Below are 56,754 nucleotides of genomic sequence, written 5' to 3' on the forward strand. Positions count from 1 at the left end.
ACTGCCAGCACCGATGGCAAGTACCATCAAGTTAGGATCCACATCGGTGGATAACACTAAAGGGGCAACTATTCCCGCAGCGGTTAAACCAGCGACGGTGGCCGAGCCCAGGCAAATACGGATAATAGTCGCGATTAACCAGCCCAGTAGTAGAGGGTTTAGATCAATACTTTGCAGCGCATCACCAATGTCATTACTGACACCGCTGGTGACAAACACCTGTTTTAACGCGCCCGCCCCGGCAATAATCAATAAAATGACTGCAATGTCTTTAATCGCATCGGAGTAACTATCCATAATGTGGCTGATTTTCATGCCTTGTGATGTACCCAAAGTGTAAGTGGCAATACCCAATGCCAAAATCATTACTACCATCGGATTGCCAATAAAACTGACTAGAGCCGATGAATTTTTATCATCGCCTGCTAAATAAGGAAGTGCCGTGGTAGCGGCAATTAACACGACAGGTAACAAGCTAGTAGCAAAGCTATTGAATGCGCTGGGTAACTGTTCGTCAGCGATCGCTTTGGGCTTAAAAGTAGCCAAAGGTTGGCTATCAATATTCTTTAGGGTTTTAGCGAAAATGGGACCCGCTAACGCCATGGTCGGGATAGCGACAATTAAACCGTAAATCAGGGTCAGGCCCAGATTGGCACCAAATTGCGGCACTAACGCAGTGGGCGATGGATGAGGAGGTAAAAAACCATGGGTGACAGACAGCGCTGCCAACAGCGGAATACCTAAATAAACCGCAGGTAATTTGGTTTGATAAACCACCGAGAAAACTAACGGAATCAGCAGCACAAAGCCCACATTGTAGAACAGTGGAATACCGACAATAAAGCCAGTCAACATTAATGCCCAGGTAATGTATTTATCACCGCAGAGTTTCATTAAGCTGCTACTGATTTGCTGGGCGGCACCGCTTTCGGACACCAGTTTGCCAAACATCGCCCCTAAGCAAATAATCACGGCAAGTGATCCAAGTAATCCACCGATACCTTTTTCCAGCGTAGCAGGAATAGACTGTAACGGGATACCTAATAAGATGGCGGCGACAATTGAGGTAATTAAAAAAGCTAAAAAGGGATGTAATTTAGCCCAGGTGATTAGTAATACCAGTAATAAGATTGCCACTGAAACAGAAATAATGGCCATATAAATCAAAACCTTGTGCAAGCAATAAATGACTGTAAACGATTACATTTATCCCTTGCGTCTGTCAATAACATTTTGTTAACAAGTTGTGCGGTTGGATATTAGTGTGATGAAGAAGGTGGATTGGGTAATGAATCAAGGGCGGGGTAGGTCAGAATAAAACGTGCGCCACCCAACGGTGAGGTTTCTACGGTACAGGTGCCACCGTGCCATTGCTGTATGCGGCGCACTATCGCAAGACCTAGACCTGCTCCCCCTCTAAGTCGATCACGGCTACTGTCGGGTCGAAAAAAGGGGTCAAAAATACGCTCACTCATTTGCTCATCAATCCCCGGTCCATCGTCATCGACATGAACAATGATGGTATTGTGCTGGCGTAATATGCGAATAACGATTTCTTGGTGGGCATAACGTAATGCGTTTTGCAGCAAGTTTTGTAATGAGCGCTGCACAAAATGAGCATCAGCCAACACAATATGATCATGCCCTTCAACATGCAGATGAATACTATGCTGGTAAGCCATTTTATTGACAATATCTTCGCTGATTTGCTTTAACGGAATTTCCGACATATCCATTTCCGGAGCGCTAGTTTCCATACTGGAATAATCGAGCATTTCTTGCACCAGTGATTCTAGTTCGTCAACGTCTTCACGCATGGCTTTCCAGGGTGAGGCACCGACTTGAGGTTTGAGTGCCAAGGCGAATTTCAGACGCGCTAATGGAGTACGGAATTCATGGGCAACCGCGCCGGTTAGTTCACGTTTGTTCAATAGTAACTGCTTTATTTTTAAACTTAATTGATTGAATGCGTCAGCGATGGGCTTTAGCGGTGAATGAGCGGACAATTCTACTTTACTCAGCGAGCCATCACCGTGCAGGGTCTGAGTGGCTGCTTTAAGCGCATTAAGGTCCCGCCATAATGGCCATACCCATAGTGCTAAAGGAATGCTTAGCAGAATAAAAAACAAACTGCTGTACAATAAATATGATGTTTGCGGCGGAGATTGTTGTTTAAAGGTTAACTCCAGCAATCGCCCATCCCGCATTTGCACGTAGAGTTGTTGGCGAGCAATATTGTCGTGCAGCAATACTGGCTTGCCATTGTTCAAGCGTTTGGCAATCGCATCCGGCCAGGCCATACTTTTGGGGTTTTTCCAACTCATTTGGATGTCAGCATTGGTGGCCAGTTTGCTAATATCGTGTTTGGGATAGAGCTCACGAAATACAATACCGATAGATTCTGCCGGAGGCGAAACCTGAGGGCTATCAGTATAAAACAGGTTGTCCATCGCCGCTGCGAGCAAAATCAGCGACAGGGCAATGACAATATATAAACTAAAAAATAATCTGGCCATAGGATGATTGCTCCAATGTCTCTGATCGATTAATCCCACGCATCAGGTACAAAAAAGAACCCCTTCCCCCATATAGTTTTAATTCGGTAGGGATTTTGCTGATTATCCGATAACTTCTTACGCAAGCGGGAAATGCGCACATCAGCAGAACGATCCAGCCCATCATAAGGACGTCCAATTAATTCATCATATATTTTATTACGATCCACTACCTGTGAGGCATTGTCTGCCAACATCCATAATAAATCGAACTCATGGCTGGTGAGCTGAATTAATTCATTGGCTAGGGTTACTTGTCGAGAAGCACTGTTGATCGATAATTTGCCGAACTGCATTTGTCGATGAGATTTCTCTGACATGGTGGCTTTGACTCGTCTAAGTAGCGCTTGGATCCTAGCCAGTAACACGCGAGGTTCTACGGGTTTGATAACATAATCATCAGCGCCTAATTCCAAACCCAGAACCTGATCAAAATTATCATCGCGGGCGGTCATAAACAAAAGTGGGCCGCTATAATTGGGCCGAATGTTGCGGCACAGTGAGAATCCATCCTGACCGGGCAACATCACATCAAGGATAATGATATCGGGAGGATTGTTTTTGATTGCTTGTTGCAAGCCGTTGCCGTCATAAAGGCAATTGACCTTGAAACCTTGCTCGGTTAAAAAGTCAGCCACCAGACTGCTAAGTCTTTTATCATCTTCGACTAGTAATATATTGGTCATCAAAAAATACTCCACGGACTGCGGATCCGTCGACGTCCCTGAGCAGATTGCAGTGTTTTAATTTTAAGAACGGTCGTGAATACAATATTGTTGTTACTATCCAGCAAGGCGAGCTGAGCTGTTTGACGAAAGTGAACTGTGGGATGCCATAACGGATTGATTGAATCCACACAATCGAGTTGTTTACCTGAAAGAGTCAAACAATACACACCTGCTGGCAAATGTTGCGTGACGATGGTTAACGACATATCACACAAATCCCCCGCATTTTCTACCACGCAGGTATCAGGCAATACTTGCCAATTGGGTTCTATTGCTTGGCTTTTTACACTTATTAGTAGTAAAAACAACCAGCCGAGTCCTTTCAACATGATCCCCTGTCAGAATTGATAGGCAGCTCCAATAAAGCCGCTAACCACGTTATTTCTTGCCACCAGTGGACTATCGGACATCGCGGATGGCAGATGTTGATAGCGTCCGCGAATAAGCCATGACCAGCGTTCTGAGATCGGTTTTCGTGCCAATAGTGTAATTGCAGGAAACCAGCCGCTACCAGCTTGATAAAGCTGTTCATCACTAACATTATCTTGTTGACTCAAGCCATAATAATAATTGAGTAGTTGATGGCTTTTCCAGGTTAACTGGGGTGATACTGATAGGGTCCATTGGTTAATTTGCCACGCATGTCGATAGCTGAGGTCGAGTTGCTGGCCATTATAAGTATTTGTGCCGTCAGTTAACACTGCTATCCGCCATTCCCCTGAAGGGGTAAACCAATGTGCTCGTACACCTAGATCTACAGCCCAGTCACGTTCACTTACCTGATTAACAGAAATGCGATTTTGAGGTTGTTGCGATGGCGAAAAAATGGCACTCAACTGGTTATTATTGAACAGTAGTAGGTTATTGGGATGCCAGAAACTGAAATAGGCTTTTTCGGTATTTATGGCAAGAAAAGTTTCAAAAGCATAGTGATTGCTTTGCACCCATTGATAGCCCAGTTCGCCATTATCGAAATAGGCTGATTCTCCATACCAGGCAATATCGGGTAATATCACCAGAGGAATATTATCGCCGTCATGCAGGGGATTAATGGTGACTCCTGCACCCAGAGCGACGCCTAATCGCCAGCTGTTTTGCTCAATACAATGCTGCTGCGATACCTCGCAGGCTGGAATGCTGATACTCGATAACAATAATCCGCTGCCTAAAATAGCAGCTACCCACTTGATTAAACGCAAAGCCAACTCCTAACAGTAATCCGGCGCAGCATAACAGAGGCTTGAGTGTGGCTCACTAGGCGATTACAAATATTCACAAATCGATGCATTGTGATGCGCTATTGGTTAGGGTCTGAAGTTGGCTGCTTTTGCCAGTAAATAATGCAGATAATCACCAATAAAAGGAGCGGAAGATTCAGCAATAATAAGGTATTCCACCCCGCAATCTGTATTACCCAACCTGCGGATAAAGACACTAGGGCCTGAACCGAAAAAATAGCAAAGTCGTTAATACCTTGGACTTTGAATTTTTCATTCTCTTGGTAACTCTTTGGTAATAGGCTGGTGGCGGCAACAAACATAAAATTCCAGCCAATCCCTAAAATCACCAGGCTAAACCAAAAGTGGCTATAGGATTGATTAATAAAGCCAATCACAATACATGAGGTTAACGCCAATAAACCTATTTGCAATAAGCGTATCGCTCCGAGTTTTTTGACTAAAATACCGGTGATTAATGAGGGTAAATACATAGCGACAATATGACTCTGAATCACCCATTTAGTTTGTTCCATACTAAAATGATGGTGAACATGCATGCTGATCGGCGTAGCGGTCATGATAAAACTCATCACGGCAAAACCCACAGTGGCACTACATAACGCCAATATGAAAACCGGTTGGCGCATAATCTGACGTAAAGCCCTGGGCTGTCCGGTTAGGTTTATTTGGGCAGATTCGGTCGGGGTGATAAACAGTAATATAATTAACGCTATGATTAAGTTGCCTACCAGTAACACAAAAGATCCGACAAACTCAGTAGCAAATAGATCTTTACCCGCTAATCCTAGTTCCGGGCCAATAAAAGCCGCCGCCAATCCTGCCAGTAATAGTATTGATACTGCCTGTCCCGCTTTGTCTGGAGCGACTGATTCCATGGCCGCAAAGCGAAATTGTTGTACTGCTGCCAGCGGAATACCGAACAGTAGAATACTGAAACAGAATAGCCAAAAATGTTGGACTGAAACCGCATAAGCGCAAAAAAGCGTGTTGATAACCCCGATACTGATGGTTAACAGAAAGCCTTTTTTACGGCCCGTTAAACTGAATAACCTGACAATGGGTAAGGTACATGTAGCAATGCCAATTACCATAAAGGCAACAGGCATTGTTGCCAATGTGGCTGACGGTGCCAGTTGCATGCCAATAAAACCACCCACAAACACCACCAATGGCCCAATCGAACCGATAAAAGCTTGTGCCAGCATCAGTAACCATACATTTGAGTGGAGTTTCATTGGTTTTTTTGGCTCTTGAACAATCGACTATGGCATTAGTAATAATGTCGCGGTGCCTAAAAATGCGAATATGCCGACCACGTCAGTGATCGTGGTTAAAATGACACTGCCCGCCAAGGCCGGATCGATATTCATCCGCTGCATGATCACTGGTAATGTCGCGCCCGCTAAACCTGCGGCTATCATATTGACCAACATGGCAAACGCAATAATGGCACCTAGCATCACGTCTTGTTTCCATAATGCCACCACGGAGGCAATTAAAACCGCCCAAATCAAACCATTTAACGCACCAATCGCAAGTTCTTTATAAATTAACGAGCGTGAGTTACCGGGACTGACGTGACCTAACGCCATACCACGAATAACTAGCGTAAGGGTCTGATTACCAGCCACCCCTCCCATGCTGGGAACAATGGTATTTAAAATGGCGAGAACAGCTAACTGGCTTAGGGTTGCTTCAAATAAATCACTGACCGCTGCGGCCATTAAGGCAGTAAATAAATTGACACCCAACCAGATAGAGCGGCGGCGGGTACTTTTCATGATGGGCGCATAAGTATCGGCCTCATCATCCAAACCTGCCATACTCATCATTGAGTGTTCTGCTTCTTCGCGGATAATATCAACAACGTCATCGATGGTAATCCGGCCAAGGAGATGATTTTCAGCGTCTACTACCGGTGCAGATAACCAGTTGTAACGTTCAAACAGTTTAGCCACTTCCCGCTCGGGCATATCGACCGGAATGCCTTCTGAATTTTTGGTCATCAATTCTTTGACCGTCATATCGGTACGAGCGGTTAGCAACTTGGTAACCGGGACATAACCCGTTAATTTGTCATGCCGATTAACCACGAAAAATGTATCGGTATCTTCTGGCACATCACCTTTAAGACGCAAATAACGCAATATCACGTCGATAGTGACATCGGGACGCAGAGTGATGGTATCGGTATTCATTACAAAACCGGCGGTTTCTTCACCGTAGGCCAAGGCTTTTTCAGCCCTTAGCCTGTCCTGATGATCCATTGAATTAAGTACTTCCTGGACCGTTTCATCAGGTAAACTGCGTAACAATTCCACCAGATTATCGGTGTCCATGTCCTCGACCGCGTCGGCGACTTTTTCTGGCACCATGCTGCGCACAATACCATTACGGACATCTTCAGATAGTTCTTCGAGTACATCCCCATGAAATTCTGCGTCGAGTAATTGCCATAGCTCGGTTCGAATTCTGGAGGTGGTAGATTCCAGCAATAATGCGACATCACAGGCAGGCATGTTATGCAGCATCTTCCGAACTTGCACATACATACCATTATTCAGAGCATCGCTGATGATCTGAAGCTGGCTGTTACTGTATTGCTGTTCGGTATTGTCAGGCATAAAGCTAATGGCTCACTGCAACTTATTGATTTTATTTTGCTAGTTTAGAGGAAGCCGCATCAGAGATCAGCAGAATTTTTAGTCGATTTAAGCTTTACCGGGATTTTTATGCCGGGTAAGAAAGGGAGTCGTGGTTAATTGTCAATGGCCAGCCAAAAACCGACAACTATCATTAAACTGCCGGCAATACGATGTAACCATTTAATATTATCTCCCCGAGAAAGGAATAATCGTAAGCTTTTACCTCCAGTGGCGTAAATCGTCATGCAGATCAGTTCACTGAGCATGATAATACTCACCAGCACCATCAGTTGTGGTGCCACTTCACGTTCAATATCGATAAACGGGGGCAGTAATGACAGCATAAATGCCCAGCCTTTAGGATTGGCAATAGCAGTGACCAAGCCTTGTGAAAACAACGCATGGCGGCTTACGTCATAATCGGTTGGCTGGTTAAGTGATATGCTGGTGTTGGCGCGCCACATCTTTATACCGATATAACCCAAATAAGCGCCGCCCAGCCATTTTAATCCTGTGAAAAGTTCGGGGGAGTTAAGCATAATGCTGGCCACACCGAGTACCGCGGCAATCGCGACGATCGCAACGCCAATCACTTCTCCTATCATCATCCACAATGTACGACGGACGCCAATACTCATGCCCAGCGTCATGGCTAATGTCATACACATGCCGGGAGTAATGGAAACAAAAAAGAAGGTCGGAATGAACGCGGCGAGTAGGGTTAAATCTGGCATTAAAAGTACATCAGAAGAAAAATGAGGAGCACGTAAGCAGTTTATTCTGCTTCGTTAAATTTTTTGGCAATGAGTTCTTCCACAGCATCCATTGCCGCCGCTGCATCGACCCCTTCACTGATTACGGTGATTTCTTTGCCTTGATGGCTTTCCAGCATCATCAACCCTAATACACTATTGGCTGACGCACTTTTATCTTGTTGCTGGATGGTCACTTGCGCATCAAATTGATTGGCAAGTTTAGCTAATTGAGTGGCCGCGCGGGCATGTAATCCTAATTTATTCTGGATCACCAGAGATTTTTCAATTCGGTTCATTTACAGCATTACCTAATCAAGGAGTGCGATTGAGTTCACGATGACGGATTTGTACATCTGGGTGAGTATTACGGATGTTATTACACAAAGCTTCTGCCACATACACTGAACGGTGTTGGCCACCGGTACAACCAATTGCAATTGTTACGTAACTGCGGTTGTTCCGCTCTAAGTGGGGAAGCCAGGTGGTAATCAAATTTTGTATTTGCCAGATGAATTTAGTCACAATAGGTTGTGCACCAAGAAAATTCTGTACGGCGCTGTCTAATCCGGTCAGGTGTTTCAAATCCGGTTCCCAGTGAGGATTGGGCAAAAAACGTGAGTCGAATACATAATCAGCGTCTTTGGAAATGCCATGTTTAAATCCGAATGACTCAAATACAATGACTAAACGAGAGCTTTTTTTACCCAATATCCTTTCACGGACCAATTCAGCTAGCTGATGCACGGACAGTTCGCCGGTATCCAGATACAAATCAGCACGTTCAATGATGGGAGCCAACAGTTTAGTTTCTGCCATGATGGCTTCACTAAGGGATTTATTATGTCGGGATAAGGGATGTAAACGACGAGTTTCGCTAAAGCGTTTAATTAATACATCGTCACTGGCATCCAGATAGACAATATTCATATCCCAGCTATCGGGCAGATAATTGAGAATTTCGACTAATTCATCGGGATCTTTGGGTAGGTTACGCACATCAATACTGACTGCGACCTGATCATATTCATCCACCACGGTGTGAGTCAGGGTGGGGAGTAAGTTAACCGGCAGATTATCAACACAGTAATAGCCGAGATCTTCCAATACCCTTAACGCAATAGATTTTCCCGAGCCTGAACGTCCGCTGATAATCATCAGCTTCATATTATCGCCTCATAAAGTTCATGATTGCTTTCGGCCTGACGTATTTGTTTGAGAATATCTTTATCGCTTAATTTACCGGCGATGGTAGCCAACGTTTGTAAATGTCCTTGAGCTTGATCCGCGGGTACCAGTAGAGCAAAGAATATATCCACCGGTTTGTTATCAATTGCATCAAAGCTAATTGGTGTTTGGCAAGTAACTAAAATTCCCAGTACTTTATCCAGTTCAGCCAGTCGCCCATGGGGCAGGGCAATGCCATTACCAATACCGGTACTGCCCATTTTCTCTCGGGATAACAGACTTTCGAGTATTTGATCCGAACTCAATTGCGGCAATGCTTGGTGAGCAATATTGCTGATGGTTTCCAAAATACGTTTTTTACTGGAATCTTCGGCTGCACAAACTGTGCAGCCGGGAGTGAGTATATTTTTAATTTCCATTAATTATTACTGCTTTTACTGAGTCATTTAATATGGATTAATGCCGACTGACTTTTTCCTTATGCTTAATCACCTGTCGATCAAGCTTGTCAATTAAATTGTCTATTGCTGCATACATATCATTACGCTCTGAGGTAGCAAAGACTTCAGCACCATGTAGATGTAACGTCGCTTCGGCTTTTTGATTGAGCTTTTCGACGTTAAGTATTACATGGACGTTATTGATATGATCGAAATGTCTTTCCAGTTTGGTAAATTTATTATCTACGTAATCACGTAGTGAGTCTGTAATTTCGACATGGTGGCCAGTCAGGTTGATTTGCATATCGCGACTTCCTTAAATTTGACGTTCAAGCTGCTCCGTTAAAGCAGACTTTTACGTTGGTTAGACGGTGGAATCATTAATGATTCGCGGTATTTTGCAATGGTTCGCCGAGCAACCATAATACCTTGATCGGCCAACAATTGCGCAATCTTACTATCACTCAGAGGTTTACTTTGTGTTTCTGCCGCAACCAGCTTTTTAATTAATGCCCGTATTGCAGTGGACGAACACTCACCGCCATTTTCAGTGGCGACATGGCTGGAGAAGAAATACTTCAGTTCATAAATCCCTCTGGGGGTATGCATATATTTCTGTGTGGTGACACGGGAAATGGTTGATTCATGCATATCCACCATTTCTGCGACATCATTTAACACCATTGGTTTCATCGCTTCAGGACCATATTCAAAAAATCCCTGTTGCTGCTGCACAATACAGTTGGACACTTTGAGCAGAGTTTCGTTGCGACTTTGCAGACTTTTAATAAACCACTTGGCTTCTTGCATGTGTGAGCGAATAAACTGACTGTCGCTGGTATTTTTGACACTGCGACTCATGGCCGCATATTGCTGATTGATATTGAGTTTGGGAAGACTATCGGGATTCAGTTCGACAACCCAGCGGCCATTCTTTTTCATCACCGATACGTCCGGTATCACATATTCTGGCTCAGTGGTAATTAAGGCATTGCCGGGACGTGGATTAAGGGTCTGAATTAATCGTATGGTTTCCCGCAGTTGTTCTTCATTTAGGCGCGCCTTGCGCATCAGAGTGCGATAATCCTTACTGGCCAGTAAATCCATGTATTGGGTAATTAGCAGTTTGGCTTCTTCTAGCCAGGGGGTGTCAGCGGCAAACTGGTTAAGCTGTACCATCAAACATTCGGCCGGTGTTCGTGATCCAACACCAACAGGATCGAACATTTGCACCCGTTTTAATACGCAATTCACTTCGTCAATGTCGACTTCTTCATTATCGAGACTATTCAGAATATCTTCAGTAGACACGGTGAGATAACCGGATTCATCAATAGAATCAATAATGGCAGTGGCAATCGCGATATCTGTTTCACTGAAGTGGGTCAGGCGCATTTGCCATAATAAATGTTCTTGAATGTTGTCGGTGGTTTCACCCTGATAAATTTGTTCATCATCACCACCGCTAATGGGAGCGGCTGGCGCCGAGGATGCACTGTAATATTCATCCCAGGTTGAATCGATAGGTAATTCGTCGGGTAATTCATTTTTCTCTAGAGCATCACCAGACTCAATACTGTCACTGGCTTCATAGTCATTATCTGAATCTTTGTTTTCGTTTTCGGGGAAGTCCTGATTATCTTCTGCTTCCAATAGTGGATTGGCATCCAAGGCTTCCTGAATTTCCTGCTGAAGATCGATGGTCGACAATTGCAACAGCCGGATGGCTTGCTGCAACTGCGGTGTCATGGTCAGTTGTTGGCTAAATTTTAATTGTAATGAGGGCTTCATTTACGTCTTGTCGTGTCCCGTTAATTCAAAAACCAGCTAAGGCTGTTACATTGCTAATGGTTGATGTTTTGTTTGCTAACTATAGCTTGAATTGCTCGCCCAGGTATACATCCCTTACTTGTTGATTACTTAGCACCTGTTCGGCATTGCCTTGGGCAATTAATTCTCCATGACTAACGATATAGGCGGTTTCGCACACATCAAGGGTCTCACGAACATTGTGATCGGTGATTAACACGCCAATCCCCCGGTCTTTGAGGTGATTGATAATTTTCTTTATATCGGTCACAGAAATAGGATCGACGCCCGCAAAGGGTTCGTCAAGCAAAATAAATTCCGGATCGGCAGATAATGCGCGGGCAATTTCTACCCGTCGCCGTTCGCCACCCGACAAACTCATACCAAGACTATTACGAATATGATTAATGTTGAACTCATCCAACAGGGCGTCTGCATGCTCTTCGCGCTCAGCCTTACTCAGATCTTTACGAGTTTCTAGAATCGCCATCAAGTTCTGCCATACCGTCAATTTACGAAAAATCGATGACTCTTGCGGTAAATATCCAATACCTTTGCGGGCACGAACATGCATAGGTTGCAAAGTCAGCTCCTGATCATCAATAAAAATTTGACCTTTATCGATAGGAACCAAGCCGACAATCATATAGAAGGTGGTCGTTTTACCTGCCCCATTTGGCCCTAATAATCCAACAATTTGGCCAGTAGAGACTTGTAAACTCACATCGGTTACCACCTGACGGGATTTGTAGGATTTGGCTAAATGGGTGGCTTTAAGGGTTGCCATCTTATTTTTCCTGTGTGCCGGGTTGATAGATAGTGATCGTGCGTCCATCGTCATCGTTACTGCCGTTGGCACTAAATTGTTCATTTTCCATATCGAACTCAATAAATTCGGCCTTAACCATACTGTTTTGTAAGTGCAGTTCGGCATTGGTGGTAAGCGTTAATACCCGTTCGCCCAGGGTATATTTGATTTCGTTGGCTAAGGCTTTAATCATACTGCCATCATCAGACTTTTGCTGATAGCTGGCGGGATTGCCACGAGCAATAAAAATTTCACTGCCAGGACCATCTTTGGCTATCACATCCACCTCATCGGCATCAATCACCAAACTGCCTTGGGTAATATGTACATTACCACGGTAGAATCCGGATTTTTCGATGCCGTCTGCTTTGTTATTTTCAGATAATATTTCCAGTGGCTGCTTGAAATCAGCCTTATCAGCAAAAGCATGTAGGGGAACCAGCAGTAATGCCAGATAACCCGCTTTAATGGCTAAGGTTGGGTGAAAAAGTCGATTTAGCATGATTAAGTAGCTCAAAAGTTCGTTTATTTAAATTAGCGGTAAAACCAGTGCCTTGAACGACAAAGTTCTTGCCACTAATGGTTACCAACTGATCGGAAGAGAGGGTGTTGTTATTCAGGTCAATTTCAATGAAATCGGTTTTCATGGTTTGAATAAACCCTTCTTTATCGGTGCTTTGTAATACCACATTATCTTCTAAATGCAGTCGATTATCATCGTATAATGTACCTTCCACCGCGCTGACGTGCCAAGGACGCTCCTGTGCCGTGGTAAATATGGTGTATTGAGGTTGCTCAAATAAAGTAAAGCCAAGTAACTGGTAATGTTCCATATGCTCTGCATAAACCTGATGGTGAATTTCACCTTGTTTATCATACAACGTACTTTGCATTTTATTGGCTTGGTAATTGGGGCGCCAGGCTTCTTCGGTTTTATCTGTTGTTTGGGTAGGTGAATCGGTTAGCCAGTCTTCAAAATTAAGCACTAATACCAGTAAAAACAGTAAACATATACTGATCGACACTTTGCTCATGTGCTGCTTCCATGAATGTGATTTAGTTTTTTGTGTGCATGTAAAATTAAATCACAGACTTCGCGTACTGCGCCAAATCCACCGCGCAAGCTGGTAATATAGTCAGCTTGTTGACGAACGTATGGGTGACCATCCGCTACTGAAATGCGTATCCCTGCTTCATCAAACATGCCTAAATCTGGCATATCATCACCCATTGCTGCAATATGGTTGCTGTCCAATTTAAGCTTGTTTGCCAATGTTTGTAACGCGGGGCCTTTGTTTTCTTCACCCTGAATGATGTGCGTCACACCTAAACTGGTCATGCGTTGGGTAACAATATTGGATGAACGTCCAGTAATGACCGCAACTTGAATACCTAATTTTTGAATCGCTTTAACGCCATAGCCATCACGGGTATGAAAGGCTTTTAGTTCTTCACCATCATTACCTAAATAAATGCGCCCATCAGAAAATATGCCATCGACATCGCAAGCCAATAGTTTGATGCGGGCTAATTTAGTGATAAGTCGTGAGTCTATTTCACCGTAAAGCGTTGTGATTAGGGACATAGGTTAGTTACCATCCGATCAGTATTATCTGATAAAGCACAAACAATGCCAGTAACATGCCGCCCTGCCAACGATTAATTCGACGTTGTCCGCGAAAATTAAAGCTGAACAGGACGAGCAATAAAGTCAGTCCCAGCATGGCGTAGCTATCACGCCCCGCCGCGTTAGCATCAATAATTCCCGGCGCAATTAAGCCCGGCATGGCCAATACAGCAAGAATATTAAATATATTTGATCCGATAATATTGCCCAGTGCCATGTCATCTTCGCCTTTACGCATGCTTGCAACACTGGCGGCTAATTCCGGTAGGCTGGTGCCGATGGCGATAATAGTTAGGCCGATAACCAAATCACTCATCCCAAAAAATTTGGCAATATTGACTGCTGAACCGACCATGTATTGAGCGCTAAGAGGCAGCAGAATCATTCCGACAACCAACCAGAAAAGTGCTTTTGGGGTGTCAACATTCAAATCTAATTCTTGGCTGATTTCTTGTTCTAGTTTGTCTTTTTTATCGGCATGCATGGATAGCCAACAAACGGCAAAAATAGCGGCGAAGAAACCAACTAGTAAAATTATCCCTTCCGTGCGAGTCAGTTTTTGATCCGCCAGAAAATAGATGCCAAGCAACGTTGCTGCAACGAGCATCGGCATCTCTCTTTTTAAGGTACTGGAGGCGACTAGCATGGGTTTAAATAATGCGGTCACGCCTAACACCAGTGCGATATTAGTAATATTGGATCCGATAGCATTACCTACCGCCGTATCCGGGTTACCACTGAATGATGCGGTAAACGAGACCATAATTTCAGGCGCCGAAGATCCCATCGCAACAATTGTGAGACCAATAATCATCGGCGAAATACCCAAATTACCGGCTAAAGCTGATGCACCATAGACAAAACGATCAGCACTCCAGCTCAATACTGTCAGCCCAATCATAAAAATCACAACATCAACAATCATCTATTTACTTCTACAGGTTAATTTGCCGCGAATTGTCGCAAAAACACAGCGCTTTGCCTATGGGCAATCTGAGCTTTATTGCTTTTTTACGGGAGCAAGAGATATTCTGGTGTCGTTCGGTTTATCTGTAAAAAGTACGATAGTACTAAGTGTAATTTAAATTACATCTTGTAACTTTTTAATATTTCTAATTAGGATTGAAATTAAATAAACTGTCACCACTTAGTAATTTCGCTAATAATGATTGTCATATCTGTCTCCATCACAAAAATCGGGATCGCCTAATATCAATGGACTATCTGGTAGAAATTAACAATCTGACTTTTAAGCGCGGCCAGCGTGTTATCTATCAGGATATCTCTATGAAGATTCCCCGTGGAAAAACCACCGCAATTATGGGCCCCAGTGGTATAGGTAAAACCACTATGTTGAGGTTGATAGGAGGGCAGCTAAAGCCTGATCAGGGCGATATTCTGTTTAATGGTGACTCTATTCCGAGCATGAATCGTCGTCAACTTTATCAGGCCCGTCGCCATATGAGCATGCTGTTCCAAAGTGGGGCGCTGTTCACTGAAATGTCAGTGTTTGACAACATTGCCTATCCATTGCGCGAACACACCGAATTATCTGAATCATTAATACGCCTCGTGGTTTTGTTGAAATTGCAGACTGTGGGATTGCGTGGAGCTGCTGATTTAATGCCGAATGAGTTATCTGGCGGCATGGCTCGCAGAGCGGCATTAGCAAGAGCGATTGCCCTTGATCCCCAACTGATTATGTATGATGAACCTTTTGCTGGACAGGATCCTATTTCCATGGGGGTGTTGGTCAAGCTTATTAAGGCACTTAATGATGCGTTGAATCTGACCAGTCTGGTGGTAACCCATGATGTGGATGAGGTCATGAGTATCGCCGATTATATTTATATCATTGCCGATCAAAAAATCATTGGTGAGGGGAGTCCGGAACAAATAAGAAATAGTGACTCATTGTTAGTGCAACAGTTTTTGCAAGGCCAGGCCGATGGTCCCGTTCCTTTTCATTATCCGGCGCAGGATTTAAGGCAAGAATTAATCAATGGTGGTAAATCTTAATGTGGCTGGTTAGCTTAGGTGCTTCGGTACTGAATAAAATAGCAGCGATCGGGCGAGCTGCACAAATACTCGGTGGAGCCATTATAGCTTGGCCCAAACCGCATAAAAACGTTCCCTTAGTGATTAAACAAATTTATGTGGTGGGTGTGCAGTCGTTGCTGATTATTGTCGTATCAGGTTTGTTTATTGGCATGGTAATGGCGTTACAGGGCTACACTATTTTGGTCGGCTATGGAGCCGAAGATAGTTTGGGGCCGATGGTAGCGTTATCTTTACTGCGTGAGCTAGGGCCTGTTGTGACCGCGTTATTGTTTGCCGGGCGAGCCGGCTCCGCATTAACGGCTGAAATTGGTTTAATGAAAGCCACTGAGCAACTGAGTAGTTTAGAGATGATGGCTATTGATCCATTACGCAGGGTGATTGCACCACGTTTTTGGGCGGGAATAATTTCGATGCCGATGTTAGCGATTATTTTTAGCACGGTGGGTATTTTAGGTGGTCACTTGGTTGGTGTTGACTGGTTAGGTGTTGATAGCGGCAGCTATTGGTCGATTATGCAATCAACCGTTGAATTTAATGGTGATGTTTTGAATGGGGTTATCAAGAGCTTGGTATTTGCTGTAGTGGTGACCTGGATTGCGGTATTTAAAGGCTATGATTGTCTACCAACGTCCGAAGGAATTAGTAAGGCGACGACTGAAACAGTTGTGCATGCTTCGTTAACGGTTTTAGGGCTGGATTTTATTCTGACAGCCCTGATGTTTGGGATTGAATAAATGAATTCGCGTAAGATTGAATTAATGGTAGGTATTTTTGTCGCATTAGCTATAGCTGCAGCTTTGATGTTGGCACTAAATGTGGCTAATCGTGGTATTACGGGTAGTGGAGATACGTATCAATTATTTGCCAAATTTGACAATATAGGTGGCTTAAAAGTCCGTTCCGCTGTCAAGGTTGGTGGTGTGACGGTGGGTCGAGTGACCTCGATCAAATTGGACGATAAAGATTTTACCCCAGTGGTAACGATGACTATTGCCCGTGAGTATGCTCACTTTCCTGAAACGAGCTCGGTAGCAATTTTGACATCAGGTCTGTTGGGCGAACAATATATTGGTTTACAGCCTGGATTTTCCTTTGATGGTATAGGCACATTGAAAGAAGGTGATTACATTGAAGATACCAAGTCTGCTTTAGTCTTGGAAGATTTGATTGGTCAGTTCCTGTTTAGCAAATCTAAAGACTAGGGGAATCAACATGTTGAGAAAATTAGTCGGCACTGTACTGTTAGTTATCGGTCTATCAGTATCTACTGCAGCGATGGCTCAGGATGAAAGTAATCCTTATTTGATGGTAAAAAATGCCGCGACTAAAACCTTTGATCGAATCAAGCGGGAGCGGGTTGCGATTGAGAAAAATCCAGATTTGTTGCGGGCCATTATGGAACAAGAATTATTACCGCACGTGGATTATAAGTTCTCGGCGTTAAAGGTGCTGGGTAAGCATTTCAAATCGGTTCCTCATGATAAAATTCCCGAATTTATTCAAGTTTTCAGAGATTATTTGGTAACCACTTACGCGATTGCAATGTCTCAGTATGATGATCAGGTTGTTGAGTTTGAACCAGCCCAAGATGTTGAAGATGATCGAATGGTTACGGTACGCGCCTTGGTCAAAGAACCCGGTCGACCTGATATAAAAATCGCTTTTAAAGTGCGTAAAAGTAGCCGTACTGATGAATGGAAAGCCTTTGATATGGTGGCAGAAGGCATTAGTTTATTGTCCAGCAAGCAAAGTGAGCTGGAAGGGATAATCCGTCAAGATGGTATTGATGCAGTGATTAAAATGCTGAAAGAAAAAAATAGCCAATCCATCGTGTTGCCAAACAAAAAAGAGGACAACTGATTGGACGCACTTAACGTTGAGCTTAAGGAGCAAAACCAGTTTCATTTTATCGGAGCGTTAAATAGCAAGACGTTGGTCAAGCCGTGGCAAGATCGTCAAGCGCAGTGGCAAAAAATCAATAGCGAAATTATTTTTGATTTACAAGGCGTAACGTTGATTGATACGGCCGGTTTAGCCTGGTTATTGCAGCTGATTGATGAGTGTCAACGAGCCAACAAAAACTTAAAATTAGTCAATGTCCCGACGTCATTACTGAAGTTGGCAAAAATGAGCGACGTTGAGGGCTTTTTACCGTTACAATAGCGGCAATTTATTCAAATCATAGATTGGTCATGCAAATATCTGAAATAGAATCCATTTTAAAACAATCCCTGACATTATCTGAGCTGGTAGTTACCGGTGAAGGTTCCCATTTCCAAGTGATCGCAGTGAGTGACAGCTTTGAAGGCTTGAGTCGAGTCAAAAAGCAGCAAGTTGTTTATGCCCCACTGAAAGCGCATATTGCCGATGGCAGCTTACATGCGCTAACGATTAAAGCGTTTACCCCAGAACAATGGGAAAAGGAGCGTAAGTTTCTTATGCCAGGTGCACTGTAATGGAAAAACTGTGCATTCAGGGCGGAACGGTTTTGCAAGGCGAAGTGGTTATTTCGGGCGCAAAAAATGCCGCGTTACCACTGTTAATGGCCAGTTTGTTAACCAAACAGTCATGCCGATTCAGCAATGTACCCGAATTACGGGATATCAATACTACCTTATTACTACTTGCACAGATGGGCGCTAGCACGGAGCGTGTCGATTCACAGACCGTGACTATTGATACAGGTAAATTAAATAGCTGTGTTGCGCCGTATGATCTGGTCAAAACTATGCGAGCTTCTATCTTAGTGTTAGGCCCATTATTGGCGCACTATGGTAAAGCAGAAGTGTCGTTACCTGGTGGTTGTGCGATTGGCGCACGGCCAGTCAATTTGCACTTGAATGGCTTGCGTCAAATGGGCGCTAATATTGTGGTTGAAGAAGGTTATGTTAAAGCCTCCATCAATGGTCGCTTGCAAGGTGCACGCATCTTCATGGATATGGTCAGTGTTGGGGCTACCGAGAACTTAATGATGGCAGCGGCCTTAGCTGAAGGCACCACCGTTCTGGAAAACGCCGCCCGTGAGCCGGAAATTGTAGACTTGGCTAACTGCCTTAACCAAATGGGGGCGAAGGTTTCTCATGCAGGTACTGATAAAATAACTATTGAAGGGGTTACGGAATTACAAGGTTGTGATTACCGAGTTTTGCCTGATCGAATAGAAACAGGAACCTTTCTGGTGGCTGCGGCAGCTACCGGAGGCAGAGTGAAATGTCTAAATGCAGCACCGGAAACTCTCGATGCGGTGATCAGCAAGTTAAGGGAAGCGGGCGCCCAAGTTCAATGTGGTGAAGACTGGATTGAGCTGGATATGCAAGGCAAACGTCCTAGTAGTGTCAATATTAAAACAGCTCCTCATCCCGGCTTTCCTACGGATATGCAGGCTCAGTTTGTGGCGCTGAATGCTATCGCGACAGGCACGGGAGTAGTGACAGAAACTATATTCGAGAACCGTTTTATGCATGTGCCGGAATTGCAGCGCATGGGCGCGGTAATTGACTTGGAAACCAATAGTGCCGTGTGCCGTGGGCATTCCAAGTTAAATGGTGCGCAAGTGATGGCAACCGATTTACGGGCTTCTGCTTGTTTAGTCATTGCCGGATTGGTGGCTCAAGGTGAAACCATTGTTGATCGTATCTACCACCTTGATCGTGGCTACGATCATATCGAATCTAAAATGAATGGGTTGGGAGCTAACATTAAGCGGGTTAGCGGCTAACGTTAACCTTCAGGGGTAGCCCCAAGCTCTCTAATAGTGACAGGGATTGTCATTATCTGATTATTACGTATCACCTCAAAGGTCAAAACCGTGCCTGGTTTGGTTTCGGCTACCACGTCCAATATTTGATGCACACCTTCAATATCTTGGTCATCCACTCGAGTGAGAATATCCATTTTTTTAATCCCGGCTTGAGCCGCAGGTCCATAGGGATCCACTTCACTAACTAGTATACCTGACGGGTTTCCCGCACTGGTGTATGGCTGGCTACTTGGTGTGCCAGTAATACCCATATAACCACGAATAACTCGACCATTGGCAATAATTGAATCCATGACCCGTTTGGCAAGCTCATAAGGAACCGCAAAAAAGATTCCTGCTACGTCTTTAATCCGGTTCTGACTATCCAGAGTTTTAAAGTTGGCGTTATTGATCCCTAACAGGTAACCATTGGAATCCACCAAGGCACCTCCAGAATTTCCTTCGTTGAGGGTAGCATCCATTTGAATAAAGTCGGCATAACCATTATTGGCAATATTGCTTAAACCACTGCGGCCGGTAGCGCTAATCACCCCTTGGGTAATCGTTTGACCTAGTCGATACGGATTACCAATCGCTAATACCACGTCACCCACGCGAGTTTTGGTTTGTTCTTGTTGAGCGATGACCGGCAAATTTTCTTCGTCGATTTTTAGCACCGCTAAGTCAGTAAAAGGATCTTGTCCTATTTGTTGCGCTTCCAAAAAGCGCCCGTCACTGAGTCTGATTTGAATCGATTCTGCGTTTTTTATCACATGGTAACAGGTCAGGATATAACCGTTCTCATTCATAATCACGCCGGACCCAGAACTGGTTCTTTCGATAGTTTGACCGTGATAAGGAAATGGTCGGGTAGCGACACTTTGGCTGTATATATCGACGACAGCGGGGGCGGCTGATCTGACCGCGTCGTGAAAACTGACTCTGTCGGTGGATTCGGATTGTTGATTGAATAAACGTAGTGATAAACCAGAACCTTGGCGTAGATCAGGAATTAGAATTAGCATCACTACAGATACAACAATGCCCAAAATGATAGATTTGCTAAAAAAATAACCCCAAGAACGTTTTTTCACGATAAGTCAGTCAACAAGCTTTATAATTGCAAAAATAATAACATCGACCGAAAACAGAAGATAGCGGCCGAATGCCGCTATCTGACATATTCTATACCAATCCATCTGAATTCAATGTATTGATATGACAAGGATTTAACGTACAACCAAGAATACTGAACTGTCACCACGTTTAACATTAAGGGCAATAACGCGTGGACTGTCTTCAAGTTGTTTACGCAATTCAGCAACTGTTTCCACTCTGTGGCGGTTAACACCGACAATCACATCACCCTCTTGCAAACCCACTCTGGCAGCCGGTGAGCGAGGCGCTAATTCGCTAATTTCAACACCTTTATCACCATTTTTGGTTTTACCATTGGACATAACGGCACCTTCCAGTGATGGATGGATTTCTTTCGCGGTAATATTAGTTGCTTCGAAATCGCCTAGTGTCGCCTTAATGGTTTTCGTTTTACCATCGCGTATTAGGGTTAATTGAATGTCCGAACCAGCACCCAGAGTACTGACCTTGGCTCTTAATTCTAAGAAACTATGAATTTTCTTACCGTTAATTGCAGTAATAACATCGCGAGCTGCCAAACCGGCTTTATCGGCCGCAGAATCCGGCGTTACTTCACGAATAACCGCGCCTTGATTAATATCCAGTCCCATTGCATCAGCTAAATCTGCATCCAGATCACTGCCCGTAATGCCCAGTAATCCGCGTCGAACTTCACCAAATTCAACAATTTGATCCGTCAGACTTTTAACCATGTTGGCAGGAATGGCAAAGCCGATACCGATATTGCCTGGGCCCAAAATTGCCGTATTGATCCCTTCCAGCTCACCATGCAGATTAACCAGGGCGCCACCGGAATTTCCGCGGTTAATTGCCGCATCGGTTTGGATAAAATCTTCAAATCCTTCAATATTCAGGCCTGTTCTGCCTAAAGCGCTGACAATACCTGAGGTAACGGTTTGGCCTAAGCCAAAAGGATTGCCGATGGCAATAACAAAATCACCGACACGAAGTTTGTCGGAATCCGCCATTTTAAGTGCAACCAGGTTATCGGCTTTAATTTGCAGTAAAGCGATGTCACTTTGCTCGTCCGAACCGAGTTTCTTCGCTTCAAATTCACGACCATCGGTCAGTTTCACCCGGATTTCGTTGGCATTTTCTACGACATGATTGTTGGTGACGATATAGCCTTCATCTGCGTTGATGATGACACCTGAGCCCAAGCCTTTAAAAGGTCTCTCCTGAACTTGCTCATCGGGCGCATTGGGACCAAAAAAGTATTTAAACATTTCGGGAACCCGCTGGCGCGATACTTGAGTCCCTTCCACTGATATGCTCACCACCGCTGGGGTGACTTCTTCAAGCATAGGAGCCAGCGACGGGACTTTATCGTCGTCGGAAAAAAACGGGATGGCTGCGAATGTAGATGACATCACTGCGACTGATAAAGTGATAGCAGCAACAGTACGAATTACAGCGTTTTTCATTCGGGAAACACTCCAAAGTTAATAAGATCTGTTAGTTAAAATAAGTACGAAAATAACTTTTTCAACACCGAACCTAATGACTCAACTAACTTCAACAAAGTTCCCCAAAACTGCCGATTCCAGATTATTTTATGCTGTTTTTACGGCCTGTAATCATACAATGACAGTCTACATGATCACATGGGTTGCGTTACTCAGATACCTCTTTTTGAGCTTTTTTAGTCCCGCTTAACAAACCGGAATTGCCCCCGGCATAATCTAATGGTTGGTAATCAGATGAAGCTGACTCAGGCTTGCTGCGAGAAGAATTATGCCGTAAATAAGCATTGGCTTGGTCGCCAAAGTAAGTCAGTTTATTGGTGCTATTTTCTTGTTGGGCATCGGCAACGTTCATTTCAAAATGATCGAATTGAGTTTTTAAGGCCGAGCACTGTTTTTCAATCGAATCGATAAGTTGACGAGATTCACGTAAGTGCGTACTGGTTTGCTGAGCCAATATCTCCTTAATCGTATTCTCGACATTTTTATCGGTATTATTATTCTGACGTTGTGTAAACCAATAGCGGGCAACAAAAAAACCTATTACGCCACCAGCTATTAACAGTAGTAAACCCGTTACAAAACCCATAAAACCTCCACAATCTTCAACATACGCTTTACTTAATAATAAGCACTAAGCAAACTATGCGGCCATAAAAATGTAATTTTTAATGACCAGCAAGGCACTAGCAGTTCTATATGATACCTCTAACTCCCTGGCAAAAATACCAGCAAGACTTGAAAAATGATGACTTTGTGCATGATAGCGCTCAAGAACAAGCGGTTATGCATTTACAACGTTTATACGATGAATTATTGGCTAAGCGCTCAGCGGGCGGGCCATTGCAAGCATTATCCAAGTGGTTTCTATCCCATGATAAGCAGCAAAAAATAAAAGGATTGTACTTTTGGGGGGGAGTGGGACGTGGCAAAACCTATCTTGTCGATACGTTTTACGAGTGTCTGCCAATAAAGCGCAAAATGCGTATTCATTTTCATCGTTTTATGTATCGGGTGCATCAAGAGTTAAAGCATTTGGCTGGGCAATCCGATCCGCTCAAAGTTGTGGCCAGCCAATTTGCCAAAGAAGCTAAAATTATTTGTTTTGATGAATTCTTTGTTTCTGACATTACCGATGCGATGATTTTAGGAACCTTGATGGAAGAATTGTTCAAGCATGAGGTAGTATTGGTAGCGACGTCCAATATTATTCCTGATGAATTGTACCGCAATGGGTTGCAACGAGCCCGTTTTCTACCTGCCATTGCCTTATTGAATCAACATACTGAGGTCGTCAATGTTGATAGTGGCACCGATTACCGGTTACGTACGTTAAAGCAAGCTGAAATTTATCATTCACCATTAGACGAGCAGGCCAGCACCAACTTACATCGTTATTTTGAGCAATTAGCCCCTGAAGTGGGTCAGCAAAATCGCTCCATTTCACTGTCCAATCGATTGGTTGAGACCCTCCGGGATGCGGATGGGGTGGTGATGTTTGATTACAAAATTATGTGTGAAAGCCCGCGTAGTCAAACCGATTATATGGAAATCAGCCGCTGTTACCATACGGTGTTATTGTCCGGCGTGAAACAAATGGGGCAACATAATGATGATGCTGCCAGACGCTTTATCGCGATGGTAGATGAGTTTTATGAACGAAATGTTAAATTAATTATATCGGCGCAGGTGCCGATAGATAACCTGTATACCACGGGACAATTGAATTTCGAGTTTAAACGCTGTCTAAGTCGACTTAAAGAAATGCAAAGTCATGACTACCTTGCCTTGCAGCATTTACCATAAATTACCGCCATTGTAACTGCGGAGCGGATCTCCAATTTCCCATCGTGTATTGAATTAAATCGAAGGTTATCAAAGGCTTGTTCTTAGGCTATTGATGTTAATTTGATGTAAAAATCGCTAACCAGATAAAGTTAGACTAACGTAATAGTCTGGTTGCTTGTGTATTTAATATCTAAGGTGGTGTTCTGATGAATTGGCAAAGTATTCGTGTAAAAAGCTCGTTGCCTATAGCACTATTGGCTATCGCTCTGTTGATAACCTTTCTATTTTTGTCGCATTTATTGCGAATGCAGGAGCAAGCGCTAGATGCCCAGTCTTCCAAGTTTTTAAAAGCGATCTCAGTAATTCTGAATGCGGATCGGGATTTATATCAGGCCAAATTGGCAGAAACCCATGTCATTACCAAATTGGGGGATATGGCCGCAGAACAAAACGATATCAAAGAAAATGCCCAACAAGTTAAACAACGCTTTGAAAAATATCGGGAATATTTGGCCGAATGGCCTGATGTTGCTAAGCGTTTTAATGAATTTGAAGACGAATATTCAACTTGGCTGGATTCTTCTAATCAAATTGTAGAGCTAAGCCTGCGCGGTGAACTGAGTGCCACAGACTCCCGAGTGACTGAGTCTACGCGTAAATTTGAAGCGTTGCGCAGTGTGTTGGATAAAGCTGGCGTTGCCGCGGAAGAAAAGTCGAAGGAAGTTCAACTGGAACTTGAAAGTGAAGTTGCAACCTTCAAAACTATCTCGTTATTGGTGTTACTGATCCTAGTGGCGATTGCCGGATGGTTTAGTTATGCCATACCCAAAAAGTTAACAGAACAAATTAATTTTCTGACCAGCCGAATAAATGAAATCGCCTCTGGAGAAGGTGATCTTACTGCCAGAATTAATGTGACTTCAAAAGACGAGTTTGGTGAGTTGGCCGGGGAGTTTAATAACTTTGTGGTCAGTTTGCAGGATCTGATTAAATCCATTTTGGGGCAGGGCCACAATTTGGGGGAGTTAACAGTAACCTTGGCAGAATCGGCTGAAAAAACCCAGTCGGTGATTAATTCCCTTACTGTCGCCTCAGAGTCAATTGTCAGTGCTGTGTATGAAATGAATAGCTCGAATAAAGAAATGGCAACGATTGCCTCTACTACTGCCGAAGAAGCTCAAAAATCGACGGAAATGTCGAGTGAAGGGATTGTCGTAGTCGATAATTCTAATCGTCAGATTGGCCAGCTGTCTGCAGATATGGATAAAGCGCTGGATAGCTCAGCTCAACTGCAGAAAAATTCGGAAGAGATTGCTTCAGTACTGGATGTAATTCGCGGAATCGCAGAACAGACTAATCTATTGGCATTAAATGCCGCTATTGAAGCTGCCAGAGCGGGTGAGCAGGGAAGAGGATTTGCCGTAGTGGCAGATGAAGTGCGAACGTTGGCGACGCGTACCCAGGAAAGTACCAATCATATTCAATCCATGATTGAACAGCTAAAAGCCAGTGTTAATCAGTCAGCGGATGCCATCTCTAGCGGCAAGAAAAATGCTGATCAAATGGTAGAGATGTTTCAAAAGGCTAATGAAGTCTTTACCGCTATTCAGCATTCGTCTGCAACGGTTAACGATATGTCCTCGCAAACGGCACTGGCTACCAACGAACAGATGCAGGTATCCGATGCGATTAGTCAAAGTTTGCATCAGTTGAATGATCAAACCACAATTGCTTCTGCCGTGGCCGAATCGAATGATAATCTGGCCAAACAAATTAAAGAGTTATCCGTAAGCCTGAATCAATTGGTGGGTCATTTCAGAGTATAATCGTTGTGAATAATGATGATATTCCGAAGGACGCGAAGGCGTCCTTTTTTGTCTCTGGCTTGTTGCGTGCCGTTTAATACACAACAAAGGTTAAATTTCCCAGTGTGAAATGATGACTTTAGTTAAACACACCTAATTTGTATGTAATTTCCGCGTGACCTATCGAATAAAATCTGTATAATGCGCGCCCTGCCCAGTTACTGCCACTTTGGGAAAGTGGAACGGCTAAATAACTCGAAGGGGTTAATAGATTTAGTCTTAGCGGTTTGACTGTTGTGCAGTTAAACCAGAATGTAACTTTTTTATTTATTAAGGGTAACGATTGATGAAAACTTTTGTTGCTAAACCTGAAACGGTAACCCGTGAATGGTTTGTGGTAGATGCCGCAGAAAAAACACTAGGTCGTCTTGCGACAGAAATCGCACGTCGTCTACGTGGTAAACATAAGCCAGAATATACGCCTCACGTAGATACTGGTGATTATATTGTTGTGATCAACGCTGAGAAAGTAGTTGTTACTGGTAATAAAACCCAGGACAAAATGTACTACTCACACACTGGCTATCCAGGTGGTTTGAAAGAAGTTAACTTTGAAAAGTTACAAGCACACAAACCAGAGATGATCATTGAGAAAGCGGTAAAAGGTATGTTACCTAAAGGTCCTTTAGGTCGTGCTATGTTCCGTAAAATGAAAGTCTACGCGGGCACTGAGCACAAGCATGCAGCTCAACAGCCTCAAGTTTTGGATATTTAGGAGCTAGGTTATGGCAGATAATCAATACTACGGTACCGGTCGCCGCAAAAGCTCTACTGCTCGCGTATTTTTACGTCCAGGTAGTGGAAACATCACAATTAATCAGCGTTCAATTGACGTGTTCTTCGGTCGTGAAACGGCTCGTATGATCGTTCGTCAACCGCTTGAATTGGTTGAAATGACTGAAAAATTCGATTTGTATATCACTGTTAAAGGCGGTGGTATCGGTGGTCAAGCTGGCGCTATCCGTCACGGTATCACTCGTGCACTGATGGAATTTGACGAAACACTTCGTCCAGCACTGCGTAAAGCCGGGTTTGTAACTCGTGACTCTCGTCAGGTTGAACGTAAGAAAGTTGGCTTGCATAAAGCCCGTAAACGTCCACAGTTCTCAAAACGTTAAGTTTACAGTATTATCAAAAACCGGCTCTTGCAGCCGGTTTTTTTATGTGTATTTTATGCTGTTGCTGACAACCCGAGCAGGCGGCAGGGAAATAGTCGTTTTTACTAACTAATTTATTGTTTTCTACATATTTCCTTGTGTTTTGAAGGGGTTTTCTTTTATCATTTTCGCGCTTTGTAACTTAATTATCGCTTTTTTGTGTGTATACACGAATAAATAGTCACTATTCAGTCGTGCTTAGTCATTGTTAAGGTAGTCACAGGTAGGTATAACAGTATTCAAGTACCTATTAAAGATAATGATCATTTGATGGTTATGCAGTGTTCTAGGCCAATCCGGTTGTATTATGCTGTTTAGCGCAGGTCGGTGATGACCCAGTGGAACAACCTGATAAGCCGATATTACGGTAAGCTGAGTAATTATATAAAATCCAAAACTTGGAGATAGAGTGGATGAGTACTACGCCTGTAGATAACAGTCGGCGTCGCTTTCTAACCATTGCAACGTCAGTTGTTGGTGGAGTGGGAGTGGCCGGTGCCGCTGTGCCTTTTATTGCATCCTGGAATCCCAGCGCCAAAGCGAAAGCCGCTGGTGCAGATATTGAAGTGGATATCAGTAAAATTGAACCGGGTCAGTTATTACGTGTTGAATGGCGTAGCAAACCAGTTTGGATTGTACGTCGTACACCGGAAATATTGGCTGAATTGGAAAAAGACGAAGATAAGCTCAAAGATCCAAATTCTGATGAAGAGCAACAACCGGAAGTCGCTCATAATCGCTATCGTTCAATTAAAGAAGAGTATTTGGTGTTAGTAGGAATTTGTACCCATCTGGGTTGCTCACCAGGTTATTTAAAAGACGGTGCATTTGAAGAGATAGTTGAAGGCGTTCCAGACGGATTTTTCTGTCCTTGTCACGGCTCACATTTTGATATGGCTGGCCGCGTATTTGAAGGCTCACCTGCGCCAACCAATCTAGTTGTACCACCGTATTACTACATTGATGACAATACCTTATTAATAGGGTCAGAAGAGGGAGCAGCATAATATGTGGCAAAATCTACTCGACTGGATTGAATATCGTATTCCGATGATGCGTGTGGCAAAAATGCACGCGATGGAATATCCGGCACCTAAAAATATGAACTTCTGGTACGTATTCGGCTTTTTAGCCACTATCGTACTGATTAACCAAATTGTTACTGGTGTTTGGTTAACCATGAATTTTGAACCTTCTGCAGAACGTGCATTCGCTTCGGTTGAATACATTATGCGTGAGGTCGATTACGGTTATATCTTGCGTTATATGCACTCTACGGGCGCTTCAGCGTTCTTTATCGTGGTTTACCTGCATATGTTCCGCGGCATGATCTATGGCTCTTACCAAAAACCTCGTGAATTGCTGTGGTTGTTTGGTATGTTTATTTATCTGGCTCTAATGGCCGAAGCTTTTATGGGTTACGTATTGCCTTGGGGGCAGATGTCATATTGGGGCGCCCAAGTAATTGTATCGCTGTTTAGTGCTATTCCTGGTATCGGTCCTGATTTAGTGGTGTGGATACAGGGTGATTATGTTATTTCTGGCGCTACCTTAAACCGTTTCTTTGCATTGCACGTGATTGCGTTGCCCTTAGTGATTGTCATTCTGGTGTTCCTGCATATTGTTGCATTACATGAAGTGGGTTCTAACAATCCGGATGGTATTGAAGTCAAACGTAAAAAAGGCTCACTCAAAGAAGAAGAGAAAACCAAGTTCAAAATGCATGAGTACTATACCAATAAGTACGACATTATTGATGACGTCGTACCATTCTTCCCGCATATCGTGTTGAAAGACTTGGTGGCATTCTGTGTGTTCCTGTTGTTGTTCTGCTACGTGATGTTCTTTAATCCAGGCATGGGAGGCTATTTCCTTGAGCATCCTAACTTCGAGATTGCTAATGGTCTGAAAACCCCTGAACATATCTTCCCGGTTTGGTATTTCACTCCGTTCTATGCGATTTTGAAGGCGGTACCGAATAAGCTGATGGGGGTTTGCGCTATGTTTTCAGCGATTATCTTCCTGTTCTTGTTGCCTTGGTGGGATCGTTCAAAAGTGAAATCATGGCGTTATCGTTCCGGATTGCATAAATGGAATCTGATTGTGTTTGCCGCGGTATTTATCTTCTTGGGATATTTAGGTGGAACACCACAGGAACCGTGGAAAGTTATCGCGTCACGAATACTAACGGTGATGTATTTTGGCTTCTTTATCTTATTGTTTATTTACAGTAAGAATGAATCAACCAAACCACTGCCAGCGAGGATCACTAAATGAAGAAGTTAATCATTCTATTGAGCTTACTGCTGCCATCATTGGCCATGGCAGCCGGTGGTCATAACGTACATCTTGATGAAGCCAATATCGACTTAACCGACAAGGCTTCTCTACAATCTGGCGCCCGCACTTTCATGAACTATTGTTTGGGTTGCCATCAGATGCAATATCAGCGTTATCAACGCACTTTTGAAGATATTGGTGTACCACTGGATTTAGGTGCTGAAAATCTGCAGTTCACTGGTGAGAAGGTGGGTGATTATATTACCAATAATATGCACAAAAAGACTGCGGCAACGTGGTTTGGTGCTGCTCCACCCGATTTAACACTAGTGGCACGGGTCAGGGGAGTAGACTGGCTGTATACCTACTTGCGCAGTTTCTATGCTGATCCATCCAGACCTTGGGGGGTGAATAATCTGGTTTTCCCTGAGGTAGGTATGCCCCATGTATTGCAGGAACTACAAGGCTTGCCAACCAAAACCTATGAGAAGCACTTGGTTGATGGTGAAATGGTGGAACGTTACGTTGGCCTGAAAAGTGATGGGAAAGGCGAACTTAGCCCTGACGAATACGATAAAACCGTATTGGATTTGGTTAACTTTCTCGCCTACACCGGTGAACCGGCTCGTTTGGAAGCTGAAAGCATTGGCCGTTGGGTGATTGTGTTCATTCTGGTGTTATTTGTATTTGTGTATTTATTGAAGAAAGAATACTGGCGCGAAGTTCATTAATTCTGCAAAAATTCGTGTATAATGATAAATCGATATGAAAAGGGGCACTAATGCCCCTTTTTTTGCCATCTATGACAAAGATAATTTTTAGGATTTGGAGGAAGCTTAATGGCTGTAGCCACAAATAAACGTTCTATCATGACATTGTTTTCTGATGCGATAGATATTTATAGTCATCAAGTACGCATTGTTTTGGCAGAAAAGGGTGTTGGTGTCGAAATTACATTTGTCGAGCCAAATAACGTGCCTGAAGATTTAATCGATTTAAATCCATATGGGACTGTACCTACGCTAGTGGATCGTGAGCTGGTATTGTATCAATCTCGGATCATCATGGAGTATTTGGACGAGCGTTTCCCTCATCCTCCTTTGATGCCTGTTTACCCAGTGTCGCGCGGTCAAAGTCGTTTGATGATGCATCGTATTGAACAAGACTGGTATTCATTGGCAGAACAAATTTTAAAAGGCCAGAATGTTGAAGTTGCCCGTAATGAACTACGTGAAGCGATTTTGAGTTTGGCTCCTTTATTTGCAGAAACACCGTTCTTTATGAGCGAAGAGTTCAGTTTGGTTGATTGCTATCTGGCACCATTATTATGGCGTTTGCCGGCATTCGGAATTGAACTTTCCGGCAATGGTAGTAAAGAAGTGAAAAGCTATATGAAACGTATTTTTGAACGTAGCTCCTTTATCGCGTCTTTGACCGATCAGGAACGTGAAATACATAATCCATTATAGGTTTGAAGATGACATCTAATCGCCCTTACATGCTACGTGCATTCCATGAATGGATTCTGGATAATGACCTGACCCCTTACATGGTTGTCGATGCACTGCAACCTGGCGTAGAAGTACCTCAGGAACATGTTAAGCAAGGTCAGATAGTACTAAATATCTCCCCCAGTGCGTGCCAACAATTAACAATCGGTAATGTTGATATTAGTTTTCAGGCGCGTTTTGGTGGTGCTGCCCGACAGCTTTTCGTGCCGGTTAAAGCGGTACTGGCTATTTATGCTAAGGAAAACGGTGCTGGAACTATCTTTACTGATGAAGAAGAACTTAGTGAAGAAGAACTGGATGTCGCTGAAGCACCAACACCACCAGCGAAAGGCAAGCCACAGCTTAAGGTAGTAAAATAGTTGGATTAAATATTGATAAAGGCCGCTGATGCGGCCTTTTCTATAACAATTAGCTGGTGTTTATATTTTGTACTTAATCGACTTCGCTACCTTATCCACTTTTAAATAAAGCCAGATTAATTAATATACTCAAATGCCTTAACTACACGAGCTACGCCATTAATATTACGACTAATATCCACTGCAATACTCGCTTCCTGTTCACTCACCAGCCCCATTAGAAAGACTTCCGAGTCTTCTACGACGATATCAATGTGTAGTCCGTCGATACGTTTATCGGCGATTAAGTTAGCTTTGACTTTGGAGGCGAGCCACACATCATTGGTGCGTGTTCCAGCTGAGGTTGGCGACCCGATCCTTATTTGATTGTGTAATTTACGGATATGAGCGACACTTTTAGCAGCCTGTTCAGCTTGATTACGTATATCGTCGTTGGGCGCTTGCCCGACCAATATGGCGATACCATTAAATACATTGACGCTAATGTGAGCAAACTCGTCAATATTTTTATTTTCGCCCAGATTATTAAATATCCGTGCGGTTAGCGTTTTATCGTCAATTTGGGTGCCAATGGTTCTTCTATCATGGGCTGAGCTGGCGACACCCACACCTCCGGCAACAAGTAAGGCTGCGCATCCTTGTAAGGCTAATAATGATAATAAAATAATAAATCGCATGGCGTTATTCCTCGCTATGATCTGGGAAAAGACTATTGTCTATGCTTTCGCATAGAATGTGAATGACCAGCAGATGGACTTCTTGAATGCGAGCCGTGCGGTTAGATGGAACGCGCATTTCAATATCATTGGGCCCCAATAAACCAGCCATTTCCCCGCCGTCTTTGCCTGTTAAGGCAATAATGGTCATATCCCGACTCAATGCCGCTTCCATGGCGGTAATAATATTGCGCGAATTACCACTGGTGGAGATGGCTAATAAAATATCACCCGACTGGCCTAAGGCTCGCACTTGTTTGGAGTACACGTCGTCATAACTGTAGTCATTGGCAATTGATGTTAGTGTTGAGGTGTCCGCGGTTAGTGCAATCGCCGGTAAACTGGGGCGTTCCCGTTCATAACGGTTCAGTAGCTCAGAGGAAAAACGCTGAGCATCGGTGGCTGAACCACCATTTCCGCAAGTCAGGATCTTATTTCCACTGATCAGAGCATGGACAATCATTTGAGCTGCATAAGCGATGGACTCGGCCATGGTTTCGGTGGCGGCAATTTTAGTCTGAATACTTTCAGTAAAATTGGCCTTAATTTGTTCTATCATCGATTGATTAAACTCCTTTAAACCATTGCACATCTTTGCCGAGAATAGCCAGTAAATCGATACGAAAGGCAATAATGGATGGATTCAATTTATGTTCATGTAAATAGTGGGCAACCGCAGATTCGAATTTTTTGCGTTTGCGTGGATGGAAATACTCTGCCCCCGTACCGTGGCTTGAGCGTGAGCGATATTTTACTTCAACAAAGACCAGTTGATCACCATCAGCCATTATCAAGTCGATCTCGCCGGTGCGGCAACGATAATTGCGTTGTAAACAGATTAGCCCATGTTCCTGCAAATACTGGCAAGCATGTTGCTCGGCTTGTTGTCCTATGACCGCAGAAAAGCGCTGCTTAATCCAACTCAATTTTTATAACCTGATCCTGTTCAACTTTACCTAAGGCAAACTCCTGATGTAGCACGTCATGACTATCCAAGGATATTTGTCCGGTTAAACCCTGCACTCTTAGTTCGGGCAAAATAGCCATGTGTTTTAAATGAGGGATGAGCGTATAAGCATCATATCCCATCGCAAACAGGCGTTGCAGGCTATCCCGATGACTGGGCCATAGAGTTTCAAAGCTATGTTTCAATTCCTGCCAGGGATGCTTTGGCAGCATCCAAGGCATATCAATAAAGGTAAGATTACGTAAGTCGCGCAGAGAATTATTGCTCATCACCTGGCTATAACTGCGTGACGAGGCAAAAACCGGAATCATTTCCGAAAACGGGCTAATACTGGCCTCAATAATCGGCACCAATAATTCGGTTTCTTCTGCATTCGCGAATATTACGATGGCATCCACATCTTGTCGATTACGATAAAACGATTGCACTTCTTTGGCTGACAACCGTTCAATTTGATCAATTCGACTACGACTTTGATTTACCTCGAGCAAATCGGCCAGTCCGGTGCGCATGGATTTACTCGATTCAAAGGTGACTGCATTGGGTGAATAGTGAGTTTTCTCCAACCATTGTTGACTGAACGTACTAACCATACGTTGCATGCTGCTATTATTGGATGCAATGAGTACTGGCTTTTTAAAGCCTTTATCAAGTAAATGCTCGACCAATTGTTGGGCTTCATCTTCAGGGGCCAGAGCAAAAAAATAGGCTTGTGGATGTGGCGGTTGATTCGCGACCCGGTTGAGGGCCAGTACCGGTTTATCAATGGGCAGAGTGGCGAGTAAGGATTCAATTTTATCTTTTTCAAGAGGCCCGACAATAAAGTCATATTGCTCGGCAATGCTGGCAGTCTCTTCTGGCTGAAGTAAATTGGAATCGATAAAACTTAATTCTGGTTGGGCGTTCTCATGTTCAAAGTAAGCGGCTAATATCCCTTGTTTCAGCGCTTCCCCCTGACTCTGCAAACGCCCGGATAACGGCAATAGTACCGCCACTTTTTGCGGTTGATACTTGATGGTATGTAAAGCTAAATCCAAATCCTGTGGCAGGTTTTGATAAGCAGGGTGATCAGGATGATGGTTTTGCCAGTTTTGTAATTCAGACGCCATTCTGTATGCATCAGCTGAATATTTGCGAGTGATAATCGCCAGTTGTAACCAAGCTTGTAAGTGACTATCGGTCAACATGGCTTTTTCGAGCTGACGTAGTGACAACTTTTTCAATAACGGCCATATATGTTGATTGGCTGCGGGATCCGTTGCCGCGACTTTTTGCCATGCACTAGCGGCATCAAGCCATCGTAATTGTTGCTCCAATAGCTTGGCTTTTAAGGTGAAGGTACGTTGTTGTAATCCGTATTGAACAGTAATTTGGCTGGCTAATTTTTCGGCTTGCGGAATAAATCCCATATCGAACAAGCATTCGGCTTCGATTAGGTTGGCCTGAGATATATCCATGGGGATCAGCAATTCCGGGCGCAATATATCAATAATTTTAATACTTTTGTCACACTGTTGCTGCACTTGCCAGATTTCAGCAGCACGAAATAGCAGCAGGTTTCGCCGATCCGGTTCAGCATTTTTTGCTAGTTGTAAAAATTTTTCAGCTGACTCAGTCGGGGCGGGCCGCTCTATTTGTGCAGTCGGCAGCGTCGTTGGAGAGGTTTTCTTGGTGGGTACAGTGCTACATGCGGTTAATACCGCAGTTAAACCCACTACAAGCCATTGCCAATTATATTTCATGCGTCCTCATTAACTTACCTTTCTGCTGTGCGGTAGTTTAGAATGGCTGACAGTTTAAAACAATTAAAGGTGTGTCACATTGGAAGATTCAGGCAAGTTATATATTGTCGCCACTCCGATTGGGAATTTGGCAGATATTACCCATCGAGCAATCGATATTCTCAAACAAGTTGATGTGATCGCGGCTGAAGATACCCGTCATAGCCAAAAGTTATTGCAACATTATCAAATTGATACCCGCTTAATCTCATTACATGATCACAACGAATCACAACGAGCTAAACAGCTGATTGAGCGCATGCAAAAAGGGCTTAACGTGGCACTAATCAGTGATGCAGGGACTCCACTTATTAGTGATCCTGGTTATGGACTGGTTAATCAATGTCGGGCTGAACAGCTGGATGTTATTCCTATTCCAGGGCCTTGTGCCGCTATTACTGCGATGTGTGCGGCTGGACTTGCCACCGACAAATTTCGCTTTGAAGGTTTTTTGCCGGTCAAGGAACAAGCCAGACAACAAGCGCTTGAATTACTATTGGAAGAAACGGCTACCTGCATTTTTTATGAGTCACCACGACGCATTCTGGACACGATTAAGTTAGTTGGTCGGGTGTTAGGGAACGAGCGGCAATTAGTCTTGGCCAAAGAGCTGACCAAAACCTTTGAGACTTTCACATCCGGAACGGCTGAACAAATTGAAATCTGGTTACGTGAAGAGCCGGTGCGTCAAAAAGGTGAGTTTGTGTTAATGATTGCCGGTATGCAAAGAGATATGAGTAATATCCCGCAAGTTGCGTTGAGTTTACTGAAAAATTTAATGCAAGAGTTACCTTTAAAAAAAGCCGCAGCCATTGTTGCGGCTCATTATGAATTAAAGAAAAATGATTTATATAAAATTGGACTGGACCTGTCCTGATGGCGATTATCAGGACAAGTCCGGGTATTCGTGTAGGCAATATTTTAGCTAAATTGTAGTCGTTGATGCAGTTGGCTCTTGAGTAGATAAAGGCTCAATAAGCTTTGCAGGATGACCGTGATAATGGATAGATACCATATCTGTTCAATATAAAAATTATCTTGTTGGGCAAGCCAAATAGCAGGTAGCGCAAAGGATAATAACCGCGTGGCACTGCTGATCAGGGCTGGCCAGGTATTCCCCAGGCCCTGAAACATTCCGGAACAAGTGAAAATCAACCCGGTAGGAACAAAATTCCAGCAAATCATGGTTAAGAAACCCGATGCAATTGCTAATACTGCCAAGTCATTCGAGAAACTGCTAACCAACCAGCTGGCTTGCCACAAACATAGTGCGGTTAGTATCGCCATGACTGCGCAACTTAATAACGCTGTCCATTTGAACGTTTGCCTTACTCGTTCCGGCAATTGAGCTCCGAAGTTCTGTCCTGCAATAGCAGGGGCAGAAAATGCCAGCGCCATGGCGGGTAAAAATAATGCCTGCATCACGCGGGAGCCTAATCCGAATCCGGCCTGTGCGCTGGTCCCAAAAGATTGTATCGCCCAGTAAATAACCGCCATATATAAAAACATCAAAAAGAATTCAGCGCCTGCCGGAAATCCAATAGCCAGTAATCGTTTGCAACTTGCCCAGTCAGGACGCCATAGCGATAGATCAACGGCGACATAATGTTCCAGTCGTAAAAAATAAAATAACAGAATCGCGACGCCAATGATGACGGCGATAGAACTGGCTATGCCAGCTCCGGCTACGCCAAAAGGATGTCCGCTACCCCAGCCAGCAATTAATACGGGAGCCAACAGGATATTAATAAATACCGACAGTATTTGTATTAGCATGACAGGTTTGACGATACCAGTACCACGCAGTGCTGCGGCCATTGCCACGATTACAAATTGCAGCGCCATATTAGGTAAAAACCAATACAGGTAGGTTGTTCCCGCCGCGATTATTTGCGGATTACTGGATAGCAGTTGCATATAGTGTTGGCTAAAACCGTAGCCTAAAATTAATGTTAACAGCGCCAAGAGGCTGGACAATAAAATAGATTGATTAAAAATTTTATTGGCGTCGTTTTTATCCTTGCGGCCCACTGCATGGGAAACCAGTGTGGCCGTCCCGACATTCAATATTTGGGTTAGGGCAATAATAATAAGATTGGCATTACCGGCTGCACTCACCCCTGCCAGAGCTTCTTCGCCTAATTGACTGACAAAATACAAGTCGACAAGAAAATACAGAGTCTGCACAAACAGTCCGATAGCGATTGGGATTGCCATTTTAACCAAATGATGAGGGATCGCGCCTTGGGTTAAGTCTTTCATCAATTCTATGCTCTGTAACCTTGTAATTGCTTCAGTAGTTGCAAGCATTGCTCAAGTTGCGCGGTATCCAGAGTTTGCGTTGCCGACTGTGCACTTTGCTTAAAACTTTCCAATGCTTCTGTTAATACCTGTTGTCCTGTTGGAGTCAGTTTGACCAGGCTAACCCGGGCATCTCTGCTATTTTGTTGTTTTTCCACCAGTTTGATTTTTTCCATGGGGAGTAATAATCGGGTGACACCTGATGCGCTTAAGCTAACGGCATTAGCCAGTTCTATTCGGCGCATAGTGAGGTGAGGTGCCAAACTAAGTTGATACATGACTAACAGCTCTGTGTAATTGATGCCATGAGCGCTGAGTGATGACTCGATCGGCTTGAGCAGGTCACTTTGTGCTTTGTAAAGCTGTATTAATAATTGCATCGGTGCAGTTAACGTTGTCATGTGGAGGAACTTCTTTTATTAACGGATAATAACTTGCAATATACTTGATCTATCAAACATATTGCAAGTTATGAATGGTTTTAAAAAACGAACCAACGAATAAGCGGGCTTTTCAGCGTCTGGAAATGGTCAAACTATCAATAGCGCGGAGTTAATTTTGCAAGCTGTTATTAATGTCATTCAGGCGTTGGCGATAATCCTGTCGGTCGGCATCCGTCATTTGCTGTTGTTCAAGACCTTGTTCAATCATGGTGGCTTGGTTGCTGACAAATTCTTTATGTTCACTGTTGACGGCTTGGCGGGCAATTTTGTTGAGTGATTCAAGTTGACGAATAGAAATTGCCAGACAGGTTTGCGAGTATTGACGGATCTGGTCAAACGCAGCATTACCGATACCACTAAAAGTGACCGATTTATACTGTAAACGCAAGGTTCCTTGCCTATCCAAATAGCCGCCTTGTGGAAACGTTTTGGCGGTTAATAAACATAAGATTGCCGTTAACTTATCGACACAAGTCAGAGCGGAATAGGGATCGTTGATACCGGGAGACAATGCTCTCAAGGCAATTTCGACCAGTTGATGAATCGCAAACTCCGGATCTTGAATCGGTGAGCGTTTAGAACCGAATGTCAGGCAACTTTGTATCTGATCAATTAAATCAGGGGTAACCGTTTGGTGGCTATACAGGGTAATGATAGGCATATTGGTCACCACAAAATCACCGGCCTTAATATTAATCTGTACTAATCCGTCGTGCTCGGTCATCAGTTTGATCAGTTGTTTAAAATTAATCGCCTGCAAGTAGCCGCTTTGCTCACTGCAAGCGCTAATATGATGAGCAAAATGAGATATTCCATGGGCTTCATCAATAGCGGTGTTGTGTAACTCTGACGATGAATGGTGATCCGGAAATAAACTGGCAACGCTCTGCTGCAGTTCTTGGTAAACATCATCAATAACATTGTCCGCCTGAATCGCGTTGGCCACATGATGGATAAAATAGATCAGCACAAAAACACTGATTAAAGTGATGAATAAGCACCAAGCAATAGATAATCCGGGGACATAATGTGCGTCTGAAAACGCATCGATGGCGCGCACTATCACCAAACAATAAACAAAATTAGCAATAAAGAGACCTAATACAACCTGAGTGCCGTTGTCGTTCATAAAGTTGCGGATCAAACGCGGGCCGAACTGGGACGAGGCCAGCGTCAGTGCCACAATCGTAATAGAAAATGCAATACTGACCACCGTCATCATGGACGACGCAATGGTGGTTAATAGCGCTCGTGCTGCTTCGGGCCTGATTTGATATATCTGATGCATCGCATCGATTTGATTCAAACCACTAAATCGATCGATACAAATAAATAGGGTGGCAGCGACTAATGCTGAAATAACTAACAAGCTGGGTATAAACCAGAAACTGGTTTTGATTTTATCCAAAGCTGTCAGGAGCTGAGTGCGTTTATTCTCGAGTAATTTCACAGCATACCTTTGCTTATAATGGAGTCTAATCGGTGGTGAAAACAGCCTAACATCATTTGCTCAGCGGAGGAACTAGCGCTATTTTGTGATGATTCCTGTGATTGTGGCCGACATATTGTTCTCAGAAAGAGGCATTAATTAGCAGTGCAGATTAATTACGGTATTGTGGCATGCTGTTCCATAAGTTTTGATGTTTGGCATCCGAGAAATATTCATAAGGATGCCAGCAGCGCGGCACCAAATCCTGATTTTTGCGTTCTTCAAAATTGGACACCAGCTTACTCAGTATTTCCAACAGACGTTCCGGGCTTACTTTTTCGAAGGCTTTACGGGCGGGCTCAAAATACAGATTATTGGATTTACTGATCACGTAATCTGGACAATTTGAGTTATAGGACAGATTACGCGTTACGCAGCGAGCAATCGGCTCGTCAGGATCGGCCGGATATAATCGTGTAACAATAGCATATTCATACTTATCTATATCCCGCTTGTCAGAATCCTTAGGGATAAAAGCTATGCCAAAACCCTGTGGAAAAATTCCCGTTACCTGCAACAAGGCTTCGGTAACGATGGGGCTAAACATACCTTGTTCGGCACCTTTACGCAGCATCTGGCCGACCTTAGGCATTAAGGCAACAGGTTGATTGGTTTTGGTGGACATTACCACCGAAGCATAGACTTGGGGGATTTTTAGAATGTTGCCAATCCCATTTTGGGGTTTCAGGGAGCTTTTTAGTAATTTTAAACCAAACTCCAGTTTCGCTTTTTCCTGTTGATTAAATTCATCTCGTTCAGTGACGGAGTTGCCTAAGTATTTATCAGCACCAATCCCATTTTTCATATAATCCAGCGCATGTTGAAAGGTAATCTTAAGCAGTTTATTCCGATCGTCTCTTTCCAGTACTCTAAATTCATCGGCTTGGCCGTCTTCACCCTTCAATAGCTTTTGTGCATCGGGATGCATACGTCCAATGTCCTGAATGATTGCCGCCATCATGAGTGGGATTTTGACGTGCTGGCGGAAAGAAGACTGGCTGGTAATATTTTCAGGTGCGGTATCGGATTTGTCGGATTGGTCCACGGCAAATTCAGTCACGTGGCTATCGACGATATTCTGAGTGAACACCAGTCTATCTAGTAGTCTTAAGGATAAGGTCGCTTTATATAAGTGTTTGGAAAATAAATTGATTTGCGGAACTTTTCTGCCCGCATCAGGAGTGATCATTAACATGGTGCCCAATAACCGGGCTGTTTTAGCATTGTTGTCTGAAAAATCCTCTCCCTCCACCAGGTCAAGTATATCAGTGCACACTTGCTTTAATTTTGCATGTCTCACCAGACGTTGTTCGTCTAACTTTTTGTTAAACACCTTTAATTGGGTTTGGCTAACCTTAATACGTTCAGAGAGTAACTTTTTTTCGTTTGAATTTGTTGAACTGGTGAGCTTTTGTTCACTGGATCTAATTTCGAGTTGCAGACTACTTTTTTTCTCTCGATCGTTTACTGCTTGGCTAAAATAGTCGGTAGCGAGTTCATAGATGGAATCTCTGACAGGACTCGCATCATGGATCCGGGTGATCAGATTTTTAACCGAACGGATATAATTTGATTCTTTCACCACGGACTAGGCTCTCCCATATAGCTTGGCAGGTTAATTTGACCATAAACTCACTCTATTATGAATAGAGATTATTCGTATTATACTGATTTGTCGCTAAAATTCTGTTAGCTACAGGTACATCGTGATTTGCATAAGGACACTAATGAGAGAACTTCCACATTTATATCGAGTTATCGCCAGCGGTCAGTTTGATCGTCATTTGCAGGTTGAGGCTGAGGGGTTGTCTCCCATCGAAGTGGCGCCCCCGATTGAGTTTGACGGACCGGGCGACCAGTGGTCACCGGAAACCTTATTACTGGCTGCCGCTGCAAATTGTTTTATCTTATCTTTTAAAGCCGTTGCCGAGGCTGCTGATTTCCATTGGTTGTCTATTGCATGTGAAGCAAAAGGGACATTGGACAAAGTAGAACGCCAGATCCGGTTTACCCATATTCATCATAATGTGAGGTTAACTATTAACCCGGGGAGTGATAGCGCCAAAGCCGAAGCATTGCTGAATAAGGCCGAAAAAGTATGCTTAGTGAGTAATTCGCTTATAGCAAAAAAGCATTTGCAAGCGACTGTGATATTCGCAAATTGAGTTTTAACTATGTTAAATGCAATTCATCATGCCGCGATAATTTGTTCAGATTATCAACGCTCTAAATATTTTTATACCACGATCCTTGGCTTAACAGTGCTTGCTGAAAATTACCGTGCAACACGGGACTCTTATAAACTGGATCTGGAATTGGCTGATGGCAGTCAAATAGAGTTGTTTTCTTTTCCTGAACCGCCGCCCAGGCCAAGCTATCCCGAAGCCATGGGGTTACGGCATTTGGCATTTAGTGTTGATGATATTGCGTCTGTAATACAGCACTTATTGGACGCCGGTGTTGACGTTGAGCCCATGCGTATTGATGAATACACCGGGCAAAAGTACACATTTTTTCAGGATCCAGACGGATTGCCGCTGGAATTATATGAATCTATATAGTCGCTATAAATGACTGAAGTGAGTTGTGCAATGTTGATTAGGGCGACGCAACACTGGTTTGATAATCGTTTAGTGAACTAAGGAAATTCAGATGGATAGAAAATTTGTTGCCACAGCATTGGGTTATGGTCTGGTCGGGCTGTTATTGGGAATTTTTATGGCCATGTCCAAAAATCACAGTCAGCTCGTCACCCATGCGCATATTATGTTGTTAGGCTTGGTGGTGTCCTTTATTTACGCAGCCTGTCATAAATTATGGCTAGGCGCTTCCACTTCCAGGCTAATTAACATTCAATATTACCTGCATCAAATCGGTACTTTACTATTAACGCTGGGATTATTTTTCATGTACGGTGGCTTGTTACCAGAGGCGGTTTTAGGCCCGTTTTTGGGAATTGGTTCTTTATTCGTATTGGGTGGCATGATTTTAATGAAAATTATGTTTATCCAATCCAAACCAGTCACAACAACTGATAGTTAAATTAGTGCATTCAATGCTTGCCTAAAGTCTGGTTCGTGATATTTTTCCAAGCACATTATTTAGGGAATTATTACCATGCCAAAGGCAAGTGAAATTAAGAAAAATGCAGCGATTGTGCTTAACGACAAAGTGCTGTTGGTCAAAGATATTAATAAGTTGACCCCTAGTGGTCGCGCTGGTGCCAGTTTATATCGAATGCGCCTGTACGAGGTAACCACCGGAGCTAAAGTAGACGAAAGTTTTAAAGCCGATGAAATGATTAATCTGGCTGACTTTAGTCGTCATCAAGTGACGTTTTCTTATATTGATGGTGATGAGTATGTGTTTATGAATAGTGAGGATTACACCCCTTATAACTTGCATAAAGACACGATCGCCGATGAACTGTTGTTTATCACCGAAGATACCACTGGTTTGCAAGTGCTTACAGTTGATGGAGCACCTGTTGGAATAGAGGTGCCAGCGTCAGTAGAGCTGGTTATTGTTGAGACTGATCCATCGATAAAAGGAGCGTCTGCCAGTGCTCGCACTAAGCCGGCAGTATTATCCACCGGTTTAACGGTACAGGTACCGGAATATATATCCAGCGGTGAAAAAATTAAAATTAATACCTCAGAACAAAAGTTTATTAGTCGCGCGGATAAATAATTTTCTTGTATAAACAAAATATGGCAGTGTCATACTCACTGCCATTTTGTTGTTGGAGAATCACCTATGAAAATCCTTGCTTTTGCCGCTACTAGCCATAGCCAATCGATAAATAAAAAGCTGGTAACTTATGCCGCTAGTTTAGTCGAAGGGGCATCTGTCGAAATCTTAGATTTAAATGACTATGAACTACCTCTGTTTAGTCAGGATCGGGAGGCAGAATTAGGTCATCCTCAGTTAGCTCATGATTTTTTGCAAAAAATAGCCGACAGTGATGCGTTGATCATTTCTTTTGCAGAACACAATAGCTCTTACACTGCCGCTTATAAAAATTTGTTTGATTGGTGTTCACGGATTAATACTAAAGTGTTTCAAGGCAAATCGATGGTGATGTTGTCAGCGGCTCCCGGTGCACGGGGCGGTAAATCGGTACTGGAGCAAGCGCTAAGCTCTGCACCTCGCTTTGCTGGTGATGTAAAAGCGAGTCTGTCGATCCCCTATTTTGGTGATAATTTTGATCCTGAACGGGGAGAATTGAGGGATGCGTCGTTGCGCCTCGAATTAGTTCAGGCAGTTAATAGTTTACTTTGATCTGAACCGTCAGATTAGGACTATCTAGGGGTCGTTCTATCCACTAGAATCATTGCGATTTTATTCAGTTTTAATGGATTGATATAATTCATCACTCTTTCGTATTAGCGTACTAAATCAATCGCTTGTATTGTGCTGATTCAAGTTTGTTAGCACATTTATTTTAAACATTTATGCAATTTTCCGAGAAAACTATGCGTCCACAGATTAAACCAGAGAATCCTAATTTTTCTTCCGGTCCCTGCGCTAAAAGGCCAGGATATGATGTTAATCAACTTGATTTATCGGTACTGGGACGTTCTCATCGTGCCGCAATTGGTAAACAAGCCTTAAAAAGTGCCTGTCTGGATACCGCGCGGATTTTGGGTTTGCCAGAGGGCTATCGAGTTGCGGTGGTACCTGCCTCAGATACCGGGGCGATGGAAATGGCCATGTGGTCAATGCTCGGAGAGCGACCTGTAGATGTGCTCTATTGGGAGTCATTTGGTAAGGGCTGGGCAACCGATATCAACAAACAGCTGAAATTGGATAATGTTCGCACTTTAAGTGCAGATTACGGCCACATCCCGGATTTGGCCCAGGTCAATTGTGATCATGATGTGGTTTTCACCTGGAACGGAACGACATCAGGTGCTTGTGTGCCCGATGCTGACTGGATTGACGATAATCGCAGCGGATTGACCTTTTGCGATGCCACCTCGGCTGTATTCGCCAAAGATTTGCCGTGGGACAAACTCGACGTAGTGACCTATAGCTGGCAAAAAGTATTGGGCGGTGAAGGCGGACATGGCATGTTAATTTTGAGTCCACGTGCGGTTCAACGTTTAGAAAATTACACCCCAGCCTGGCCGTTACCGAAAATTTTCCGTATGACCAATGGTGGTCAGTTGACCGAAGATTTATTTACCGGCGCCACTATTAATACCCCGTCAATGCTCTGTGTGGTGGATTATCTGGATGCCCTTAATTGGGTCGACAGTATTGGTGGAGTGCCAGCAACGGTTAAACGTTGTAATGATAATTTAGCTGTATTGGAAGCCTTTGTTGCGCAACATGATTGGATTGATTTTTTAGCCAAAGACAAGGCCGTGCGTTCGAATACCAGTGTGTGCTTGAGTGTGGAGCTAAGTGGCGACCAAGTTAAAGCTATGATCAAGTTACTGGAGCAGGAGCAGGTGGCTTACGATATCGGTGCGTATCGCGATGCGCCAGCCGGTTTACGTATCTGGTGTGGTGCCACCGTAGAAACCGCAAATATTCAGGCGTTACTGCCTTGGCTGGAATGGGCATACAACGAAGCTAAATCAACTCACTAGTGTTAACAAGTTAATAGGATGGTCATGTTTAAAGTCAAAACTTACAATCAAATATCGGTCAAGGGACTGGAGCGTTTTTGTCGAGAAAAATACGAGGTAGGTTCTGATATTGGTCATCCTGATGCCATTTTGTTACGAAGCCATAAATTACATAACGAAGTATTGGCTGATTCGGTGTTAGCAGTGGCTCGTGCTGGTGCCGGAGTTAATAATGTACCGGTGGGAGAGTACAGTAAAAAAGGCATCGTGGTGTTTAATACCCCCGGGGCCAACGCCAACGCCGTAAAAGAACTGGTGCTGGCTGGATTATTATTGGGTTCTCGCGGAATTAAAGCTGGTATCGACCATGTAAAAACCTTGGCTGATATTGATGATGCAGCAGAGTTGCATAAACTGCTCGAAGCCCAGAAAAAGCAGTTTGCCGGGCAGGAATTAATGGGCAAGACACTGGGGATCGTCGGTTTGGGCGCAATTGGCTCCTTGGTGGCAGATATGGCGCTAGCGTTGGGAATGAACGTGATTGGCTATGATCCGGCATTATCGATTGATGCCGCTTGGCGTTTGTCCAGTGAAGTGCAAAAAGCGGATAATTTATCTTCATTATTATCTCGAGCTGATTATGTCAGTTTGCATGTACCGGCTATTGATGCCACACAACATCTGATCAATCGCGAAACGCTTGAACAAGCTAAACAAGGCATGACTTTAGTTAACTTTGCCCGTGAAACTATTGTTGATCCTGCCGCGATTGTTGATGGGCTAGATAAAGGCAAACTTAAAGCCTATATCTGTGATTTTCCTGAACCGCAATTTTTTGGTCGAGACGATGTGATTGCCATGCCACATATTGGCGCCTCAACGGCTGAGGCGGAAGATAATTGCGCAGTGATGGCGGCTAACCAGATTATCGATTACCTTGAAAATGGCAATATCAAAAATTCGGTTAATTTTCCAGCCGTGAGTATGGCTCGTTGTGAAGGTCAGCGGATCATTTTTGCAAATGAAAATGTGCCAAAGGTGCTGGGCAACGTATTGTCAGTATTGGCAGATAATAATGTTAACGTACTGGATATGGTTAACCGTAGTCGTGGTGATTTAGCCTATAACATTCTGGATGTAGAACAAATGCAAAATGGTAATGTGATTGAGGCGATTCGCAATGTGGAGCATGTTATATCAGTGCGTTTGATAGACTAACGAGCAACGACGAGTTATCGAACGGGAAAATAGAAAAGGGATCAAGTGATCCCTTTTTTGTATTTAAAAGGTAGCCACGACCTTAACGCTGTCGTTCACCGCCGCGGCATCAACATAACCAATAATATTGGGATTGCTTGCTACCAGTGCAATGACTTCACTGTCATTAGCCTGATTTTGCGGAGGTGAGCCTTTGCCGGTAAACAACAGTTTTGACCAGTAAGCTTTGAGCTGGCTAGCAGACTTGTTTAAAACCTTGTCGTCGAACTCGGTACGAGCCGCCTGATCTTCTCCCTGATTGACCGGCACCGCTTTAGAGCCACCCGGAAAAGAACTGGATTTACCTAGAAATATTTTACTGATGTCGTTGGCATCCATGGCATCGGCATTAGAAGGATGGACAATGACAGCAATATCAGCGCGGGCAATACTGCTAAGTAACATTAACGTGCAAAATAATAATGATTTCATCTTTTCCCCCTTAAAAAACAAAGTCGATGCCGACAGCAAATAGTCCGGTACTGGCTTTATCGTCAGGTGTACCCAAACCAGTTGAGCTACTGGCGTCATAAATATCGCTGAATCTGCTATATTCAACCTTCAGTACCGCACTGTCGGTTAAATCATATTTAACCCCCGCCGTTATGCTGGTGTATTCAAATAGTTGACTATCCAGTACATTTTGTACCACCAGATTTGCCGGTACCATATTTCCATTTAGAGGAAACATAATGCCATTGAAATTTGCTGCAATAGCGGTGTTTCGGTCGGATTTTGCCTTGCCATAAGTAAGGTGGGGCATCCATTTTCCAAGCCGGTAACCTAAGCTGGCATACCAGTTTTTAGTGGTCGAAATCAGAGAGTTTTTCACTTCCACCGTTGACCATTCAGCGTTAAATAACCAGTTATTGCTATCGTAGGTTAATCCGGTACCTAAAAAGGTGCCCTTGTCATCATCAATGATAAGTAATGAAGCTTTATCGCTGCCGGCTAACTGAACCAAGCCATTGTACAGACCACCCAAGCCGGGATCGTTTTGCTCTCGGGGAATGTTGACCTTAGTATTCATATAAGCAACAAACCATGACCAGGCATCATAAGAAAAAGTGACATTGGCACCATATAAGTTGTTTAATTTACCCTCGGTAGGAAAGGTAGTAGCAAAAAAGGTGTCGTTGACGTTACCGTAAATGATATTGCTGGATACATCGACGTTACCCCAGTTGAAATTACTGACTAAGCTAAGACCATCATAGGTTGAAAATAGCAAGCTATACATGGTTTTGGGTGGATTGATCCACGGATAAGCATAACCAACATCCAGATAATCAGAGTATTTATAAAAAGGAATACGCAGACGTCCCGCTCTTAGCGTATTGTTGTCATTGAGCTCGTAACTCAAATACGCCCATTCAAAATTAACATCAAAATCATTTTCGCCACGAGACATAATTTGTACAGTGGCAGACAACCCTTCCCCTAATGGTGCAGAAGCCTGCAAGGCAAATTTGGATTGAGGTTTGAAATCAATATCGTCGGTATAAGGACTATTCCTGAATACATCGCTATCCGTTTCGACACCAGCAACTACCGAGCCAAAGCCATTAAAGGTGATTTCTGCCTGTGCTGAGAACACCGAACAGATACCCATTAATATCGCACTAAATGGTATGAACGATTTTTTCATATTTATTGCTCCAACAAATTGAGTGTGTGAGGAATTAGTTATTAAACAGAAACTTACCCTCAATATTTAAAGTAGTTGATGGTTTTTTAAATGCAATTTAATCCTCATAAGATAAACAAAATAATGAATGACTAGAGTCACTTACGAAATTTAATCGACTTGGTCTCATTCCTACGTTGTAACTTGCCGGTTCGCCACGTAAAATCCGCCGCGGAGTTGGCCAGACAATCGCCGCCTTATTGCCTTCGGGTTTTTAAGGGAGAGGAAAGTCCGGGCTCCAATGGGCAGGGTGCCAGCTAACGGCTGGGCGGCGTGAGCCGACGACAAGTGCAGCAGAGAGAAGACCGCCTAAGTGTGTTTACACACCGGTAAGGGTGAAAGGGTGCGGTAAGAGCGCACCGCACCGCTGGTAACAGTTGGTGGCAAGGTAAACTCCACCCGGAGCAAGACCAAATAGGATCCCGTATGGCGTGGCCCGCGTTGGGATCGGGTAGGTTGCTTGAGCCAGTGAGTGATTGCTGGCCTAGATGAATGATTGTCCAAGACAGAACCCGGCTTATCGGCCAACTCCACATTTTCATTCGTTTTTGAATTAACGACGTTTTACACTCGCGCTCAGTTAGCTATTATCCTGAATACGTCCTTATGCATTAGATATGGTGTTTTGATTACATCAATATACATCTATTTACAGTTACTTTGAGATGAGCTGATTATTCTTAGCGCCTGACACAGCGATTGGCAGGCGATAGTCAATGAATAAAGGCAAGATCGTTGCTCAGCAGAATAACCTTTATCTTGCGGTAATACTGCTATTTGGATGTTGGAGTTGTAAGCTCAGTGTCGGTGAGTTTGCCGATCAACCGCCTCAGTCATTTTTATCCAATGGTTCTGCAGCGCCGTTTATGCTTAATCCATATGGGATGCAGGCTGACGTAAATGGTTATTATATTGCTGTAAAGCCAATTAGGGTGGTTAAGCATCGAAGTGACATCCGCAATAACGTGACCAGATGTGCCAGTTGGTCGGAAGTCATACTTTGGCATGACCCTGACGATTATTTTCAACAGTTTATTGATGGCATCACGTTATTTGGTTTCCTGTTCACCAGTGTTTATGGTTATTTTTTTAATCTGCCGGTGTCGGATTGCTATCTATAGTTTCGCTTATCTGCTGGTAACGTTTTGTTATACAACGTTATACTGCCCATTATGCTAATCCATATTATGATCATAAAATGAAAAAGTTCATCGTTAGCTTGTTGCTGTTACTCCTGATACTCGTAGCTATTTTATTGCTACGCGGTTTGACCTTATATTCGGATAATCAATATCAGGTAGAACATCCTATACAGGCGGTAGCGATAAATCAGGACCAAGCTGTTAAGCACTTATCTTCGGCAATTCAAATACCGACCGTTTCCTATGACGACGCTAATCGTGTCGATCATCAGCGTTTTTTAGAATTTCATGCGCTGTTACAACAAGCTTTTCCGTTGCTACATCAACGAGCCAGCTTGAAAAAAATTAATGATTACAGTCTGGTGTATTATGTAGCGGGTGCCGATCCCACCTTAAAACCAACGCTATTTATGGGGCATATGGACGTCGTTCCGGTAGACGAGGCAACGCTTGACCAGTGGAGTCACCCTCCTTTTAGCGGAGCCGTTCAAAATAACCTGATTTTTGGGCGCGGAGCCATTGATGACAAAGTGACAGTCATGGCTTTAATGGAAGCAATGGAATTACTGTTAAAAAATAACATTCAGCCACAGCGCAGTATTTATTTTGCTTTTGGTCATGACGAAGAAATTGGTGGTGAACAGGGCGCTAAAGCTATCGCGGCATATTTTGCTCAGCAGCACATTCAGTTTGAATTTGTGTTGGATGAAGGCGGTGCGGTTACAAAGGGAATGATGCCAGGTGTTGACTCTGCGGTAGCCATGGTGGGAATAGCAGAAAAAGGTTTTGTGAATTTCCGTTTAACTGTCAATTCGGAAGGTGGACATTCTTCCCAACCCCCCGAGCATACGGCAGTGGGGATATTAAGTCAGGCTATTGTCAAGGTCGAGAATACGCCTTTTGCCAGCAAGTTAGATTTTATCCAGCAAACTTTTGATGCTGTTGGTTACTACACGCCATTAAGTAGTCGTTTACCCATGGCTAATTTATGGTTGTTATCGCCAGTGGTTAAACAGGTTCTATTGGCTAAAGCCAGCACAGCGGCAGGGATCCATACCACGATTGCCCCAACGATGTTGCAGGGCAGTTCTAAATCTAATGTATTGCCATCCCAGGCTTCTGCGGTAATTAATTTCAGAATTCTACCCGGTGATAGTATTGGCAGTATTGAGCAGCATATTCAGCAGGCTATCAATGATCCTCGCGTCCATATTGAGTCTTTTATGGGTAACGAACCTTCACCAGTATCACCTACCGATAGTTTGGGATTCAAGTTGATAGAACAAACCATCCGCCGACTGGATCGCGATATTCTGGTTGCCCCTTATCTGGTCCAAGGAGGAACAGATTCCAAGTACTTTTATGGCTTATCCAGTAATGTGTATCGTTTTATGATGGTGGGACTGGATCCTGTTAGCATGAAACAATTTCATGGCATCAATGAACAAATTTCGATAACGGATTACTTGCGGGCGATTCAATTTTATTATGCTTTACTACAACAAACCTCCCTCAATAATTGAGGGAGGTATGGCTTACAAAGCAATTCAAGATAGAAGGGATTATTCTTCGGAGGCTTTGTGAATAAATGCGCTGCCTAAAATAACAAACATCAATCCAATACCATAAAAGGATAATTGTTCGCCGAGTATTGCAGCGGCAAAAAAGGCCACACCACTGGCAATAAAAAGATAGCCACTTTTTTTACTTTTATTGACTGTTTGCATAGGAGGCTCCTTATTACTAATCAATACGCTCTATACAGAATCCACGATAACGCTGTCTGTTTTTAAGCACAAGTTTATTTGGGGTGATAATTGAGCAAAATATCAGAGTTAAATCACGTAGTAATAAATAGCAAAGTAGTGACAGCTGCAGCCGGCAATAACAAATAAATGCCAAATTGCATGGGTATATTTGGTTTGCTTGGCCATATAAAAAATGACACCAACACTGAAACAGAGTCCACCGATAACGAGTAACCATAAACCGGCACCAGGTAATGCCTGATAAAGAGGATAAATAAGCAGTACCGCAAACCAGCCCATGATCAAATAAGTCGCGACAGAGATTTTCGGATAGCGACTTTTGGCAATCCATTTAAATGTCACACCAAATAAGGCCAAAGCCCAAATAATAGTTGTGGCTATTCCTCCGAGCCAACCACCAATACTGAGCAATAGAAACGGTGTATTCGTCCCTGCGATGAGTAAATAAATGGCGCTATGATCAAATAATTTCAAGACGCCTTTAAGACGTTGTTGACTGACGGCATGATAAATTGTTGAAGTGAGGAACATTAGGATCAGTGATGCACCATAAATCGCCGATGCGGTGATCGCCACACTGGTATCTGAATTAATCAATAAAAATACTAACCCGACAATGGATACAATCAAGCCGATGCCGTGACTCAGGCTATTCATCCATTCTTCAGCGATAGAATAGGGACGTGTTGGGGAAGTTGGAGTCATCAGATTTAGTCAACTATATGAAATGTTATTATCAATAATAGCTTTTCAGCGCACAACTGTACACTGAAATTGTACGACACTTTATCAGTCGCGTCATTGTTATCTATATGAGGGCAATTTGCGACACTAGCGTAGCGGTTATTCATCGCCTTCCTACTTTATAGAACGCAAGCCTTAAAAGGCGATTAGACATGAACTTCAATGAATTCAATCACTTTCATTTGTGTGTTGGTTTCACGACACTCAGCGCCCCGTAAATTAAGGCCTTTTTCCCTTGACATGGTGGTCGGGTGGTACCTAAACTGTCAAATGTGGGTAATAGTGGTAGAAAGTGGATCTAATAACTTCAATAGGCGAGGGCAATGTTCCGCAGCGCTAATGCAATTAATCTGGATGTGAAAGGACGTATAACGATCCCAACCCGGTATCGTCAGACACTGCTGGATGATTGTCAGGGACAGCTTGTATGCACAATCGACATAAAACAACCCTGTCTACTACTATACCCACTCCCTGAATGGGAAGAAATAGAGTTAAAACTCAGCCAGTTATCCAGTATGAATCCTCACGAACGACGTATGCAGCGCTTATTGCTCGGTTATGCCACTGAAGGGGAAATGGATAAAAATGGTCGTTTCTTATTATCCTCGCCTCTGCGCCAACATGCCGGTTTAGATAAGCAAATCATGCTGGTTGGACAGATGAACAAATTTGAATTGTGGGATGCTGATGAATGGCACAAACAGATCTCTGAGGACAAAGAAATCGAGAAACTGGCTAACTTTGAACCGACCGAAAGGTTACAGGAATTTTCATATTAATGAGCAGCGAATTTGCCCATCAATCGGTGCTTTTAACGGAGTCAATACAGGCTCTGAATATTAAAGCAGACGGCACCTACCTTGATGCAACCTTTGGTCGTGGTGGGCATTCGCGTGCTATTTTGCAACAATTAGGTAGTAACGGCAGATTGTATGCTGTTGATCGTGATCCTCAGGCGATACAAGCTGCACAATTGCTGGAACAACAAGATCCCCGCTTTACTATTATCCACAGTCCTTTCTCTGAACTTGAAACCGTTACCCACACTCTCGGTATTCAGGGCCAAATTGATGGTATTTTAATGGATCTCGGTGTGTCTTCACCGCAGCTGGATGACGCAGAACGTGGTTTTAGTTTTTTGCGTGACGGTCCATTGGATATGCGAATGGATACTACTCGCGGTATCAGTGCCGCGGAGTGGCTTAAATATGCTGACGAGCAGGATATTACACAAGTCATTAAAGAATTTGGTGAAGAAAAATTTGGCAAGCGTATTGCCCATGCCATTGTAAATAGTCGTGACGAGCATCCACTGACCCACACTCATCAGCTTGCCGCGCTAATCGATCAGGCCGTACCGGTAAAGGAAAAACATAAGCATCCTGCTACCCGCAGTTTTCAAGCCATCCGCATCTATATCAATAGCGAGCTGGATGAAGTCAGGGATGGATTGAAAGGGGCTTTAACAGCACTTAAATCTGAGGGGCGTCTGGCGGTAATCAGTTTTCATTCGCTTGAAGATCGTATGGTCAAACGTTTTATGCGTGAGCAGAGTCGTGGTAAGCAATACCCGGCTGGTTTTCCGGTTACGGATACTGAAATTAATGCCAGTAAAGCGATGAAGTTGATTGGCAAAGCGATTAAACCCAGCGCTGAGGAAGTAGAGCGTAATACTCGCTCGCGCAGCTCAGTGCTAAGAGTGGCGGAAAAGTTATGAGTCAGTCTGCCGAAAGAATCAATTTAGCGGGTTTGATCTTAAATGATCTTCTCCATCATCCATGGCGTATTTTGTTGTTTGCCCTGGTCATTTTAAGTGCCATTGGGGTGGTATTAAGTACCCATCACAATCGTCAACTGTCGATTGTACTGGAATCCTTGATGCAGGAACGGGATCAGCTGGATGTGGAATGGCGTCATTTGATTCTGGAACAATCAGTCTTGACCGAGCATAACCGAATTGAAAATGTGGTGCGTAAGCAATTAAATATGCGCCGTCCTACACCGGATGAAGAAGTCGTGGTGAGGATTAAATGAATTATCAGGCAACCAAGCAGGCAAAAACCAATACGCAACCGCGTTTTTTACATTGGCGTTTTATCATCGTCAGTGGTGTGGTTATTTTGGTATTTATTGGTTTAGCTGCACGGGCTGCCTTTATCCAAGTTATTTCGCCCGATCAATTAATTGAACAAGGTGATAACCGCACCTTGCGTACCCGTACCAGCGCAGTACATCGTGGCATGATCACTGACCGTAACGGCGAAGAGTTGGCGGTGAGTGTGCCGGTACAAGCCGTTTGGGCTGATCCAAAAATTGTCCGTGAAAAAGACGCGCTGAAAGATAAAAGACGATGGCATGCATTAGCAGAAGTGCTGGGCGAAGATGCCGACAAAGTGATGCACGAGGTAGCCGACGATAAACGTCGGTTTGTTTATATTCAACGGCAGGTTACCCCGGCAATGGCCGAGTATGTGGATAAATTGGATATTCCCGGTGTGTATCTGCGTCGTGAATCCCGCCGTTATTATCCTACAGGGGAAGTTTCAGCCCAGTTAATTGGCTTTACCAATATCGATGATGTCGGCATTGAGGGGATCGAGCGCTTATTTGAAGAACGTTTAAATGGGACACCGGATACGCGCCGAATTCGTCGTGATGGCAAGGGACGCCAAGTTGAAATATTGGCTGAGCATCAGGGCGAACAATCTAAAGATTTACATCTGACTATTGATCAACGTGTGCAAGCACTGGCCTACAAAGAGATTAAAAAGGCCATTCAGGTTTATGACGCTGCCGCTGCATCAGCCGTCGTGGTGGATGTGCATACCGGCGAAATTTTAGCCATGGTCAATGGCCCATCTTTTAATCCTAATAATCGTCAAGGCGTTACCGCCCATCGTATCCGTAATCGGGCGATTACCGATGCCTTTGAGCCCGGCTCGGTGATTAAACCGGTTGCCGTTTTGAGTGCGCTGGAATTTGGTACTGCGGATGTTACCACGGTGATTGATACGTCACCGGGCTGGATGCGGTTAGGTGGAGCAATTGTTAAAGATTCACATAATTACGGCAAATTAACCCTGGGTGGAATTATTAAACACTCCAGTAATATGGGAACGTCAAAATTGGCGTTATCGGTACCTAAAGCGCATTTGATTGATATGTTCTACGAAATGGGCTTGGTAGGCGACACGGGGACTAACCTCATTGGTGAGAGTAGCGGTATATTTCATGATCGTAGTCGCTGGTCCCAACATGAATTAGCCTCATTGTCTTTTGGTTATAACCTGACCGTCACCCCGCTGCAGTTAGCGCGTATGTACAGCATTATCGGCAATGGCGGGATTAAACGCCCGCTAAGTATTATCAAAGGGCCGATTCCTGCCGGTGAGAGAGTGTTGTCAGAGAAATCGGCTCGGGCTGTGACCCAAATGATGGAACATGTACTGGATGATGATGGTACTGCTCCCAAAGCCCGTGTGGCCGGGTATCGCGTAGCGGGTAAAACCGGTACAAGCCGCAAAGCCATTGCGGGTGGTTATGGCGAAGAATACGTGAATTTATTTGCCGGTATTGCTCCGGTGTCAAATCCACAAATAGCGGTTGTGGTCCTGATTGATGAACCTGGTGGCGATTTATATTACGGCGGCGATACTGCTGCACCGGTTTTTTCCGAAATTATGTCTGGTGCCTTGCAGTTGTTGAATATTGCACCTGATGATAAGCCAGTGTCCTCTTTAATTGCCATGCATGGAGGCACTCATCATGACAGTTAATTTAACGGATTTATTAGCCCCTTACGGTATTCAGGCACCCAAAATCGAGTTTGATCAACTGGTACTCGATAGTCGACAGGTGACTCAGCATAGCGCCTTTGTAGCATTAAAAGGGCATCAATTGGATGGTCGCGATTTTATTCCACAGGCGATTAGTTTGGGAGCCAAAGTCATTCTGGCCGAAACGGAACAAGCCTCGCAACATGGCAGTATTGATATGCGTGAGCATTCGCTGATTGTTCATTTTTATCAGCTTGGCGAACAATTAAGTGCTGTTGCTTCAGATTGCTATGCCCATCCTGCCGACGCAATGAATATCATTGCCGTGACAGGTACCAATGGTAAGACATCAACGGCACAACTTTGCGCACAAATCAGTCAAAAATTAGGCCATGTGGCTGGCACTATCGGCACGTTGGGTAGTGGTCTGATTGATCAGTTGACACCTAATATTAATACCACGCCTGACGCAATTAACATGCAAAAAGCCCTAAGTGAGATGCAACAGCAAGGTGCTGATACCGTTGCACTGGAAGCCTCATCTCATGCGTTAGTACAGCACCGTCTGGCAGCTCTAAAAACGGATGTAGCGATCTTCACCAACTTAAGCCGGGATCATCTCGATTATCATGGCTCTATGGTGGAATATGCCGCGGCGAAACGCCGTTTGCTGCAGCAGTCAGGGCTTAAATTTGCCATATTGAATCAAGATGATGTGCAATCGCAACAATGGTTAAAAGATTGCCCTGCACAGGTTCAGCCAGTGATGTTTGGCTTTGAGCAGGTTAAACATCCGCAACATCCTTATTGTCTTGCTAAAACGGTGCAATATCACCCTCAGGGTTGTGTGATTGAACTTGAATCCTCATGGGGTAATGCGCGTATCAACAGCCCTTTGTTAGGTCATTTCAATGTACAAAATTTATTGGCTGCGATTAGTGCTCAACTCTGTTTAGGTCGCAACCTGGATGAAATCGCCGCTATCACTGACAAACTCAAGCCTATTGCCGGTCGAATGGAAGTATTCAGCAGCGCTGAATATGCTCCTGTGGTGGTGGATTATGCCCATACTCCCGATGCCTTACAGCAAACCTTGAGTTCACTTCGCAGTCATTGTGATGGATTGCTGTGGTGCATGTTTGGCTGCGGTGGTGATCGGGATAAAGGTAAGCGCCCACTAATGGGCGAAGTGGCTGAACGTTTTGCTGACAAAGTATTGATCACTAACGATAACAGCCGTTCCGAGTCACCTGAACAAATTGCCAATGATATTCTGGCCGGTTGTCAGCAACCTGAACAGATCCAGGTTGAATTAGACCGAAAAACAGCGATTCGAATGCTATTAGCACAGGCTGATCGGCAGGATGTGATCTTATTGGCCGGTAAAGGTCATGAAGACTATCAGATTATTGGTAGCCAACGGTTACCTTACGATGAAAGACACCATGTACAACAATTATTAGAGGGGATGAAGCAATGATCTCAGTTTCACTGAAGTGGGTGGCAGATCAATTGCAGGGCGAGCTCTGTGGCGAAGATAAAACGATTAAAGGGGTCAGCACTGACACTCGCACCATCGAGCCAAATGATTTGTTTATTGCCCTTACCGGGCCCAATTTTAATGGCCATAAATTTATTCAGGTCGCTGAACAGCAAGGTGCCGCCGCATTAGTGGTATCCGAGCCAGTTGAGAGTATTTTGCCACAAATAAAAGTGTCTGATACCCGTATCGCCTTGGGGCGACTTGGCGCTGCTGTAAAAGCGAAAGTCGCTCCTAAGACCATTGCGATTACCGGTAGCAGTGGTAAAACCACGGTGAAAGAAATGGTGGCCTCAATCCTTGAACGCAAAGGTAATGTGTTAGCGACCAAAGGCAACTTTAATAATGATATTGGGGTGCCACTGACGTTATTGCGTCTGAAGAAAAAA

At 43.8% G+C, this 56,754-nt stretch carries 65 protein-coding genes and 1 other RNA gene (1 of these 66 only partly in view); 33 read left to right on the forward strand and 33 right to left on the reverse strand.

Annotation, left to right across the window (positions count from 1 at the left end):
• The 18 genes from ACTD55_RS00005 to ACTD55_RS00090 all read right to left on the reverse strand — a co-directional run.
• The coding region (locus tag ACTD55_RS00005; protein ID WP_438862240.1) for a gluconate:H+ symporter at positions 1–1,158 on the reverse strand (1,158 nt) is incomplete at its 3' end.
• Positions 1,159–1,259: 101 nt separating this feature from the next.
• Positions 1,260–2,516 (reverse strand): ATP-binding protein, encoded by a 1,257-nt coding sequence (locus ACTD55_RS00010; RefSeq protein ID WP_438862241.1) that lies wholly within the window; start codon positions 2,514–2,516, stop codon positions 1,260–1,262.
• A 29-nt stretch (positions 2,517–2,545) separates the two neighbouring features.
• On the reverse strand, positions 2,546–3,241 hold the full coding sequence (locus ACTD55_RS00015) for a response regulator (RefSeq protein WP_438862242.1): 696 nt from the start codon (positions 3,239–3,241) through the stop codon (positions 2,546–2,548).
• Entirely contained in the window at positions 3,241–3,612 is a 372-nt protein-coding gene (locus tag ACTD55_RS00020; RefSeq protein ID WP_438862243.1) for a DUF3019 domain-containing protein, read from the reverse strand. Before ACTD55_RS00020 ends, ACTD55_RS00015 begins: the two co-directional genes overlap by 1 nt.
• A 9-nt stretch (positions 3,613–3,621) precedes the next feature.
• Positions 3,622–4,482 (reverse strand): MipA/OmpV family protein, encoded by an 861-nt coding sequence (locus tag ACTD55_RS00025; RefSeq protein ID WP_438862244.1) that lies wholly within the window; start codon positions 4,480–4,482, stop codon positions 3,622–3,624.
• Between the two features lie 98 nt (positions 4,483–4,580).
• A complete protein-coding gene (locus ACTD55_RS00030) occupies positions 4,581–5,759 on the reverse strand; it encodes an MFS transporter (protein WP_438862245.1) in 1,179 nt (392 codons plus the stop codon).
• Between the two features lie 27 nt (positions 5,760–5,786).
• Entirely contained in the window at positions 5,787–7,148 is a 1,362-nt protein-coding gene (mgtE, locus tag ACTD55_RS00035) for a magnesium transporter (RefSeq protein WP_438862246.1), read from the reverse strand.
• Positions 7,149–7,282: 134 nt separating this feature from the next.
• The gene (locus ACTD55_RS00040; RefSeq protein WP_438862247.1) at positions 7,283–7,903 is read right to left on the reverse strand and encodes a LysE family translocator; all 621 of its coding nucleotides are present in this window, start codon (positions 7,901–7,903) and stop codon (positions 7,283–7,285) included.
• Between the two features lie 41 nt (positions 7,904–7,944).
• Positions 7,945–8,220, reverse strand: coding sequence for an HPr family phosphocarrier protein (locus ACTD55_RS00045; RefSeq protein WP_438862248.1), 276 nt, complete (start codon positions 8,218–8,220; stop codon positions 7,945–7,947).
• A 16-nt stretch (positions 8,221–8,236) separates the two neighbouring features.
• On the reverse strand, positions 8,237–9,088 hold the full coding sequence (gene rapZ, locus ACTD55_RS00050; protein WP_438862249.1) for an RNase adapter RapZ: 852 nt from the start codon (positions 9,086–9,088) through the stop codon (positions 8,237–8,239).
• Complete coding sequence (gene ptsN, locus ACTD55_RS00055) at positions 9,085–9,528, reverse strand: PTS IIA-like nitrogen regulatory protein PtsN (protein ID WP_438862250.1); 444 nt, start codon at positions 9,526–9,528, stop codon at positions 9,085–9,087. Before ptsN ends, rapZ begins: the two co-directional genes overlap by 4 nt.
• A gap of 37 nt (positions 9,529–9,565) precedes the next feature.
• Positions 9,566–9,853: a ribosome hibernation promoting factor gene (gene hpf / locus ACTD55_RS00060; protein WP_438862251.1), complete on the reverse strand. Its 288-nt coding sequence runs from the start codon at positions 9,851–9,853 to the stop codon at positions 9,566–9,568.
• A gap of 38 nt (positions 9,854–9,891) precedes the next feature.
• Positions 9,892–11,340 (reverse strand): RNA polymerase factor sigma-54, encoded by a 1,449-nt coding sequence (locus ACTD55_RS00065; protein ID WP_438862252.1) that lies wholly within the window; start codon positions 11,338–11,340, stop codon positions 9,892–9,894.
• Positions 11,341–11,419: 79 nt separating this feature from the next.
• Complete coding sequence (lptB, locus tag ACTD55_RS00070) at positions 11,420–12,145, reverse strand: LPS export ABC transporter ATP-binding protein (protein WP_438862253.1); 726 nt, start codon at positions 12,143–12,145, stop codon at positions 11,420–11,422.
• Position 12,146: 1 nt separating this feature from the next.
• Positions 12,147–12,668 carry a lipopolysaccharide transport periplasmic protein LptA gene (gene lptA, locus ACTD55_RS00075; protein ID WP_438862254.1) on the reverse strand — a complete coding sequence of 174 codons (522 nt, stop codon included), beginning with the start codon at positions 12,666–12,668 and terminating at the stop codon, positions 12,147–12,149.
• A complete protein-coding gene (lptC, locus tag ACTD55_RS00080; RefSeq protein ID WP_438862255.1) occupies positions 12,631–13,200 on the reverse strand; it encodes an LPS export ABC transporter periplasmic protein LptC in 570 nt (189 codons plus the stop codon). Before lptC ends, lptA begins: the two co-directional genes overlap by 38 nt.
• A complete protein-coding gene (gene kdsC, locus ACTD55_RS00085) occupies positions 13,197–13,751 on the reverse strand; it encodes a 3-deoxy-manno-octulosonate-8-phosphatase KdsC (protein WP_438862256.1) in 555 nt (184 codons plus the stop codon). The genes lptC and kdsC overlap by 4 nt, the downstream gene beginning before the upstream one ends.
• A 7-nt stretch (positions 13,752–13,758) precedes the next feature.
• The gene (locus tag ACTD55_RS00090; protein ID WP_438862257.1) at positions 13,759–14,718 is read right to left on the reverse strand and encodes a calcium/sodium antiporter; all 960 of its coding nucleotides are present in this window, start codon (positions 14,716–14,718) and stop codon (positions 13,759–13,761) included.
• A 290-nt stretch (positions 14,719–15,008) separates the two neighbouring features.
• Between ACTD55_RS00090 and mlaF the strand changes: the two genes are divergently transcribed.
• From mlaF to murA, 7 genes are read left to right on the forward strand one after another with little or no spacing between them, the layout of a single operon-like run.
• On the forward strand, positions 15,009–15,812 hold the full coding sequence (gene mlaF / locus ACTD55_RS00095) for a phospholipid ABC transporter ATP-binding protein MlaF (RefSeq protein ID WP_438862258.1): 804 nt from the start codon (positions 15,009–15,011) through the stop codon (positions 15,810–15,812).
• A complete protein-coding gene (mlaE, locus tag ACTD55_RS00100) occupies positions 15,812–16,588 on the forward strand; it encodes a lipid asymmetry maintenance ABC transporter permease subunit MlaE (RefSeq protein WP_438862259.1) in 777 nt (258 codons plus the stop codon). The genes mlaF and mlaE overlap by 1 nt, the downstream gene beginning before the upstream one ends.
• The gene (mlaD, locus tag ACTD55_RS00105; protein WP_438862260.1) at positions 16,589–17,056 is read left to right on the forward strand and encodes an outer membrane lipid asymmetry maintenance protein MlaD; all 468 of its coding nucleotides are present in this window, start codon (positions 16,589–16,591) and stop codon (positions 17,054–17,056) included.
• 10 nt (positions 17,057–17,066) lie between these two features.
• On the forward strand, positions 17,067–17,714 hold the full coding sequence (locus ACTD55_RS00110) for an ABC transporter substrate-binding protein (protein ID WP_438862261.1): 648 nt from the start codon (positions 17,067–17,069) through the stop codon (positions 17,712–17,714).
• A complete protein-coding gene (locus tag ACTD55_RS00115) occupies positions 17,715–18,017 on the forward strand; it encodes an STAS domain-containing protein (protein WP_438862262.1) in 303 nt (100 codons plus the stop codon).
• Between the two features lie 29 nt (positions 18,018–18,046).
• Positions 18,047–18,310: a BolA family protein gene (locus ACTD55_RS00120; RefSeq protein ID WP_438862263.1), complete on the forward strand. Its 264-nt coding sequence runs from the start codon at positions 18,047–18,049 to the stop codon at positions 18,308–18,310.
• The gene (gene murA / locus ACTD55_RS00125) at positions 18,310–19,572 is read left to right on the forward strand and encodes a UDP-N-acetylglucosamine 1-carboxyvinyltransferase (protein WP_438862264.1); all 1,263 of its coding nucleotides are present in this window, start codon (positions 18,310–18,312) and stop codon (positions 19,570–19,572) included. Before ACTD55_RS00120 ends, murA begins: the two co-directional genes overlap by 1 nt.
• Positions 19,573–19,574: 2 nt before the next feature.
• On the opposite strand, the gene ACTD55_RS00130 is transcribed toward murA, so the two are convergent.
• The 3 genes from ACTD55_RS00130 to ACTD55_RS00140 all read right to left on the reverse strand — a co-directional run bounded on the left by ACTD55_RS00130 (position 19,575) and on the right by ACTD55_RS00140 (position 22,803).
• Entirely contained in the window at positions 19,575–20,687 is a 1,113-nt protein-coding gene (locus tag ACTD55_RS00130) for a trypsin-like peptidase domain-containing protein (protein WP_438862265.1), read from the reverse strand.
• A 135-nt stretch (positions 20,688–20,822) separates the two neighbouring features.
• Positions 20,823–22,175 (reverse strand): Do family serine endopeptidase, encoded by a 1,353-nt coding sequence (locus ACTD55_RS00135; protein ID WP_438862266.1) that lies wholly within the window; start codon positions 22,173–22,175, stop codon positions 20,823–20,825.
• A gap of 190 nt (positions 22,176–22,365) precedes the next feature.
• Positions 22,366–22,803, reverse strand: a complete 438-nt coding sequence (locus tag ACTD55_RS00140) for a ZapG family protein (RefSeq protein ID WP_438862267.1) — start codon at positions 22,801–22,803, stop codon at positions 22,366–22,368.
• Between the two features lie 110 nt (positions 22,804–22,913).
• Here ACTD55_RS00140 and zapE point away from each other — a divergent pair, with 110 nt between their 5' ends.
• The 9 genes from zapE to ACTD55_RS00185 all read left to right on the forward strand — a co-directional run bounded on the left by zapE (position 22,914) and on the right by ACTD55_RS00185 (position 31,174).
• Complete coding sequence (gene zapE / locus ACTD55_RS00145) at positions 22,914–24,020, forward strand: cell division protein ZapE (RefSeq protein ID WP_438862268.1); 1,107 nt, start codon at positions 22,914–22,916, stop codon at positions 24,018–24,020.
• Positions 24,021–24,208: 188 nt separating this feature from the next.
• Positions 24,209–25,828, forward strand: a complete 1,620-nt coding sequence (locus ACTD55_RS00150; RefSeq protein ID WP_438862269.1) for a methyl-accepting chemotaxis protein — start codon at positions 24,209–24,211, stop codon at positions 25,826–25,828.
• A 325-nt stretch (positions 25,829–26,153) separates the two neighbouring features.
• A complete protein-coding gene (gene rplM / locus ACTD55_RS00155; RefSeq protein ID WP_416306195.1) occupies positions 26,154–26,582 on the forward strand; it encodes a 50S ribosomal protein L13 in 429 nt (142 codons plus the stop codon).
• Between the two features lie 10 nt (positions 26,583–26,592).
• Positions 26,593–26,985, forward strand: coding sequence for a 30S ribosomal protein S9 (rpsI, locus tag ACTD55_RS00160; RefSeq protein ID WP_438862270.1), 393 nt, complete (start codon positions 26,593–26,595; stop codon positions 26,983–26,985).
• Between the two features lie 452 nt (positions 26,986–27,437).
• Positions 27,438–28,031: a ubiquinol-cytochrome c reductase iron-sulfur subunit gene (petA, locus tag ACTD55_RS00165; RefSeq protein WP_438862271.1), complete on the forward strand. Its 594-nt coding sequence runs from the start codon at positions 27,438–27,440 to the stop codon at positions 28,029–28,031.
• Position 28,032: 1 nt separating this feature from the next.
• Positions 28,033–29,301 (forward strand): cytochrome b, encoded by a 1,269-nt coding sequence (locus ACTD55_RS00170; protein ID WP_438862272.1) that lies wholly within the window; start codon positions 28,033–28,035, stop codon positions 29,299–29,301.
• Positions 29,298–30,035, forward strand: coding sequence for a cytochrome c1 (locus tag ACTD55_RS00175; RefSeq protein ID WP_438862273.1), 738 nt, complete (start codon positions 29,298–29,300; stop codon positions 30,033–30,035). Before ACTD55_RS00170 ends, ACTD55_RS00175 begins: the two co-directional genes overlap by 4 nt.
• Before the next feature lie 108 nt (positions 30,036–30,143).
• Positions 30,144–30,773 (forward strand): stringent starvation protein SspA, encoded by a 630-nt coding sequence (gene sspA / locus ACTD55_RS00180; protein ID WP_438862274.1) that lies wholly within the window; start codon positions 30,144–30,146, stop codon positions 30,771–30,773.
• A gap of 8 nt (positions 30,774–30,781) precedes the next feature.
• Positions 30,782–31,174: a ClpXP protease specificity-enhancing factor gene (locus tag ACTD55_RS00185; RefSeq protein WP_438862275.1), complete on the forward strand. Its 393-nt coding sequence runs from the start codon at positions 30,782–30,784 to the stop codon at positions 31,172–31,174.
• A gap of 116 nt (positions 31,175–31,290) precedes the next feature.
• Here the strand turns inward: ACTD55_RS00185 and ACTD55_RS00190 are convergent, their stop codons facing one another.
• From ACTD55_RS00190 to ACTD55_RS00205, 4 genes are read right to left on the reverse strand one after another with little or no spacing between them, the layout of a single operon-like run.
• Positions 31,291–31,851, reverse strand: coding sequence for a BON domain-containing protein (locus ACTD55_RS00190; RefSeq protein ID WP_438862276.1), 561 nt, complete (start codon positions 31,849–31,851; stop codon positions 31,291–31,293).
• Positions 31,852–31,855: 4 nt separating this feature from the next.
• Complete coding sequence (locus tag ACTD55_RS00195; RefSeq protein WP_438862277.1) at positions 31,856–32,449, reverse strand: phosphoheptose isomerase; 594 nt, start codon at positions 32,447–32,449, stop codon at positions 31,856–31,858.
• 7 nt (positions 32,450–32,456) lie between these two features.
• Positions 32,457–32,816 carry a YraN family protein gene (locus tag ACTD55_RS00200; protein WP_438862278.1) on the reverse strand — a complete coding sequence of 120 codons (360 nt, stop codon included), beginning with the start codon at positions 32,814–32,816 and terminating at the stop codon, positions 32,457–32,459.
• On the reverse strand, positions 32,803–34,599 hold the full coding sequence (locus ACTD55_RS00205; RefSeq protein ID WP_438862279.1) for a penicillin-binding protein activator: 1,797 nt from the start codon (positions 34,597–34,599) through the stop codon (positions 32,803–32,805). Before ACTD55_RS00205 ends, ACTD55_RS00200 begins: the two co-directional genes overlap by 14 nt.
• A 79-nt stretch (positions 34,600–34,678) precedes the next feature.
• On the opposite strand from ACTD55_RS00205, the gene rsmI reads away from it, so the two are divergent.
• A complete protein-coding gene (rsmI, locus tag ACTD55_RS00210) occupies positions 34,679–35,515 on the forward strand; it encodes a 16S rRNA (cytidine(1402)-2'-O)-methyltransferase (RefSeq protein ID WP_438862280.1) in 837 nt (278 codons plus the stop codon).
• 44 nt (positions 35,516–35,559) lie between these two features.
• Here rsmI and ACTD55_RS00215 read toward each other — a convergent pair whose 3' ends face one another.
• From ACTD55_RS00215 to ACTD55_RS00230, 4 genes are all read right to left on the reverse strand, one after another.
• Positions 35,560–36,900 carry an MATE family efflux transporter gene (locus tag ACTD55_RS00215; RefSeq protein WP_438862281.1) on the reverse strand — a complete coding sequence of 447 codons (1,341 nt, stop codon included), beginning with the start codon at positions 36,898–36,900 and terminating at the stop codon, positions 35,560–35,562.
• A gap of 5 nt (positions 36,901–36,905) precedes the next feature.
• On the reverse strand, positions 36,906–37,340 hold the full coding sequence (locus ACTD55_RS00220) for a MarR family winged helix-turn-helix transcriptional regulator (RefSeq protein WP_438862282.1): 435 nt from the start codon (positions 37,338–37,340) through the stop codon (positions 36,906–36,908).
• A gap of 151 nt (positions 37,341–37,491) precedes the next feature.
• Positions 37,492–38,832, reverse strand: coding sequence for a DUF2254 domain-containing protein (locus ACTD55_RS00225; RefSeq protein ID WP_438862283.1), 1,341 nt, complete (start codon positions 38,830–38,832; stop codon positions 37,492–37,494).
• 151 nt (positions 38,833–38,983) lie between these two features.
• Entirely contained in the window at positions 38,984–40,453 is a 1,470-nt protein-coding gene (locus tag ACTD55_RS00230) for a hypothetical protein (RefSeq protein WP_438862284.1), read from the reverse strand.
• A 145-nt stretch (positions 40,454–40,598) separates the two neighbouring features.
• Here ACTD55_RS00230 and ACTD55_RS00235 point away from each other — a divergent pair, with 145 nt between their 5' ends.
• The 7 genes from ACTD55_RS00235 to ACTD55_RS00265 all read left to right on the forward strand — a co-directional run bounded on the left by ACTD55_RS00235 (position 40,599) and on the right by ACTD55_RS00265 (position 45,665).
• Entirely contained in the window at positions 40,599–41,036 is a 438-nt protein-coding gene (locus ACTD55_RS00235) for an OsmC family protein (RefSeq protein ID WP_438862285.1), read from the forward strand.
• A gap of 9 nt (positions 41,037–41,045) precedes the next feature.
• Positions 41,046–41,432: an SMU1112c/YaeR family gloxylase I-like metalloprotein gene (gene gloA2, locus ACTD55_RS00240; RefSeq protein WP_438862286.1), complete on the forward strand. Its 387-nt coding sequence runs from the start codon at positions 41,046–41,048 to the stop codon at positions 41,430–41,432.
• A gap of 91 nt (positions 41,433–41,523) precedes the next feature.
• Positions 41,524–41,913: a TonB-dependent receptor gene (locus ACTD55_RS00245; protein WP_438862287.1), complete on the forward strand. Its 390-nt coding sequence runs from the start codon at positions 41,524–41,526 to the stop codon at positions 41,911–41,913.
• A gap of 75 nt (positions 41,914–41,988) precedes the next feature.
• Entirely contained in the window at positions 41,989–42,561 is a 573-nt protein-coding gene (gene efpL, locus ACTD55_RS00250; protein ID WP_438862288.1) for an elongation factor P-like protein EfpL, read from the forward strand.
• A gap of 66 nt (positions 42,562–42,627) precedes the next feature.
• A complete protein-coding gene (locus tag ACTD55_RS00255) occupies positions 42,628–43,152 on the forward strand; it encodes an NADPH-dependent FMN reductase (protein WP_438862289.1) in 525 nt (174 codons plus the stop codon).
• Positions 43,153–43,346: 194 nt separating this feature from the next.
• The gene (locus ACTD55_RS00260; RefSeq protein ID WP_438862290.1) at positions 43,347–44,468 is read left to right on the forward strand and encodes a phosphoserine transaminase; all 1,122 of its coding nucleotides are present in this window, start codon (positions 43,347–43,349) and stop codon (positions 44,466–44,468) included.
• Between the two features lie 24 nt (positions 44,469–44,492).
• On the forward strand, positions 44,493–45,665 hold the full coding sequence (locus ACTD55_RS00265) for a phosphoglycerate dehydrogenase (protein ID WP_438862291.1): 1,173 nt from the start codon (positions 44,493–44,495) through the stop codon (positions 45,663–45,665).
• A 63-nt stretch (positions 45,666–45,728) separates the two neighbouring features.
• Here the strand turns inward: ACTD55_RS00265 and ACTD55_RS00270 are convergent, their stop codons facing one another.
• Positions 45,729–46,136 carry a substrate-binding domain-containing protein gene (locus ACTD55_RS00270; protein WP_438862292.1) on the reverse strand — a complete coding sequence of 136 codons (408 nt, stop codon included), beginning with the start codon at positions 46,134–46,136 and terminating at the stop codon, positions 45,729–45,731.
• A 10-nt stretch (positions 46,137–46,146) separates the two neighbouring features.
• A complete protein-coding gene (locus ACTD55_RS00275; protein ID WP_438862293.1) occupies positions 46,147–47,352 on the reverse strand; it encodes a porin in 1,206 nt (401 codons plus the stop codon).
• A 212-nt stretch (positions 47,353–47,564) separates the two neighbouring features.
• On the opposite strand from ACTD55_RS00275, the gene rnpB reads away from it, so the two are divergent.
• The 3 genes from rnpB to ACTD55_RS00290 all read left to right on the forward strand — a co-directional run bounded on the left by rnpB (position 47,565) and on the right by ACTD55_RS00290 (position 50,056).
• Positions 47,565–47,927: RNase P RNA component class A (rnpB, locus tag ACTD55_RS00280), an RNA gene on the forward strand.
• Between the two features lie 180 nt (positions 47,928–48,107).
• Entirely contained in the window at positions 48,108–48,512 is a 405-nt protein-coding gene (locus tag ACTD55_RS00285; protein WP_438862294.1) for a hypothetical protein, read from the forward strand.
• Between the two features lie 77 nt (positions 48,513–48,589).
• Positions 48,590–50,056, forward strand: coding sequence for a M20 family peptidase (locus tag ACTD55_RS00290; RefSeq protein ID WP_438862295.1), 1,467 nt, complete (start codon positions 48,590–48,592; stop codon positions 50,054–50,056).
• Between the two features lie 39 nt (positions 50,057–50,095).
• Here ACTD55_RS00290 and ACTD55_RS00295 read toward each other — a convergent pair whose 3' ends face one another.
• Together ACTD55_RS00295 and trhA are read right to left on the reverse strand one after the other, a co-directional pair.
• Complete coding sequence (locus ACTD55_RS00295) at positions 50,096–50,260, reverse strand: hypothetical protein (RefSeq protein ID WP_438862296.1); 165 nt, start codon at positions 50,258–50,260, stop codon at positions 50,096–50,098.
• A gap of 108 nt (positions 50,261–50,368) precedes the next feature.
• Positions 50,369–51,007 (reverse strand): PAQR family membrane homeostasis protein TrhA, encoded by a 639-nt coding sequence (gene trhA, locus ACTD55_RS00300; protein ID WP_438862297.1) that lies wholly within the window; start codon positions 51,005–51,007, stop codon positions 50,369–50,371.
• Between the two features lie 362 nt (positions 51,008–51,369).
• Here trhA and mraZ point away from each other — a divergent pair, with 362 nt between their 5' ends.
• The 6 genes in view from mraZ to ACTD55_RS00330 are tightly spaced (each overlapping or abutting the next) and all read left to right on the forward strand, a layout consistent with a single transcriptional unit that may run on beyond the window.
• Positions 51,370–51,828, forward strand: a complete 459-nt coding sequence (mraZ, locus tag ACTD55_RS00305; protein ID WP_438862298.1) for a division/cell wall cluster transcriptional repressor MraZ — start codon at positions 51,370–51,372, stop codon at positions 51,826–51,828.
• The gene (gene rsmH, locus ACTD55_RS00310; protein ID WP_438862299.1) at positions 51,828–52,766 is read left to right on the forward strand and encodes a 16S rRNA (cytosine(1402)-N(4))-methyltransferase RsmH; all 939 of its coding nucleotides are present in this window, start codon (positions 51,828–51,830) and stop codon (positions 52,764–52,766) included. The genes mraZ and rsmH overlap by 1 nt, the downstream gene beginning before the upstream one ends.
• Positions 52,763–53,083, forward strand: a complete 321-nt coding sequence (gene ftsL / locus ACTD55_RS00315) for a cell division protein FtsL (RefSeq protein ID WP_438862300.1) — start codon at positions 52,763–52,765, stop codon at positions 53,081–53,083. The genes rsmH and ftsL overlap by 4 nt, the downstream gene beginning before the upstream one ends.
• A complete protein-coding gene (locus tag ACTD55_RS00320; protein ID WP_438862301.1) occupies positions 53,080–54,825 on the forward strand; it encodes a peptidoglycan D,D-transpeptidase FtsI family protein in 1,746 nt (581 codons plus the stop codon). Before ftsL ends, ACTD55_RS00320 begins: the two co-directional genes overlap by 4 nt.
• Positions 54,815–56,305 (forward strand): UDP-N-acetylmuramoyl-L-alanyl-D-glutamate--2,6-diaminopimelate ligase, encoded by a 1,491-nt coding sequence (gene murE / locus ACTD55_RS00325; protein ID WP_438862302.1) that lies wholly within the window; start codon positions 54,815–54,817, stop codon positions 56,303–56,305. The genes ACTD55_RS00320 and murE overlap by 11 nt, the downstream gene beginning before the upstream one ends.
• Positions 56,302–56,754, forward strand: partial view of a UDP-N-acetylmuramoyl-tripeptide--D-alanyl-D-alanine ligase gene (locus tag ACTD55_RS00330; RefSeq protein WP_438862303.1) — the 5' portion only. The gene runs 948 nt beyond the window's last position; 453 of the gene's 1,401 nt are visible here — the first part of the coding sequence; the start codon lies at positions 56,302–56,304; its stop codon lies off the right edge, out of view. The genes murE and ACTD55_RS00330 overlap by 4 nt, the downstream gene beginning before the upstream one ends.

Origin of the sequence: Neptunicella sp., from assembly GCF_048268085.1 — a bacterium.
Classification (GTDB): Bacteria; Pseudomonadota; Gammaproteobacteria; order Enterobacterales; family Alteromonadaceae; genus Neptunicella.

Bases quoted from the DNA above. Each gene is read 5' to 3' on its own strand.
- ACTD55_RS00010 (WP_438862241.1), bottom strand. From the start codon at position 2,516: ATGGCCAGATTATTTTTTAGTTTATATATTGTCATTGCCCTGTCGCTG.
- ACTD55_RS00015 (WP_438862242.1), bottom strand. From the start codon at position 3,241: ATGACCAATATATTACTAGTCGAAGATGATAAAAGACTTAGCAGTCTG.
- ACTD55_RS00020 (WP_438862243.1), bottom strand. From the start codon at position 3,612: ATGTTGAAAGGACTCGGCTGGTTGTTTTTACTACTAATAAGTGTAAAA.
- ACTD55_RS00030 (WP_438862245.1), bottom strand. From the start codon at position 5,759: ATGAAACTCCACTCAAATGTATGGTTACTGATGCTGGCACAAGCTTTT.
- mgtE (WP_438862246.1), bottom strand. From the start codon at position 7,148: ATGCCTGACAATACCGAACAGCAATACAGTAACAGCCAGCTTCAGATC.
- ACTD55_RS00040 (WP_438862247.1), bottom strand. From the start codon at position 7,903: ATGCCAGATTTAACCCTACTCGCCGCGTTCATTCCGACCTTCTTTTTT.
- ACTD55_RS00045 (WP_438862248.1), bottom strand. From the start codon at position 8,220: ATGAACCGAATTGAAAAATCTCTGGTGATCCAGAATAAATTAGGATTA.
- rapZ (WP_438862249.1), bottom strand. From the start codon at position 9,088: ATGAAGCTGATGATTATCAGCGGACGTTCAGGCTCGGGAAAATCTATT.
- ptsN (WP_438862250.1), bottom strand. From the start codon at position 9,528: ATGGAAATTAAAAATATACTCACTCCCGGCTGCACAGTTTGTGCAGCC.
- hpf (WP_438862251.1), bottom strand. From the start codon at position 9,853: ATGCAAATCAACCTGACTGGCCACCATGTCGAAATTACAGACTCACTA.
- ACTD55_RS00065 (WP_438862252.1), bottom strand. From the start codon at position 11,340: ATGAAGCCCTCATTACAATTAAAATTTAGCCAACAACTGACCATGACA.
- lptB (WP_438862253.1), bottom strand. From the start codon at position 12,145: ATGGCAACCCTTAAAGCCACCCATTTAGCCAAATCCTACAAATCCCGT.
- lptA (WP_438862254.1), bottom strand. From the start codon at position 12,668: ATGCTAAATCGACTTTTTCACCCAACCTTAGCCATTAAAGCGGGTTAT.
- lptC (WP_438862255.1), bottom strand. From the start codon at position 13,200: ATGAGCAAAGTGTCGATCAGTATATGTTTACTGTTTTTACTGGTATTA.
- kdsC (WP_438862256.1), bottom strand. From the start codon at position 13,751: ATGTCCCTAATCACAACGCTTTACGGTGAAATAGACTCACGACTTATC.
- ACTD55_RS00090 (WP_438862257.1), bottom strand. From the start codon at position 14,718: ATGATTGTTGATGTTGTGATTTTTATGATTGGGCTGACAGTATTGAGC.
- mlaF (WP_438862258.1), top strand. From the start codon at position 15,009: ATGGACTATCTGGTAGAAATTAACAATCTGACTTTTAAGCGCGGCCAG.
- mlaE (WP_438862259.1), top strand. From the start codon at position 15,812: ATGTGGCTGGTTAGCTTAGGTGCTTCGGTACTGAATAAAATAGCAGCG.
- mlaD (WP_438862260.1), top strand. From the start codon at position 16,589: ATGAATTCGCGTAAGATTGAATTAATGGTAGGTATTTTTGTCGCATTA.
- ACTD55_RS00110 (WP_438862261.1), top strand. From the start codon at position 17,067: ATGTTGAGAAAATTAGTCGGCACTGTACTGTTAGTTATCGGTCTATCA.
- ACTD55_RS00120 (WP_438862263.1), top strand. From the start codon at position 18,047: ATGCAAATATCTGAAATAGAATCCATTTTAAAACAATCCCTGACATTA.
- murA (WP_438862264.1), top strand. From the start codon at position 18,310: ATGGAAAAACTGTGCATTCAGGGCGGAACGGTTTTGCAAGGCGAAGTG.
- ACTD55_RS00135 (WP_438862266.1), bottom strand. From the start codon at position 22,175: ATGAAAAACGCTGTAATTCGTACTGTTGCTGCTATCACTTTATCAGTC.
- ACTD55_RS00140 (WP_438862267.1), bottom strand. From the start codon at position 22,803: ATGGGTTTTGTAACGGGTTTACTACTGTTAATAGCTGGTGGCGTAATA.
- zapE (WP_438862268.1), top strand. From the start codon at position 22,914: ATGATACCTCTAACTCCCTGGCAAAAATACCAGCAAGACTTGAAAAAT.
- ACTD55_RS00150 (WP_438862269.1), top strand. From the start codon at position 24,209: ATGAATTGGCAAAGTATTCGTGTAAAAAGCTCGTTGCCTATAGCACTA.
- rplM (WP_416306195.1), top strand. From the start codon at position 26,154: ATGAAAACTTTTGTTGCTAAACCTGAAACGGTAACCCGTGAATGGTTT.
- rpsI (WP_438862270.1), top strand. From the start codon at position 26,593: ATGGCAGATAATCAATACTACGGTACCGGTCGCCGCAAAAGCTCTACT.
- petA (WP_438862271.1), top strand. From the start codon at position 27,438: ATGAGTACTACGCCTGTAGATAACAGTCGGCGTCGCTTTCTAACCATT.
- ACTD55_RS00170 (WP_438862272.1), top strand. From the start codon at position 28,033: ATGTGGCAAAATCTACTCGACTGGATTGAATATCGTATTCCGATGATG.
- ACTD55_RS00175 (WP_438862273.1), top strand. From the start codon at position 29,298: ATGAAGAAGTTAATCATTCTATTGAGCTTACTGCTGCCATCATTGGCC.
- sspA (WP_438862274.1), top strand. From the start codon at position 30,144: ATGGCTGTAGCCACAAATAAACGTTCTATCATGACATTGTTTTCTGAT.
- ACTD55_RS00185 (WP_438862275.1), top strand. From the start codon at position 30,782: ATGACATCTAATCGCCCTTACATGCTACGTGCATTCCATGAATGGATT.
- ACTD55_RS00190 (WP_438862276.1), bottom strand. From the start codon at position 31,851: ATGCGATTTATTATTTTATTATCATTATTAGCCTTACAAGGATGCGCA.
- ACTD55_RS00195 (WP_438862277.1), bottom strand. From the start codon at position 32,449: ATGATAGAACAAATTAAGGCCAATTTTACTGAAAGTATTCAGACTAAA.
- ACTD55_RS00205 (WP_438862279.1), bottom strand. From the start codon at position 34,599: ATGAAATATAATTGGCAATGGCTTGTAGTGGGTTTAACTGCGGTATTA.
- ACTD55_RS00215 (WP_438862281.1), bottom strand. From the start codon at position 36,900: ATGAAAGACTTAACCCAAGGCGCGATCCCTCATCATTTGGTTAAAATG.
- ACTD55_RS00220 (WP_438862282.1), bottom strand. From the start codon at position 37,340: ATGACAACGTTAACTGCACCGATGCAATTATTAATACAGCTTTACAAA.
- ACTD55_RS00235 (WP_438862285.1), top strand. From the start codon at position 40,599: ATGAGAGAACTTCCACATTTATATCGAGTTATCGCCAGCGGTCAGTTT.
- gloA2 (WP_438862286.1), top strand. From the start codon at position 41,046: ATGTTAAATGCAATTCATCATGCCGCGATAATTTGTTCAGATTATCAA.
- ACTD55_RS00245 (WP_438862287.1), top strand. From the start codon at position 41,524: ATGGATAGAAAATTTGTTGCCACAGCATTGGGTTATGGTCTGGTCGGG.
- efpL (WP_438862288.1), top strand. From the start codon at position 41,989: ATGCCAAAGGCAAGTGAAATTAAGAAAAATGCAGCGATTGTGCTTAAC.
- ACTD55_RS00255 (WP_438862289.1), top strand. From the start codon at position 42,628: ATGAAAATCCTTGCTTTTGCCGCTACTAGCCATAGCCAATCGATAAAT.
- ACTD55_RS00260 (WP_438862290.1), top strand. From the start codon at position 43,347: ATGCGTCCACAGATTAAACCAGAGAATCCTAATTTTTCTTCCGGTCCC.
- ACTD55_RS00265 (WP_438862291.1), top strand. From the start codon at position 44,493: ATGTTTAAAGTCAAAACTTACAATCAAATATCGGTCAAGGGACTGGAG.
- ACTD55_RS00270 (WP_438862292.1), bottom strand. From the start codon at position 46,136: ATGAAATCATTATTATTTTGCACGTTAATGTTACTTAGCAGTATTGCC.
- ACTD55_RS00275 (WP_438862293.1), bottom strand. From the start codon at position 47,352: ATGAAAAAATCGTTCATACCATTTAGTGCGATATTAATGGGTATCTGT.
- ACTD55_RS00285 (WP_438862294.1), top strand. From the start codon at position 48,108: ATGAATAAAGGCAAGATCGTTGCTCAGCAGAATAACCTTTATCTTGCG.
- ACTD55_RS00290 (WP_438862295.1), top strand. From the start codon at position 48,590: ATGAAAAAGTTCATCGTTAGCTTGTTGCTGTTACTCCTGATACTCGTA.
- ACTD55_RS00295 (WP_438862296.1), bottom strand. From the start codon at position 50,260: ATGCAAACAGTCAATAAAAGTAAAAAAAGTGGCTATCTTTTTATTGCC.
- trhA (WP_438862297.1), bottom strand. From the start codon at position 51,007: ATGACTCCAACTTCCCCAACACGTCCCTATTCTATCGCTGAAGAATGG.
- mraZ (WP_438862298.1), top strand. From the start codon at position 51,370: ATGTTCCGCAGCGCTAATGCAATTAATCTGGATGTGAAAGGACGTATA.
- rsmH (WP_438862299.1), top strand. From the start codon at position 51,828: ATGAGCAGCGAATTTGCCCATCAATCGGTGCTTTTAACGGAGTCAATA.
- ftsL (WP_438862300.1), top strand. From the start codon at position 52,763: ATGAGTCAGTCTGCCGAAAGAATCAATTTAGCGGGTTTGATCTTAAAT.
- ACTD55_RS00320 (WP_438862301.1), top strand. From the start codon at position 53,080: ATGAATTATCAGGCAACCAAGCAGGCAAAAACCAATACGCAACCGCGT.
- murE (WP_438862302.1), top strand. From the start codon at position 54,815: ATGACAGTTAATTTAACGGATTTATTAGCCCCTTACGGTATTCAGGCA.